The 56,306-nt window shown below is 64.1% G+C and carries 55 protein-coding genes (1 of these 55 running past the window's edge); 25 read left to right on the forward strand and 30 right to left on the reverse strand.

Annotated elements, in window-relative coordinates:
- The first annotated feature begins 193 nt into the window (after positions 1-193).
- The 9 genes from AC0L2D_RS12395 to AC0L2D_RS12435 all read left to right on the forward strand — a co-directional run bounded on the left by AC0L2D_RS12395 (position 194) and on the right by AC0L2D_RS12435 (position 9,188).
- A complete protein-coding gene (locus tag AC0L2D_RS12395; RefSeq protein ID WP_473541149.1) occupies positions 194-1,234 on the forward strand; it encodes an ABC transporter substrate-binding protein in 1,041 nt (346 codons plus the stop codon).
- A gap of 82 nt (positions 1,235-1,316) precedes the next feature.
- Complete coding sequence (locus AC0L2D_RS12400) at positions 1,317-2,399, forward strand: ABC transporter ATP-binding protein (RefSeq protein ID WP_063169709.1); 1,083 nt, start codon at positions 1,317-1,319, stop codon at positions 2,397-2,399.
- On the forward strand, positions 2,399-3,325 hold the full coding sequence (locus AC0L2D_RS12405) for an ABC transporter permease (protein ID WP_013528517.1): 927 nt from the start codon (positions 2,399-2,401) through the stop codon (positions 3,323-3,325). The genes AC0L2D_RS12400 and AC0L2D_RS12405 overlap by 1 nt, the downstream gene beginning before the upstream one ends.
- Complete coding sequence (locus tag AC0L2D_RS12410) at positions 3,322-4,122, forward strand: ABC transporter permease (RefSeq protein WP_473541150.1); 801 nt, start codon at positions 3,322-3,324, stop codon at positions 4,120-4,122. The genes AC0L2D_RS12405 and AC0L2D_RS12410 overlap by 4 nt, the downstream gene beginning before the upstream one ends.
- 64 nt (positions 4,123-4,186) lie before the next feature.
- Positions 4,187-5,773: a gamma-glutamyltransferase gene (gene ggt, locus AC0L2D_RS12415; RefSeq protein ID WP_473541151.1), complete on the forward strand. Its 1,587-nt coding sequence runs from the start codon at positions 4,187-4,189 to the stop codon at positions 5,771-5,773.
- An 88-nt stretch (positions 5,774-5,861) separates the two neighbouring features.
- Positions 5,862-7,388 carry an acyl--CoA ligase gene (locus AC0L2D_RS12420; protein WP_473541152.1) on the forward strand — a complete coding sequence of 509 codons (1,527 nt, stop codon included), beginning with the start codon at positions 5,862-5,864 and terminating at the stop codon, positions 7,386-7,388.
- A 2-nt stretch (positions 7,389-7,390) separates the two neighbouring features.
- Positions 7,391-8,371, forward strand: coding sequence for a 2-dehydropantoate 2-reductase (locus AC0L2D_RS12425; protein WP_013528521.1), 981 nt, complete (start codon positions 7,391-7,393; stop codon positions 8,369-8,371).
- Positions 8,372-8,466: 95 nt separating this feature from the next.
- Positions 8,467-8,850: an SMU1112c/YaeR family gloxylase I-like metalloprotein gene (gene gloA2, locus AC0L2D_RS12430; protein WP_027161129.1), complete on the forward strand. Its 384-nt coding sequence runs from the start codon at positions 8,467-8,469 to the stop codon at positions 8,848-8,850.
- Positions 8,851-8,954: 104 nt separating this feature from the next.
- Positions 8,955-9,188 (forward strand): hypothetical protein, encoded by a 234-nt coding sequence (locus AC0L2D_RS12435; protein WP_473541154.1) that lies wholly within the window; start codon positions 8,955-8,957, stop codon positions 9,186-9,188.
- Positions 9,189-9,270: 82 nt separating this feature from the next.
- On the opposite strand, the gene AC0L2D_RS12440 is transcribed toward AC0L2D_RS12435, so the two are convergent.
- From AC0L2D_RS12440 to AC0L2D_RS12515, 16 genes are all read right to left on the reverse strand, one after another.
- Positions 9,271-10,329, reverse strand: a complete 1,059-nt coding sequence (locus tag AC0L2D_RS12440) for an aminopeptidase (protein ID WP_473541156.1) — start codon at positions 10,327-10,329, stop codon at positions 9,271-9,273.
- Between the two features lie 91 nt (positions 10,330-10,420).
- Positions 10,421-11,068, reverse strand: a complete 648-nt coding sequence (locus tag AC0L2D_RS12445; protein ID WP_473541157.1) for a class I SAM-dependent methyltransferase — start codon at positions 11,066-11,068, stop codon at positions 10,421-10,423.
- A 27-nt stretch (positions 11,069-11,095) separates the two neighbouring features.
- Complete coding sequence (locus AC0L2D_RS12450) at positions 11,096-12,067, reverse strand: branched-chain amino acid ABC transporter permease (protein WP_024502115.1); 972 nt, start codon at positions 12,065-12,067, stop codon at positions 11,096-11,098.
- Positions 12,068-12,089: 22 nt separating this feature from the next.
- Positions 12,090-12,977: a branched-chain amino acid ABC transporter permease gene (locus tag AC0L2D_RS12455; protein WP_024502116.1), complete on the reverse strand. Its 888-nt coding sequence runs from the start codon at positions 12,975-12,977 to the stop codon at positions 12,090-12,092.
- Between the two features lie 7 nt (positions 12,978-12,984).
- On the reverse strand, positions 12,985-13,695 hold the full coding sequence (locus AC0L2D_RS12460) for an ABC transporter ATP-binding protein (protein ID WP_127369551.1): 711 nt from the start codon (positions 13,693-13,695) through the stop codon (positions 12,985-12,987).
- Positions 13,688-14,467: an ABC transporter ATP-binding protein gene (locus tag AC0L2D_RS12465; protein ID WP_473541159.1), complete on the reverse strand. Its 780-nt coding sequence runs from the start codon at positions 14,465-14,467 to the stop codon at positions 13,688-13,690. The genes AC0L2D_RS12460 and AC0L2D_RS12465 overlap by 8 nt, the downstream gene beginning before the upstream one ends.
- Before the next feature lie 12 nt (positions 14,468-14,479).
- Positions 14,480-15,688, reverse strand: a complete 1,209-nt coding sequence (locus tag AC0L2D_RS12470) for an ABC transporter substrate-binding protein (protein WP_013528530.1) — start codon at positions 15,686-15,688, stop codon at positions 14,480-14,482.
- A 206-nt stretch (positions 15,689-15,894) separates the two neighbouring features.
- Positions 15,895-17,658: an ABC transporter ATP-binding protein gene (locus tag AC0L2D_RS12475; protein WP_473541161.1), complete on the reverse strand. Its 1,764-nt coding sequence runs from the start codon at positions 17,656-17,658 to the stop codon at positions 15,895-15,897.
- A 46-nt stretch (positions 17,659-17,704) separates the two neighbouring features.
- Positions 17,705-18,649 carry an acetamidase/formamidase family protein gene (locus AC0L2D_RS12480; protein ID WP_024502120.1) on the reverse strand — a complete coding sequence of 315 codons (945 nt, stop codon included), beginning with the start codon at positions 18,647-18,649 and terminating at the stop codon, positions 17,705-17,707.
- Positions 18,639-20,282: an ABC transporter substrate-binding protein gene (locus tag AC0L2D_RS12485; RefSeq protein WP_224620787.1), complete on the reverse strand. Its 1,644-nt coding sequence runs from the start codon at positions 20,280-20,282 to the stop codon at positions 18,639-18,641. Before AC0L2D_RS12485 ends, AC0L2D_RS12480 begins: the two co-directional genes overlap by 11 nt.
- 33 nt (positions 20,283-20,315) lie before the next feature.
- A complete protein-coding gene (locus AC0L2D_RS12490) occupies positions 20,316-21,236 on the reverse strand; it encodes an ABC transporter permease (protein WP_063170923.1) in 921 nt (306 codons plus the stop codon).
- Positions 21,233-22,099 (reverse strand): ABC transporter permease, encoded by an 867-nt coding sequence (locus tag AC0L2D_RS12495; RefSeq protein ID WP_128278528.1) that lies wholly within the window; start codon positions 22,097-22,099, stop codon positions 21,233-21,235. Before AC0L2D_RS12495 ends, AC0L2D_RS12490 begins: the two co-directional genes overlap by 4 nt.
- A gap of 19 nt (positions 22,100-22,118) precedes the next feature.
- A complete protein-coding gene (locus tag AC0L2D_RS12500) occupies positions 22,119-22,736 on the reverse strand; it encodes an ANTAR domain-containing response regulator (RefSeq protein WP_013528536.1) in 618 nt (205 codons plus the stop codon).
- Positions 22,733-23,827: a transporter substrate-binding protein gene (locus tag AC0L2D_RS12505; RefSeq protein WP_473541163.1), complete on the reverse strand. Its 1,095-nt coding sequence runs from the start codon at positions 23,825-23,827 to the stop codon at positions 22,733-22,735. Before AC0L2D_RS12505 ends, AC0L2D_RS12500 begins: the two co-directional genes overlap by 4 nt.
- A 177-nt stretch (positions 23,828-24,004) precedes the next feature.
- Complete coding sequence (locus AC0L2D_RS12510) at positions 24,005-24,493, reverse strand: hypothetical protein (protein ID WP_024502125.1); 489 nt, start codon at positions 24,491-24,493, stop codon at positions 24,005-24,007.
- Positions 24,494-24,699: 206 nt separating this feature from the next.
- Positions 24,700-25,569 (reverse strand): helix-turn-helix domain-containing protein, encoded by an 870-nt coding sequence (locus tag AC0L2D_RS12515; protein WP_473541164.1) that lies wholly within the window; start codon positions 25,567-25,569, stop codon positions 24,700-24,702.
- A 92-nt stretch (positions 25,570-25,661) separates the two neighbouring features.
- Between AC0L2D_RS12515 and AC0L2D_RS12520 the strand changes: the two genes are divergently transcribed.
- Both AC0L2D_RS12520 and AC0L2D_RS12525 read left to right on the forward strand, forming a co-directional pair.
- Positions 25,662-27,206 carry a 4-hydroxyphenylacetate 3-hydroxylase N-terminal domain-containing protein gene (locus tag AC0L2D_RS12520; RefSeq protein ID WP_473541165.1) on the forward strand — a complete coding sequence of 515 codons (1,545 nt, stop codon included), beginning with the start codon at positions 25,662-25,664 and terminating at the stop codon, positions 27,204-27,206.
- A 6-nt stretch (positions 27,207-27,212) separates the two neighbouring features.
- Positions 27,213-27,722, forward strand: coding sequence for a flavin reductase (locus AC0L2D_RS12525; RefSeq protein WP_473541166.1), 510 nt, complete (start codon positions 27,213-27,215; stop codon positions 27,720-27,722).
- 29 nt (positions 27,723-27,751) lie between these two features.
- Here AC0L2D_RS12525 and hpaR read toward each other — a convergent pair whose 3' ends face one another.
- Positions 27,752-28,147 carry a homoprotocatechuate degradation operon regulator HpaR gene (gene hpaR / locus AC0L2D_RS12530; protein ID WP_224620863.1) on the reverse strand — a complete coding sequence of 132 codons (396 nt, stop codon included), beginning with the start codon at positions 28,145-28,147 and terminating at the stop codon, positions 27,752-27,754.
- Between the two features lie 215 nt (positions 28,148-28,362).
- Between hpaR and AC0L2D_RS12535 the strand changes: the two genes are divergently transcribed.
- The 5 genes from AC0L2D_RS12535 (at position 28,363) to hpaH (ending at position 33,184) form a co-directional block, all read left to right on the forward strand.
- Positions 28,363-28,749: a 5-carboxymethyl-2-hydroxymuconate Delta-isomerase gene (locus AC0L2D_RS12535; protein ID WP_013528543.1), complete on the forward strand. Its 387-nt coding sequence runs from the start codon at positions 28,363-28,365 to the stop codon at positions 28,747-28,749.
- A gap of 11 nt (positions 28,750-28,760) precedes the next feature.
- The gene (gene hpaE / locus AC0L2D_RS12540; RefSeq protein WP_473541167.1) at positions 28,761-30,278 is read left to right on the forward strand and encodes a 5-carboxymethyl-2-hydroxymuconate semialdehyde dehydrogenase; all 1,518 of its coding nucleotides are present in this window, start codon (positions 28,761-28,763) and stop codon (positions 30,276-30,278) included.
- A gap of 14 nt (positions 30,279-30,292) precedes the next feature.
- Positions 30,293-31,273, forward strand: a complete 981-nt coding sequence (gene hpaD, locus AC0L2D_RS12545) for a 3,4-dihydroxyphenylacetate 2,3-dioxygenase (RefSeq protein ID WP_473541168.1) — start codon at positions 30,293-30,295, stop codon at positions 31,271-31,273.
- A 235-nt stretch (positions 31,274-31,508) separates the two neighbouring features.
- The gene (locus AC0L2D_RS12550; RefSeq protein ID WP_473541170.1) at positions 31,509-32,381 is read left to right on the forward strand and encodes a fumarylacetoacetate hydrolase family protein; all 873 of its coding nucleotides are present in this window, start codon (positions 31,509-31,511) and stop codon (positions 32,379-32,381) included.
- Positions 32,378-33,184, forward strand: a complete 807-nt coding sequence (hpaH, locus tag AC0L2D_RS12555; RefSeq protein ID WP_224620780.1) for a 2-oxo-hept-4-ene-1,7-dioate hydratase — start codon at positions 32,378-32,380, stop codon at positions 33,182-33,184. The genes AC0L2D_RS12550 and hpaH overlap by 4 nt, the downstream gene beginning before the upstream one ends.
- 28 nt (positions 33,185-33,212) lie before the next feature.
- Here the strand turns inward: hpaH and AC0L2D_RS12560 are convergent, their stop codons facing one another.
- Genes AC0L2D_RS12560 through AC0L2D_RS12585 form a run of 6 tightly spaced genes read right to left on the reverse strand, consistent with a single transcriptional unit; the run spans position 33,213 to position 39,642 of the window.
- A complete protein-coding gene (locus AC0L2D_RS12560) occupies positions 33,213-34,235 on the reverse strand; it encodes a phosphotransferase enzyme family protein (RefSeq protein WP_473541171.1) in 1,023 nt (340 codons plus the stop codon).
- Positions 34,232-35,524 carry an aminotransferase class III-fold pyridoxal phosphate-dependent enzyme gene (locus AC0L2D_RS12565; protein WP_473541172.1) on the reverse strand — a complete coding sequence of 431 codons (1,293 nt, stop codon included), beginning with the start codon at positions 35,522-35,524 and terminating at the stop codon, positions 34,232-34,234. Before AC0L2D_RS12565 ends, AC0L2D_RS12560 begins: the two co-directional genes overlap by 4 nt.
- Before the next feature lie 34 nt (positions 35,525-35,558).
- Positions 35,559-36,908: an aminotransferase class III-fold pyridoxal phosphate-dependent enzyme gene (locus AC0L2D_RS12570; protein WP_473541174.1), complete on the reverse strand. Its 1,350-nt coding sequence runs from the start codon at positions 36,906-36,908 to the stop codon at positions 35,559-35,561.
- Between the two features lie 18 nt (positions 36,909-36,926).
- Positions 36,927-37,595 carry an HAD family hydrolase gene (locus AC0L2D_RS12575; RefSeq protein ID WP_337123198.1) on the reverse strand — a complete coding sequence of 223 codons (669 nt, stop codon included), beginning with the start codon at positions 37,593-37,595 and terminating at the stop codon, positions 36,927-36,929.
- The gene (locus AC0L2D_RS12580; RefSeq protein WP_473541175.1) at positions 37,592-38,872 is read right to left on the reverse strand and encodes a Tm-1-like ATP-binding domain-containing protein; all 1,281 of its coding nucleotides are present in this window, start codon (positions 38,870-38,872) and stop codon (positions 37,592-37,594) included. Before AC0L2D_RS12580 ends, AC0L2D_RS12575 begins: the two co-directional genes overlap by 4 nt.
- The gene (locus AC0L2D_RS12585; RefSeq protein ID WP_473541177.1) at positions 38,872-39,642 is read right to left on the reverse strand and encodes an IclR family transcriptional regulator; all 771 of its coding nucleotides are present in this window, start codon (positions 39,640-39,642) and stop codon (positions 38,872-38,874) included. The genes AC0L2D_RS12580 and AC0L2D_RS12585 overlap by 1 nt, the downstream gene beginning before the upstream one ends.
- A gap of 173 nt (positions 39,643-39,815) precedes the next feature.
- Here AC0L2D_RS12585 and AC0L2D_RS12590 point away from each other — a divergent pair, with 173 nt between their 5' ends.
- The 6 genes from AC0L2D_RS12590 to AC0L2D_RS12615 all read left to right on the forward strand — a co-directional run bounded on the left by AC0L2D_RS12590 (position 39,816) and on the right by AC0L2D_RS12615 (position 46,926).
- Positions 39,816-41,264, forward strand: a complete 1,449-nt coding sequence (locus AC0L2D_RS12590) for an APC family permease (protein WP_473541178.1) — start codon at positions 39,816-39,818, stop codon at positions 41,262-41,264.
- A gap of 49 nt (positions 41,265-41,313) precedes the next feature.
- Positions 41,314-42,516: a cytochrome P450 gene (locus AC0L2D_RS12595; protein WP_473541179.1), complete on the forward strand. Its 1,203-nt coding sequence runs from the start codon at positions 41,314-41,316 to the stop codon at positions 42,514-42,516.
- On the forward strand, positions 42,513-44,000 hold the full coding sequence (locus AC0L2D_RS12600) for an aldehyde dehydrogenase (RefSeq protein WP_473541180.1): 1,488 nt from the start codon (positions 42,513-42,515) through the stop codon (positions 43,998-44,000). The genes AC0L2D_RS12595 and AC0L2D_RS12600 overlap by 4 nt, the downstream gene beginning before the upstream one ends.
- A 245-nt stretch (positions 44,001-44,245) precedes the next feature.
- Positions 44,246-45,100: a MetQ/NlpA family lipoprotein gene (locus tag AC0L2D_RS12605; RefSeq protein ID WP_127369105.1), complete on the forward strand. Its 855-nt coding sequence runs from the start codon at positions 44,246-44,248 to the stop codon at positions 45,098-45,100.
- A 91-nt stretch (positions 45,101-45,191) separates the two neighbouring features.
- A complete protein-coding gene (locus tag AC0L2D_RS12610; protein ID WP_473541182.1) occupies positions 45,192-46,289 on the forward strand; it encodes a methionine ABC transporter ATP-binding protein in 1,098 nt (365 codons plus the stop codon).
- Positions 46,270-46,926 carry a methionine ABC transporter permease gene (locus AC0L2D_RS12615; RefSeq protein WP_027161152.1) on the forward strand — a complete coding sequence of 219 codons (657 nt, stop codon included), beginning with the start codon at positions 46,270-46,272 and terminating at the stop codon, positions 46,924-46,926. The genes AC0L2D_RS12610 and AC0L2D_RS12615 overlap by 20 nt, the downstream gene beginning before the upstream one ends.
- A gap of 16 nt (positions 46,927-46,942) precedes the next feature.
- Here AC0L2D_RS12615 and AC0L2D_RS12620 read toward each other — a convergent pair whose 3' ends face one another.
- The 7 genes from AC0L2D_RS12620 to AC0L2D_RS12650 form a co-directional block, all read right to left on the reverse strand.
- Positions 46,943-47,320, reverse strand: a complete 378-nt coding sequence (locus tag AC0L2D_RS12620; protein WP_473541184.1) for a Fic/DOC family protein — start codon at positions 47,318-47,320, stop codon at positions 46,943-46,945.
- Between the two features lie 68 nt (positions 47,321-47,388).
- Complete coding sequence (locus tag AC0L2D_RS12625) at positions 47,389-47,511, reverse strand: hypothetical protein (RefSeq protein WP_473541185.1); 123 nt, start codon at positions 47,509-47,511, stop codon at positions 47,389-47,391.
- A gap of 3 nt (positions 47,512-47,514) precedes the next feature.
- On the reverse strand, positions 47,515-47,721 hold the full coding sequence (locus AC0L2D_RS12630; protein WP_224674737.1) for a hypothetical protein: 207 nt from the start codon (positions 47,719-47,721) through the stop codon (positions 47,515-47,517).
- A gap of 59 nt (positions 47,722-47,780) precedes the next feature.
- Positions 47,781-48,911, reverse strand: a complete 1,131-nt coding sequence (locus tag AC0L2D_RS12635; protein WP_473541187.1) for an aminomethyl transferase family protein — start codon at positions 48,909-48,911, stop codon at positions 47,781-47,783.
- A 52-nt stretch (positions 48,912-48,963) separates the two neighbouring features.
- On the reverse strand, positions 48,964-49,740 hold the full coding sequence (locus AC0L2D_RS12640; RefSeq protein WP_473541189.1) for an ABC transporter substrate-binding protein: 777 nt from the start codon (positions 49,738-49,740) through the stop codon (positions 48,964-48,966).
- A gap of 123 nt (positions 49,741-49,863) precedes the next feature.
- Positions 49,864-51,606, reverse strand: coding sequence for a hydantoinase B/oxoprolinase family protein (locus AC0L2D_RS12645; protein WP_473541190.1), 1,743 nt, complete (start codon positions 51,604-51,606; stop codon positions 49,864-49,866).
- Position 51,607: 1 nt separating this feature from the next.
- Entirely contained in the window at positions 51,608-53,692 is a 2,085-nt protein-coding gene (locus AC0L2D_RS12650) for a hydantoinase/oxoprolinase family protein (protein WP_473541192.1), read from the reverse strand.
- 221 nt (positions 53,693-53,913) lie between these two features.
- Between AC0L2D_RS12650 and AC0L2D_RS12655 the strand changes: the two genes are divergently transcribed.
- The 3 genes from AC0L2D_RS12655 to AC0L2D_RS12665 form a co-directional block, all read left to right on the forward strand.
- Positions 53,914-54,741 (forward strand): ferredoxin--NADP reductase, encoded by an 828-nt coding sequence (locus AC0L2D_RS12655; protein ID WP_013528564.1) that lies wholly within the window; start codon positions 53,914-53,916, stop codon positions 54,739-54,741.
- A 152-nt stretch (positions 54,742-54,893) separates the two neighbouring features.
- Entirely contained in the window at positions 54,894-55,943 is a 1,050-nt protein-coding gene (deoC, locus tag AC0L2D_RS12660) for a deoxyribose-phosphate aldolase (protein ID WP_013528565.1), read from the forward strand.
- 70 nt (positions 55,944-56,013) lie between these two features.
- Positions 56,014-56,306, forward strand: partial view of an aldehyde dehydrogenase family protein gene (locus AC0L2D_RS12665; RefSeq protein ID WP_473541193.1) — the start only. It continues 2,080 nt past the right edge of the window; the window shows 293 of its 2,373 coding nt (coding positions 1-293); the start codon lies at positions 56,014-56,016; its stop codon lies off the right edge, out of view.

Genomic DNA, 56,306 nt, shown 5'->3' on the forward strand with positions numbered 1-56,306 from the left:
ATGTTCTCACGCATAGCTGTATTCAAAGTCGGCGCGGTTTGCCACGCCCCGGCGCCCCATCTCCCAGCCCGGGTCGACGACCCCAGGCACGCCGATCGGTGTTGACATCGCTGATCCCGAAGCTACACTCTAAATTGTATACAAAATAGCATGCGAAATCAAAAACAATGGGAACACCGGTGGAGAGCCGAAAATGAACAGGACCAGAAGCATCAGCGTTGTCGCGGTGGCCGCCCTCGTGGCAGCGGTCGCGGCCCCCGCCGTGGCGGGCGATACCATCACTGTCGCCTCGTGGGGCGGCACCTACCAGGAAGCGCAGACCAAGGCGTTCTTCAAGCCGACCGCCGACGCGCTCGGCATCACCATCAAGGAAGACACCACCAACGGGCTCGACGACGTGCGACTGCAGGTGACCGGCAATGCAGTGAAATGGGACATCACCGAACTTGGCGCCGACGAATGCGCGCGCGGTTCGAAGGAAGGGCTGTTCGAGAAGCTCGACTACGGCATTATCGACAAGAGCGGCATCAACCCCAAGCTCGTCCATGACGACTGGGTAGGCATATCCTACACCTCCGTCGTGCTGATCTATCGGACTGATGTGTTCGGCGACAAAGGCCCCAAGACCTGGGCCGACTTCTGGAACGTGGAAAAGTTTCCGGGACGGCGCGCGTTGAGCGGCAGCCAGGCGACCGAAACGCTGAGCGTCGCGGCTCTCGCCTCGGGCCTGCCGATCGACAAGGTCTATCCCGTGGATGTCGATGGCGCGCTGAAATCGGTCGACAAGATCCGTGGCCATGTAGACGCCTGGTGGACCTCCGGCGCTCAGGCCATGCAATTGGTCAAGGATGGCGAGGTCGACATGGCAAGCATCTGGAACGGCCGTGCCGGCACCTTGAAGAAGGAAGGCGCGCCGGTCAGCTTCTCCTTCGACCAGGGCGTGCTGACCGCCGACTGCATGGTCATCCCCAAGGGTGCCAAGAACAAGGAAGCCGCGATGAAGGCGCTTGCGATGTTCGTCAGCCCGCAGCTGCAGGCCAATCTGCCGCTCTACGTCGACAATGGCCCAGTAAACGAGAAGGCTTTCGAGACCGGCAAGATCCCGCAGGACAGGATCAAGGACATCAATTCGGCGCCCGAAAACGTCAAGAAACAGGTGCTGCAGGACGCCGAGTTCTGGCGCGACAATCTGGTCGAGGCGACGGAGAAGTTCAACAATCTGGTCCAGCAATAGGCCGCGGACACAAGCTTACGGCGGGCAGCGTAACCAGCCACTGCCTCGCCACCTGTTCTCTGCGGCTAAGGAGCGAAAAATCTTGTCCATTGCGCCATCCGCGTTGCCCATCGGCATGCGCGGGATCGAGAAACGATTTGGCAGCGTCCCGGTGCTGCGCGACCTTAACCTCGATGTCGAGGCCGGCGAATTCCTGACGCTGCTCGGCCCTTCCGGTTCCGGCAAGACGACGCTGCTGATGATCCTGGCCGGTTTCGTGCGGGCCAATGCCGGCTCGATCAAGGTCGGCGGCGACGAGATCATCACCACGCCGCCGCACAAGCGCAACATCGGCATGGTGTTCCAGAACTACGCGCTGTTTCCGCACATGAACGTCTTCCACAACATCGCCTTTCCGCTGAAGCAGCGCGGCGTCGCCGCCGCCGAGACGGCCGAACGTGTCGAGAAGGCGCTCGATCTGGTGAAATTGCAGGGCCTGGGCGAACGCCGGGTCGACCAGCTTTCCGGCGGCCAGCGACAGCGTGTGGCGCTGGCACGCGCCATCGTCTTCGAGCCGCGCATCGTGCTGATGGACGAACCCTTGTCGGCGCTCGACAAGGGCCTGCGCGAGCACATGCAGATCGAGCTGCGCGCCCTGCATCGCCGGCTCGGCATGACCACCGTCTATGTCACGCACGACCAGCGCGAAGCCATAACCATGTCCGACCGCATCGCGGTCATGAACGCCGGGCGCATCGAACAACTCGACAAGCCTGAAACCCTCTACGCCAGGCCGCAAACGCGATTTGTAGCCGGCTTCATCGGCGAATCGAATTTCATTCCGGTCGAGTGCCGCAACGGCTCCGTCTGGTATGAGGACCGGAGAATCCATACCGCGGCACCAGTGCCGGCAGCTGGCCAGCACCTGATGGTGGTGCGGCCGGAAAAGCTGCGGCTCCTGGCAGACGCCGAACCGACAAGCGGCGTCAACGTGCTCGAGGCGAAAGTCAGCGACATCATCTATCAGGGCGACAGCTTCGTCTGCTACGCGGCGTTGCGCGACGGCCGCCAGCTGACTTTGCGCGACTATTGCCGCAGCGATGTGCTGGCCAAAATGCCGGCGCCCGGCCAGCCAGTCTCATTCGGTCTCGATGCGCAGGACACGATCCTGGTGGCGGCAGACTGATGAGCGCGCAGCCCGCCCTCATGGAAGAGATCGGCAGCGCCGCAGGCCGGGAGCTCAACACGCAGGGACTTCACGCCGACGCCCGGCGTGAATCACTACGGCTGCTGGCGCTGTTGTCGCCAAGCCTGCTTCTGGTCTTCGCCATCATCATCGTGCCGATCGGCTGGCTGTTCTGGCTGTCGCTGTTCGACGAAGCGGGCGGCTTCAGCGCCGCCAATTATGCGCGATTCTTCGAGCAGGCCTCCTACATCAAGACCTTCATCACCACCTTCAAGGTCGCCTTCATCGTCACCGGCGCCTGCGTGCTGCTCGGCTATCCCTTGGCCTACATGCTGTCGCAACTGCCGCGGCGGGCGGCGTCGATCTGCCTGATCTTCGTCATCCTGCCGTTCTGGACATCGGTTCTGGTGCGCACCTATGCCTGGCTGGTGATCCTGCAGCGCAAGGGACTGATCAACAGCTGGCTGATCGATCTCGGAATCATCAGCCAGCCGCTATCGCTCGCCAACAATTTTTCCGGCGTCGTCATCGGCATGACGCACATCTTGCTGCCGTTCTTGGTGCTGCCGCTCTACGCTTCGATGAAGACCATCGACACCGACTGCCTGCGCGCCGGCATGAATCTCGGCGCCGGCCCGACTGCCACCTTCCGGCAGATCTTCTTTCCGCTGTCGCTGCCAGGCCTCGCCTCGGGCGTGGTCATCGTCTTCGTGCTCTGCCTGGGCTTCTTCGTCACGCCGGCTTTGATGGGCGGCGGCAAGGTGATCATGTGGGCGATGCGCATGGAACAGACCACCAGCCTCTATTCAAACTGGGGCGCGGGTGCAGCACTGGGCGTGGTGCTGCTGGTGGTGACGCTGGCGCTTCTCGGCCTGTTCCAGTGGCTGCTCGGCGCGCGTGCCACCGGCGTGTGGAGTTCGAGATGAGTAGGGATCTCGGCCTGCCCATCTCGCACCGGCAACGCCTATGGCTCTATTGCCTCGGCGGCCTCGTGCTGCTGTTCCTGATCGCACCGTCGATCATCATCGTCATCATGTCGTTTTCCGATTCGACGCTGCTGCAATTCCCGCCGCAGCAATGGTCGCTGCGCTGGTACCAGGCCTATTTCGGGTCGCTGGAGTGGCGCGATGCCACGATCGTCTCGGTCAAGGTGGCTGTCATGACCGTGCTGGTGGCGACACCGCTCGGCACCGCGGCCGCCTATGCCATCAACCGGGGCACGCTGCGCTTCAACGGCACCTTCAACGCGCTGCTGACGGCGTCGCTGATCGTCCCTGTGATCCTGATCGGCATCGGCACCTTCTTCCTCTATGCGCGCATCGGCCTCAACAACACGCTGACCGGCCTGGTCATCGCGCATACGGTGCAGGCGCTGCCGTTGGTGGTGCTGACCGTGCTGTCGGGATTGCGCTCCTACGACATGAACCAGGAGCGCGTGGCGCGCAGCCTTGGCGCCGGCCGCGTCGCCGCCTTCTGGCAGGTGACGATGCCGCAGATGCGCTTCTCGATTGTCTCGGGCGCGCTGTTTGCCTTCATTACGTCCTTCGATGAGGTGGTGGTTTCGCTGTTCATCTCGGGTGGCGAGACGACGACATTGACGCGCCGTATGTTCAATGCGCTGCGCGACCAGATCGACCCGACGATCGCCGCCATCTCGACCTGCCTGATCGTTCTGTCGGTCGTGCTGTTGTCGGTTGCGCAGATCTTCGGCCGGCGGCATTGATTTCACCAGATCAATTCGCAGAAGTGACCAATTTGCAGAAGTGACTAGGGGATATTCAGACAGAATGCGTGATTTCCAGTTTCCCGGCCGCTCGCCGGTTCGTGCCACCGAGGCGGTTGCCGCGACCTCGCATCCGCTTGCAACGCTTGCGGCCATCGACATGCTGCGCTCCGGCGGCAATGCCATGGACGCCGCGGTCTGCGCCGCCGCCGTGCAGGGTGTGGTCGAGCCGCAATCGACGGGCATCGGTGGCGACTGCTTCGTGCTTTATTCTCCCGGAGGACAAGGCAATGTGCTGGCCTTCAACGGCTCGGGGCGAGCGCCGGCCAGGGCGACGGTCGGCTGGTATCTCGAAAAAGGCTTCGACCGCATCCCGCTGCAGGGTCCGCATGCGGTCACCGTACCGGGCGCCGTCGACGCCTGGAGCCGCCTGCTCGAAGACCATGGCCGCAAGGGCCTTGCCGAGGCGCTGGCGCCGGCCATTCACTATGCCGAGAACGGCTATGTCGTGCACGACCGCGTCGCCTTCGACTGGGCCGAGCCGGAGACCGACCTGTCGGCCGACGAGCATGCCGCGCGCATCTTCCTGCCCGGCGGCAGGGCGCCGAGGGCGGGTGACGTCCATCGGCAGCCCGAACTGGCGGCGACCTTGCGCATCATCGCCAAACACGGCCGGTCCGGTTTCTACGAAGGCGCGGTCGCCGACGATATGGTGAGCCGGCTCAACGAATTGGGCGGACTTCATACGGCCGAGGATTTCGCCGCGACCAGAGGCGACTATGTGGCGCCGGTCAGCACCTCCTATGGCGGCCATGAGATCCACCAGATGCCGCCGAACAATCAGGGGCTGACGGCGCTTTTGATGCTGAACGTGCTGTCGGGCTTCAGGCTTGGCGACCTCGACCCCAATGGCGCCGAACGCCTGCATCTGGAGATCGAGGCCGGACGCCTGGCCTATCGCGACCGCGACCGCTATGTCGGCGACCAGGACCATGTCCCGGTGCCCCTGAAGCAGCTCCTGTCCGGCGCCTATGCCGACCGGCTACGCGCCGAGATCGACCGCGACCGCGCCATGACGCATCTGCCGCGCGTCGAGCTGCCCGGCAGCGACACGGTCTATATCTCCATCGTCGACCGCGACCGCAACGCGGTCTCCTTCATCAACTCGACCTATTATTCGTTCGGCAGTGGCGTCGTCGGCCCGAAGACCGGTATCGTGCTGCAGAACCGTGGTTCGAGCTTCCGCCTCGAGCCGGCGCATCCGAACGCGATCGCGCCGGGCAAGCGGCCGATGCACACGATCATGCCGGGCATGGCGACCAAGAACGGCCGCGTGGTGATGCCGTTCGGCGTCATGGGCGGCGGTTACCAGCCGTTTGGCCATGTCCACCTGCTCACCAACATGATCGATTTCGGCATGGACCCGCAGCAGGCACTGGATGCGCCGAGGGTGTTTTACAACGATGACACAGTGGAAGCCGAGCGTGGCGTTCCCACTGATGCAACCGAGGGCCTGCGCCGGCGCGGCCACCGCATCGCCGAACCGCATCATCCGCTTGGCGGCGGGCAAGTGGTGCTGATCGACTGGGAGAAGGGGACGCTGACCGGCGCTTCCGATCCGCGCAAGGATGGTTTGGCGCTTGGCTATTGAGGCGATCCGTTATCCAATGGCGCCCATATCGAGGCAAGCCCGTCAGAAGGGCTCTCGCCAGTAATCGTTCGAAATCCAGCCGGTGATCATGACCCAAACTGAAACCCACGCAGATCTCTCCCGCCGTCTCGCCGCCGGCGCCGACGACGCCCCCGCCATTCTGGCGCCCGACAGGGCAACGCTCAGCCATGGCGGATTGCGCAGCATGATCGCCGACACGGCAAAACAGCTGCATGCGCGCGGCATCGGCCGCGGCGACAGGGTGGCGATCGTGCTGCCGAACGGCCCCGAGATGGCCACCGCCTTCGTCGCCGTGGCGGCCGCCGCCTCGACGGCGCCGCTCAACCCCGCCTACCGGGCCGACGAGCTCGATTTCTACCTGACCGACATCGGCGCCAAGGCGATCCTCGTCGCGGAGGGTGAGACCGGCCCCGCGGTGACGGTGGCCGAACGCCTCGGCATCGGCGTGCTGCGGCTCGTCGTGCAGCCCGGCACACCGGCCGGCAGTTTTGCTATCGAGGGCGCGGCGATCGGACCGAAGGCCGCGCCCGACATGGCGCAAGACAGCGACATTGCGCTGCTGCTGCATACCTCCGGCACGACATCGCGTCCAAAACTGGTGCCGCTGAGCCATGCCAATATCGCGGCCTCGGCAGCTCATATCGGCGGCACCCTTGGCCTGACGGCCGATGACCGTTGCCTCAACATCATGCCGCTGTTCCACATTCACGGCCTGATCGCGGCCGTGCTGTCGTCGCTGGCTGCCGGCGGCAGCATCTACTGCACGCCGGGTTTCAACGCGCTGCGCTTCTTCCAGTGGCTGAGCGAGGCGCAGCCGAGCTGGTACACGGCGGTGCCGACCATGCATCAGGCGATCCTGGCCCGCGCGGCACGCAACACCGAGGCGCTGGCTGCGGCGCGCCTGCGCTTCATCCGCTCGTCCTCGGCGTCGCTGCCGGCGCAGGTCATGACTGAGCTGGAAGCGACCTTCGGCTGCCCGGTGATCGAATCCTACGGGATGACCGAGGCGGCTCACCAGATGGCCTCGAACCGGCTGCCGCCGGGCCAGCGCAAGCCCGGCAGCGTTGGTGCCTCCGCCGGGCCGGAGGTGGCTGTGATGGCGCCCGACGGGCGGCTGCTCGATGCAGGCGAGACCGGCGAGATCGTCATCCGCGGGCCCAATGTCACGACGGGCTACGAAAAGAACCCGGATGCCAACGCCACGGCTTTCGCGCATGGCTGGTTCCACACCGGCGACCAGGGCGTGCTGGACGGGGATGGCTATCTCAGGGTCACCGGTCGGCTCAAGGAGATCATCAATCGCGGCGGCGAAAAGATCTCGCCACTCGAGGTCGACGATGTGCTGATGGACCATCCGGCGGTGGCGCAGGTCGTCACCTTCGCCATGCCGCATGGCAAGCTTGGCGAGGAGGTGGCGGCGGCGGTTGTGCTGCGCGAAGGCATCAGCGCCACCGAGGGCGACATCCGCACCTTTGCCGCGACGCGGCTTGCCGACTTCAAGGTGCCGCGCAAGATCCTGATCCTGGACGAGATCCCCAAGGGCGCGACCGGCAAATTGCAGCGCATCGGCCTTGCCGCCAAACTCGGGCTTTGACGATGAAGATCACCATCTTCGGCGCCGGTGCGATCGGCGGCTATCTCGCTGCCAAGCTTGCCGCCGCCGGCCGCACCGATCTCTCGATCGTCGCGCGCGGCGCCCATCTGGAAGCGATCAAGGCAGATGGCCTGCGCCTGATCGAGGATGGCCAGGAGACGTCCGTCCCCGTCCGGGCCGCCGCCAAGGCCGAGGAACTTGGCGTGCAGGATTATGTCGTGCTGGCGCTGAAGGCCCATTCCCTCACCCCGGCGCTCGACCAGATCGCACCGCTGCTTGGGGACCACACATCAGTCGTCACCATGCAGAACGGCGTGCCGTGGTGGTATTTCCACGGCGTCGGCGGGCCGCTCGAAGGCACCAGGCTGAACGCGGTCGATCCCGGCGGCGCGATCTGGCAGCGGATTGGACCGGACCGCGTCATCGGCTCGGTCGTCTATCCCGCGGTCGAGGTCGATGCGCCGGGGCTCATCCGCCATGTCGAGGGCAAACGCTTCTCGCTCGGCGAACCCTCGGGCGAGCGCAGCGAACGGGTCACGCTTCTGGCCGAGGAGATGGTCAAGGGCGGCTTGCAGGCGCCGGTGCGCGAAGACATCCGCAGCGAGATCTGGGTAAAACTGTGGGGCAATCTCTCCTTCAACCCGATCTCGGCGCTGACCGGCAGCACGCTTGCCGCGATCGTCGCCGACGAGGGCACCCGCACGCTCGCCCGCACCATGATGCTGGAGGCGCAGGCGATCGGCGAAAGCCTCGGCGTGCGTTTTCCCATCGCGGTCGACCGGCGCATCAAGGGCGCCGGCGATGTCGGCGAGCACAAGACCTCGATGCTGCAGGACCTGGAGCGTGGCCGGCCGATGGAGATCGACGCGCTGGTGAGCGCGGTGCAGGAACTTGGCAGACTAACGGACAAGCCGACCCCGACCATCGATGCCGTGCTGGCGCTGGTGCGGCGGCTGGCGGTGGAACGCGGGTGTTATGGATAATGGGCTCGGGGTTGATCAGCACCGTGGCGAGGGCGCGACGATCCAGGCCTTGAAGCGCCTTGGCCTCATCTCCCAGCTTGACCAGGGTTAGCAGCATGCTGAACGCCATTCACCACGTCGCGCTCATCTGCACCGACTACGACCGGTCGCGACGGTTCTACGTCGAACTCCTCGGCCTCGATCTGATCCGGGAGGTTTATCGGGAGGAGCGGCAGTCATGGAAGGCGGATCTGCGGATCGGGTCGGCCCAACTGGAATTGTTCTCCTTCCCTGCACCGGCGATGCGGCCGTCCCACCCAGAGGCTACAGGCCTGAGACATCTGGCATTCGCGGTGGCTAATCTTGATCCCGTGATTATCCGCCTGGAAGCCGCAGGCGTTGCCGTCGAGCCAATCCGGATCGATCCATACACAGACCAACGGTTTACCTTTTTCAGGGACCCGGATGGATTGCCGCTGGAACTGTACGAAGCCCCATAAGGAACGGTTCGATTTCACGATGGGCGCTTTGTACTGGCGGTCTCGGTATCGGCGGACCGCGAATCTGTGCTAAGCGCCGCCCAACCAACCAAAGGACGACACCAATGAGCGAACTGACCGTGGCCGAGGCGACCGAGAGCATCTATGCCTCGCTCCGGGCGGACAATGCCGACATCGACACACATATCGCGGCGCTTAAGGCGGCGCTGACGCGAGAGGGGATCAAACAGGCGGTGTTCGATCCGACCAAGCTGGCGCAGAACAACCGCTCGGGCCGCAAGTTGGTGCAGGCTTATTTTCGGCAACGCGGCGTGAGCGTGAAGTTTTCGGACCAGTAGAACCGCGCGCGATCTCAACCGTGTGATTGGTTGGTTTCGGACGCATGTTCTCCGACGCTCCGAGCCCTCCCATTTGGCCGGCTCAATAACAGCTATCCGCCGCCGCAAGGGCTTCGGCACGGTGAGCTTGGTCCAGTGCGCCAATCCGTCGGACCGACGCATAGAACCTGACATAGTCGCCCGAGCACAGATCGAACAGGCGGAGAAACGCGGTCACCCGATCGCTATAGACGGAAGTCGCGGCGAGCTTTGCATTGTTGATCGGGGAAGCGAACCAGGCATCGTATCCCCGGTATCGGCCCCAGCGCCTGTCGCGCATGTGTCGGTAGCGCATCCGCAGCCGTTCGATCGCCGCCGTCTTTGCGGCCAGTTTTTGCTCCGAGGTTCCGGCGTTGGAATAGACTTTCGCCAACTCGTCCCGTGTTTGCGACACCAGCGCAAGAAATTCAGCTTTGCGCCTCCGGGCGGCTTCGTAACGGCGCAATGCTGCGGTATCGCCAGCCGCGCGCAGCCATTTTTTCACGCCGGTCGTTTCGACGGCGACAGCGAACGACTCGTTGAATGCGGAATCGTCGTGCACGTAGACGCGCTGGTGGGCCAGTTCATGGAACACCAGCCCTGCAAGATAGGTTTTATCCTCGCTGAACATCGTGCTCAGCAGCGGGTCACTCGACCAGCCAAGCGTGGAATATGCGGTGATGCCCGTCACATAGACATCCATGCCCTGTCCTTGAAGTTCGGCAGCGGTTTCAATTGCGGACTTCCTGGAGAAATATCCCCGGTAGGGCACGCAGCCGAAAACTGGAAAACACCATGTTCGCGGCGTCAGCGAGAATGCCGGCGCGGCGAAGACGGCCCATGTCACCGAGTCCCGACCGATATCGACGTAGCTGCGGTAGCTGTTGTTGTCGGGCAGCGCCAGTTCATCCGTTGCGAACTGTCGTATGGCGCTCGCCGATGCCATTCGAGCGCGCAATGCCTTCGGCGTCGAAGGGTCCTCGATCAGTTTTCCGACATCCTGGCGCGCCGTCATGATCCGCAGATGACCCTGCACGGATTGCGCATAATAAGAAACACTGGTGCAGCCGGTCACGCCGGACACCACGATCATAACGGCAACCAATCGAAAGAATGCGCGCATCACGATTTGCCCACAGCAGTGCTCCCGTACCGATCGGGCGATTGTCGCGATTGCCCCAGGTCCCAAGCAGCCGCATCGATTTGATCGAGGTCTATAGCTTTCTAAAGAATCCGGACAGAATATTCGGACCCACTTCGCCAGGGCGCAGTCTGATCCCGTCCTCGAAGCAGTTCAGCGTCATGCATTCGAAGCCGCTGTGTGCGAGGAGTGCCACCAGCGAGTCACGATCGAAGTGGTGGAGGTGCTCGTCGGGAAGACGCATACGCCACGTCCGGAACCAGGCGTCGCCGTCGGCGCCGAGCTCGCGCCAGCGGCAATAAGGGACGGCGACGGCCAGGTAGCGGGCCTTAAGCCGGGCGAGGAAACCCAGATTCGGGATATGCTCAAGCACATCGAACATGGCGACGAGATCCCACGAACTGGAGAGCGCCTCATCCCAATCGACGAAGCGGACGCCCTTGGGCAGCGGAAACCTGGTTATGTCGCAGCCGGCGCAGTCGGCGACCCCGGTTATTTTCGCGGCTTCGATGAATGTGCCGGTGCCATATCCAATCTCCAGCACGGACCGGGGGATCTCGCCAGTGATCCCCAGCACCCAGCCGAGTCGCTGATATCCGAGCTTGATGGTCCGGTCACTCAGGTCCTCGTAATAGGAAATGTACTGCTTGTCATACCTGATCGGTTTGGAGTCGACCTGGTGGATCACGCCAAACCCGTCCACCGCGTAGTTGTCCAACATTGGCGTGCGGCCCCCAGGTTCCGGTGCTCAGTCCTTGCCCGCCCGCTTGAAAATCCGCGCATAAAATTCCCCGACGATGCCGCGCCGGAAGATCAGCACGCACACCATGAAGATGAGGCCGGTGGCGATGGTCACCGGAAAGCCGGAAGTGGCAAGCGTGTTTTCCAGGCCAATGACAAGGCTGGCGCCGATGATCGGCCCGACCATGGTGCCGATGCCGCCGAGAAGCGTCATCAAGATCACCTCGCCCGACATCTGCCAGGTGACGTCGGTGAGCGTGGCGAACTGGAAAACGATCGCCTTGAGCGAGCCGGCCAGCCCGGCCAGGGCCGCCGACATGACGAAGGCGCCCAGCTTGTAGTTGGCGACGGAATAGCCCAGCGAAATGGCGCGGTTCTCGTTCTCGCGGATCGAGCGCAGGATCATGCCGAACGGCGAGTTGACGATGCGCCAGATGGCGAAGACGCCGATCAGGAACACCGCCAGCACGAAGTAATACATGTTCAGCGAGACGTTCAGGTCGAGGACGCCAAGCAGCATGCCGCGCGGCACGCCCTGAATGCCGTCCTCGCCTTGCGTGAAGGGCGACTGCACGCAGAAGAAGAAGAACATCTGCGACAGCGCCAGCGTGATCATGGCGAAATAGATGCCTTGCCGGCGAATGGCGAAAAAGCCCATGACAAGGCCGAGCAAGGCCGCACCCGCCATGCCGAGCAGAATGCCGGCTTCCGGCGGCCAGCCCCAGACCTTGACGGCATGCGCGGTGAAGTAGGCGGCGCCGCCGAAGAAGGTGGCGTGGCCGAACGATAAGAGCCCGGTATAGCCGAGCAGAAGATTGAACGCGCAGGCAAACAGCGCGAAACACAGCATCTTCATCAGGAAGATCGGATAGATCAGGAAAGGCGCTACCAGCAGCGCCAGGATGCCGAGCCCGACCAGCATCCATTCCAGCCGTGCCGAGGTTTTGGCCGATGCCTCGCGAAGCGTCAGTTCGGTCATGTCAGATGTCCCTTCCGACATGTCAAGCGTCCCTTCCGAACAGGCCAGCCGGCCGGACCAGAAGCACGATGGCCATGATGACGAAGACCACGAGATTGGAGGCCTCGGGGTAGAAGACCTTGGTCAGGCCCTCGGCGAGGCCAAGCATGTAGCCGGTGACGATCGCACCGAGGATCGATCCCATGCCGCCGACCACCACCACCGCGAAGACGACGATGATGAGGTCCGATCCCATAAGCGGGCTCACCTGATAGATCGGTGCTGCTAGAATGCCGGCAAGCCCGGCCAGCGCGGAGCCAAGGCCGTAGGTGAGGGTCAGCAGCAACGGCACGTTGACGCCGAAAGCCTGGACGAGACGGGGATTCTCGGTTGCCGCGCGCAGATAGGATCCAAGCCTGGTCTTCTCGATCAGCGCCCAGGTGCCGAAGCAGACGATCAGCGAGGCGACCACGACCCAGCCGCGATAGTTGGGCAGGAACATGAAGCCGAGATTGGTGCCGCCGGCAAGCAGCGGCGGCACGGCGTAAGGGTTTCCCGAGACGCCGTAATAATAGCGGAAGATGCCTTCGAGCACGAGCGCGAGGCCGAAGGTGAAGAGCAGCCCGTAGAGCGGATCGAGATCGTACAGCCTCGACAGCGCCAGGCGCTCGACCACGACGCCGAAGACGCCAACGATCAGCGGCACAAGGATCAAAGCGGGCCAATAGCCGATGCCGAGATGGGTGAGAAGCAGGTAGCCGACGAAGGCGCCGAACATATACTGGGCGCCATGGGCGAAATTGATGACGCGCAGCAAGCCGAATATGACGGCCAGGCCCAGGCTCAGCATGGCGTAGAACGAGCCGTTGATCAGGCCGACCAGCAACTGGCCGAGGAAGGCCTGAACCGGGATTCCGAAGATCATCGTCATGGCGCCATCATACACCCAGGACTTCGTGGAGCTGCGCCATGCGGTCCGGCAGTTCGCCGACCGGAAACCCCGCCACCACCTTGCCGTGCTCCATCAGGTAGAAACGGTCGGCGACGCGACTGGCGAAGCGGAAGTTCTGCTCGACCAGCAGGATCGTCATGCCGCGCTTTTTCAACGTCGCCAGCAACGCGCCGATGCGCTGCACGATGACGGGAGCGAGCCCCTCCGTCGGTTCGTCGAGAAGCAGCATCTTCACGCCGGTTCGCAGCATGCGCGCGATCGCCAGCATCTGCTGTTCGCCGCCCGACAGCCTGGTGCCGGGACTGTTGCGCCGCTCCTTCAGATTGGGGAACAGATCGAATATCTCCTCGACGCTCATGCCGCCCTGCGCGACGACCGGCGGCAGAATCAGATTCTCGTCCACGGTCAGCGTTGCGAAGATGCCGCGCTCCTCCGGCACGAAGCCGATGCCTTGATGGGCGGTGCGGTGCAGCGGCAGCCGCATCAGGTCCTTGCCGTCGAAGGCGATCCGGCCGGTCCGCTTGCGGATCAACCCCATGATGGCGCGCAGCGTCGTCGTCTTGCCGACGCCATTGCGGCCGAGCAGCGTGACCGTCTCGCCGGCAAACACTTCCAGATCGACACCGTGCAGCGCATGGCCCTCGCCATACCAGGCGTTGAGGCCGGTGACGGCAAGCAGAGGTGCGGCACTAGTCATCGGCGGTGCCCATATAGGCGATCTTGACGCGCTCGTCGCGGCTAACGGTGGCGTAGTCGCCAGCGGCCAGCACCTCGCCGCGCTGCATGACCGTTATCCAGTCGCAAAGGTCGGCCACCACGGTCAGATTGTGCTCGACCATCAGCACGGCGCGATCCCTGGCAACCGAACGGATGAGGCTGGAAACCGTGGCCACGTCCTCATGCCCCATGCCGGCCATCGGCTCGTCCAGCAGCAGCACTTTCGGATCGAGCGCGAGCGTCGTGGCGATCTCCAGCACGCGTTTCCTGCCATAGGAAAGATCGCTGGCGAGCCTGTTCCTGGCGTCGTCGAGACCAACCGAGCGCAGCAATTCCTCGGCGCGCGGGGTCAGCCGGTCGAGCGCCGCGAGCGAGCGCCAGAATTGAACGGCAAGACCACCCGGCCGCTGCAGCGCGACGCGGACATTGTCGAGCACGCTGAGGTGCGGAAAAATCGCCGATATCTGGAACGAGCGCACCAGCCCCATCCGCGCAACCCTGGCCGGCGAGGTGCGGGTGATGTCGTGGCCAAGCAGCTCGATCCTGCCGCTGGTCGGCGCCAGGAACTTGGTGAGCAGGTTGAAGACGGTCGTCTTGCCGGCGCCGTTGGGTCCGATCAGGGCATGGATGTTGCCATGGCGGACATCGATATCGACGTTTTTGACGGCGATGAAGCCGGCAAAGTCGCGTCGCAACCCGCGGGCGGAAAGCACAACCCGCGGCTCGTTCGCGTCCAGGTCAGTCGGCGCCATCGGCCGCGCCGATCACTGGCCGGCCGTCGGACAGCCGCTTTCCTTCTCGCTGAGGAAGGCCTCGTTGCCTGGAATGGTGGCGAGATATTTGTAGTAGTCCCAATCCTTGGTGCTCTCGGCTGGCGACTTGACCTGGTAGAGGTACATGTCGTGGACCATGTTGCCGTCCGCCTGCACCTTGCCGTTGGTTATCACCGCGTCGTCCACAGGCATCGAATGCAGCTGCTTGGCGACGGCTTCGGTCTCGTCCGTGCCGGCCTTGTCGATCGCCTTCAAATACTGTGTCACCGCCGAATAGGTCGCGGCCTGGATCATGTTCGGCATGCGGTTGGTGCGCTTGAAGAAGCGCTGCCCGAATTCGCGGCTCTTGTCGTCGCGATCCCAGTAATAGCCTTCGGTCAGCACGACGCCCTGCGCCGCTTGAAGGCCAAGCCCATGCACCTCGGCCAGCGTGAACAGGAGTGCGGCAAGACGCTGACCGCCCTGCACGATGCCGAATTCGGCCGCCTGCTTGATGGAGTTGGAGGTATCGAGGCCGGCATTGGCCAGGCCGATGACCTTGGCGCCCGACGATTGCGCCTGCAGCAGGAAGGACGAATAATCGGTCGATCCCAGGGGATAACGCACCTCGCCCAGCACCTTGCCGCCATGGCTTTCGACGAACTTGGTGGTCTGATCCTTCAGCGAATAGCCGAATGCATAGTCGACGGTGACGAAGAACCAGCTGTCGCCGCCCTGCTGCACGAGAGAGCCGCCGGTACCCACCGCCTGCGAGTGAGTGTCATAGGCCCAGTGGAAGCCGTAGGGCGAGCACTGTTTGCCGGTCAGCTCCGTGGTCGCCGCGCCGGTGACGATGTCGATCTTCTTCTTTTCCTTGGAAATCCCCTGGACGGCGAGCGCTACCGAAGAGGTCGTCAGTTCCATGATGGCATCGACTTGCTCGGTGTCGTACCACTGCCGGGCGATGTTGGAGGCGATATCCGGCTTGTTCTGGTGGTCGGCGCTGATGATTTCTATCGGCGCTCCCTGCACCTTGCCGCCGAAATCTTCAACGGCCATCTTGGCCGCCTCGACCGACCACTTGCCGCCGAAGTCGGCGTAGACGCCCGACTGGTCGTTGAGGATGCCGATCTTGACCTTGCCGTCGGAAATTTCGGCGGCCGAAGCGGGGATCGCGGATGCGGCGAGAAGTGCCGCGGAAACGAAAAGGCTTACCTTCATGGTTGACTTCCTCCCATAGCGATAAATCCGACCGACCCTCCTACGATCGATCATCGCAATGGTATTGAACATGAGGAAGATAGGGACAGAGGGCAAGAGGCCGTTAGGGATTTAGTGTTCGAAGCGATACGGTTTGGCGGCGGAACGCGAGCCTTGGGCGAGAGATAGAGACACAAACATGTGAACCGCCCGGCGGCAGTGCCGGCTCAGTCCTCGGCGGCGACGAGATGGCCGTTGCCGACATCCCTCAGCGCCAGTTTCAGCGGCGCCTCGCCGATCCTGCGGGTGGCGCTCGGGATTTCCTGGTCGAGGCGCGCGAAGCGGCTTCTGCGCTGCGCGGGATCGGGCACGGGCACGGCTTCGATCAGGCGCCTGGTGTAGGGATGGCGCGGGTTGGAAAAGACCTGGTCGCGGGTGCCCATCTCGACGATCTGGCCGAGATACATGACGGCGACGCGGTCGGAGATGTTCTCGACCACCGCCATGTCATGCGAGATGAAGAGATAGGCGACGCCGAATTCGCGCTGCAATTCCTTCAACAGATCGAGCACGCGCGCCTGCACCGAGACGTCGAGCGCCGAGACGCTTTCGTCGGCGATGATCAGCTTCGGCCGCAGTGCAAGCGCGCGGGCAATGCAGACGCGCTGGCGCTGGCCGCCGGAGAATTCATGCGGATAGAGTTCCATCTGGTCAGCCGACAGGCCGACGCGCTCGAACAGTGCGGCGACACGCTGGCTGCGCTCTTCCTTCGAGGCGATGCCGTGGATCAGCAGCGGCTCGGCGACGAGGTCGCCGACACGCATGCGTGGGTCCAACGAGGCATAGGGGTCCTGGAAAATCATCTGCACGTCGCGGCGCACCGCCTTGCGCTCGTCGCGGCCGAGGCCGGACAGATTGCGGCCGCCAATGGCGATGTCGCCGCTGTAGGGCACCAGTCCGGCCAGCGCCTTGGCGGTGGTCGACTTGCCACAACCGGATTCGCCGACCAGCGCCAGCGTCTCGTTGGGCGCGATCGAGAAGCTGACGCCTTCGACGGCGTGGACGCGACGAGTGACCCGGCCGAAGAAGCCGCCATGCAGGTCGAAACGGACATGCAGGTCCTTGACGTCAGCGACATTGGCCGGCGTTGCCGTCTCGGCACTCCTGGATTCCTGGCGACCGATACCGCTGCCGATGCGCGGCACGGCGGCCAGCAGCTCGCGCGTGTAGCCGGCTTGCGGCCTGGCGAAAATGTCAGCGGTTTTTCCCTCTTCGACCATGCGGCCATGCCGCATGATGATGACGCGGTCGGCCATTTCGGCGACGACGCCCATGTCATGAGTGATGAGGATGACGCTGGTGCCATGCTGGCGCTGCAGATCGCGCAAAAGTTCCAGCACCTCGCCTTGCACGGTGACGTCGAGCGCCGTCGTCGGCTCGTCGGCGATCAGCACGTCCGGCTCGAGCGCCAGCGCCATGGCGATCATCACCCGCTGGCGCATGCCGCCGGACAGTTCGTGCGGAAACTGCTTTAGCCGGCTTTCGGCTTCCGAAATGCGCACCGCCTTCAGCGCCTCGATGGCACGCTGGCGAGCCTCGCTCTGCGACAGGGAGGTATGCGCCTCGATGGATTCGGTGAGCTGCCGGCCGATCGACAGCACCGGGTTGAGTGAGGTCATCGGCTCCTGGAAGATCATGGCGATGCGTTTGCCGCGAATGCGCCGCATCCGGCGCTCGTCCAGAATCGTCAGATCTGTATCGCCGAGATGGACCTTGCCGGATGAAATCCTGGCGGCAGGCTGCGGCAGAAGCTGCATGATGGCCAGAGCGGTCATCGATTTGCCGGAGCCGGATTCACCGGCAATGCACAGCGTCTCGCCACGAGACAACGTCAGCGACAGGTCGGAGACGACCTCGCGCTCGCCCTCCTCGCCGCGCACGCTGACGGAGAGGTTGGCGATGTCGAGTATGGGTTCGCTGGCGGCGATCATTGCGCGCGTGACCCGGAGAGGGATTTACTCCGGCACACCCCCCTCCTCATTCAAACACGCAGCGCGGAAAGTAGAACGACACCACCCAGTTCGGCATGTCGACGATCTCGCTGATGCGGAGATCGCCGCAGACCGAGGCCAGCATATAGGCCTCGACTGGGTCGATGTGATAACGACCGGCGAGCAGGTCGACCATCTGCGCAACCGCTTCCCTGGCGCCGGTCATCAGGTCCGGACCGATGCCGGTCGTCACCTCATAGCCCTTGGCGTCGAGATGGCGCGTCACCGGGCCTGGCGTGGTGAAGCGCGGCGTCTTCAGCCTGGCATCCTTGACCAGGTCGAGCTTGAGCACGACGTCCATCGGACTTTCGATCGCCGTGCCGCAGACCTCGCCGTCACCTTGCGCGGCATGGGTGTCGCCAACCGAAAACAGCGCGCCCGCCACTTCCACCGGCAGATAGAGCGTGGTGCCGGCGGCGAGATCGCGGATGTCGAGATTGCCGCCGACGCGCCTTGGCGGCACCACCGAGTGGTGGCCCTTTTCCGCCAGCGCGTTGCCTATGGTGCCGGCGAAGGGTTTCAACGGCACACGCGCATTCTTGCCGAACAGCGCCGGCTCGAGCGAGGCAGCGTCGTATTTCCAGATGTTCAGCGCCGGCTCCTTGAAGTCGTCGGCGAGCAGCCCAAAGCCCGGAATGTTGGCCGTCCAGCCGAAGCCGGACGGCTTGAACATCTCGATCGTCACCTTCAGCGCGTCACCCGGCTCGGCGCCCTCGACGAAGATCGGCCCGGTCACCGGATTGACGGTGGCGAAGTCGAGCTTGGCGACGTCGGCGACCGTGCTGCCGGCCTGCAACTGGCCGCCGGAGGAATCGAGGCACTGGAACTCGATCGTCGAGCCGGGCGCCACCCGCTCGGCCGGGGCAAACGAATTGTCCCAGCCGAAATGATGTTGGCGCCCATGGATGGTGTAGTCGCAGTTATTGCACATCTTTTACGTACACATTGTCGTAGTTGATCGGGATATGAACCGGGTCGACATAGAGGTTGTCGGCGCCGCCCATGCGCGCCGATTTCATGGTGAAGCGCTGCTCGTTGAAGACCGGCGCCCAGGGCGCGTCTTCCATCACCTTGTCGTAGATGGCGCTCCACATCTTGTCGCGTTCGCCTGATTTAGCCGGGTCGACCACCGAGTCGGCCTCGGCCGCCTTGGCGTCGAGATCCTTGTTGCAATACCACGACCAGTTCCAGCCGCCCGGCACCGCACCGGCGCAGCCGAGGATCGGGCCGTAGAAGTTCGACGGATCCGGGAAGTCGGCGATCCAGGCCATGCCGCCGGACCAGATCATCGGTGCGCCGGCCTTGTCGCCGCCGGCGGCAATCACGTTTGCCTGCGCCAGCGACTGGATGCTGGCCTTGATGCCGATCGCCGCCAGATCCTGCTGGATCGCCTGGGCGATGCGCGGGTTGGGATCGGTGTTCATGGCAAACAGCTGTGTCTCGAAGCCGTCGGGGTGGCCAGCCTCTGCGAGCAGCGCCTTGGCCTTGGCGACGTCATAGGGATAGCCCTTGTATTCCTTGTCGTAGCCCGGCATCGACGGCGGCAGCGGCTGGTTGGCCGGCACGGCGCGGCCGTTGATGATCTGGATGACGCGCGCCTTGTTGATCGCCATGTTGACTGCCTGGCGCACCTTAACATTGTCGAACGGCGCCATGGTGGTGTTCATGGTGACATAGCCGGTGTGCAGCTGGCCGCCTTCGACGACGCGTGCCTTCTGCTCGGGATCGGCCATCACCTCCTGGAATTTTGCTGGCGGAATGCCGTCGCCGGGGACGTCGATCTCGCCCTTCTGCAGGCGCAGCAGCGCCACGATCGGCTCCTGGCCGATCTCGAAGGTGATCTTGTCCAGATGCGGCAGGCCCTTGTGCCAGTAGTCCGCATTGCGCTCGAAGACGATGCGCTGGCCGAGCGTCCACTCGGCGAGCTTGAAGGCGCCGGTGCCGACCGGATGCTTGCCGAAATCGGCGCCGTATTTCTCGACCTCTTCCTTCGGCACGACATGGGCGAAGTTGATGGCCATCACATGCAGGAAGGTGGCGTCGGGGCGGGTCAGTTCGAACTTGACCGTGTAAGGGTCGACGACGGTGACGCCGGAGAGGCTCTCGGCCTTGCCGGCGGCGACATCGTCATAGCCCTTGATCGAGCCGAAGAAGCCGGCGCCGGGGCTCTGCGTCTTCGGATTGGTGACGCGGTCGAGCGAATATTTCACGTCGTCGGCCGTCATCTCGCGGCCATTGTGGAATTTCACGCCATGGCGCAGCTTGAAGGTGAAGGTCTTGCCGTCGGGCGAAATCTCGTAGCTTTCGGCGAGGTCGGGTTTCAGATTGGTGGTGCCCGGCTCGTAGTCCATCAACCCGTCGAACAGGCTCTTGATCATCGACCAGTTCTGCCAGTCATAGCCGATCGCCGGATCGAGCGTGGCGACGTCGTCCTTGTAGGTGATGGTGATGGCGCCGCCCTGCTTGGCGTTCGGATCGACGGCGTCCTCGGCGCGAACGCTCGTCATGCCGAGCATCAGCGCCAGCGCCGATGCCGCTACCGTGGATGCGAGAAACCTTTTCATTTTTATGTTCCCTTTCTCTGTCTGGTTTTCATTTCATCTGAGCTTGATGCGGGGGTCGATGAAGGGCGCGATGATGTCGGCCAGCAGATTGCCCAGCACGATGGCGAAGGCCGACACCAGCGTCACACCCATGATGATCGGGATGTCGACGCGCTGGATGGCCTGCCAGGCGAGCTGGCCGATGCCGGGCCAGCCGAATACGCTTTCGACGACGACGATGCCGCCCATGAAGATGCCTATGTCGATGCCGATCATGGCGATCACCGGCAGGATGGCGTTGGGCAGCGCATGGCGGAACAGGATAGCTCGCCGCGCCAGGCCTTTGGCGCGGGCGGTGCGCACGTAATCCTGGCGCAGCACGTCGATCATCGACGAGCGCATCATGCGCGCGTACCAGCCGGCGCCGAGGATTCCCATGGTCAGTGACGGCAGCACCAGATGACGCCAGGTGCCGTAGCCGCCGATCGGGAACCAGCTGAGCCGCACGGCAAAGACGTAGAGCAGCAGCAGACCGACGACGAATTGCGGTGCCGAGACGCCGACGAAGGAGGCGACCATCAGCGTCTGGTCAGTGGCGGTGCCGCGCTTGACGGCGGCGATCAGGCCCATGCTCAGGCCGAGCAACAGCTCGCACAGGATGGCGCCGACCATCAGCAACAGGCTGGCCGGCAGCCGCGAGACGATCAGCTCGGTGACTTCGGAGCGCTGGATGTAGGAGCGGCCTAAATCGCCGCTGACGAGCTTCGTGAGATAGCGCCAGTACTGGACGATGAAGGGCTGGTCGAGGCCGAGCTGCTGGCGGATGTTCTCGACCGTCTGCGGCGTGGCGCTGCGGCCGGCGATCTGGCGCACCGGATCGGCCGGCAGGAGATAGAGCAGCGCGAAGGTGATCAGCGAGACGCCGAGCAGGATCAGCAGCGACTGGATGAGGCGGCGGCCGAGATAGGCGATCATGCCCGGCCCCTCTGCGTCGGATCGAGAATGTCGCGCAGCGCATCGCCGATCAGGTTGAAAGCCAGCGCCAGCGCCAGGATCGCGGCACCGGGGAAGAACACCAGCCAGGGTGCGGCCTGGAAATAGGTCTGGTTCTCGAAGATGATGTTGCCCCAGGACGCCGTGGGCGGCTGGACGCCGATGCCGAGGAAAGAGAGCGTCGCCTCGAGCAGCACGGTGGTCGAGATGCCGAGCGTGCCCCAGACGATGATGGTCGGTAAGAGATGCGGCAGGATGTGGCGAAACAGGATGCGCGGCGCGCTCGCGCCGATGGTGCGTTCGGCATCGATGAACTCACGCTCCGCCAGCGATGAGGTCTCGGTGTAGATGACGCGGGCGGTCTGCACCCAGTTGACCAAAGCGATGACCATGGCGACGATCCACAGGCTGGGCTCGAACACCGCGGCCAGGCAAATGGCGAGCAGCAGTGCCGGAAACGCCATCATCAAATCGGTGAAACGCATCAGCGCGCTGCCGATCCAGCCACGGAAATAGCCGGCGACAACACCGACCAGCGTGCCAATGAACAGCGCCACGCCATTGGCGACGATGCCGATGATCAGCGAGGTGCGGGCGCCGTAGAGGATGCGGGTCAGGAGGTCGCGGCCGAGCAAGTCGGTGCCCAGCCAGAATTTTGCATCCGGCGGCAAGGGCGAGCCCTCGATGGTCAGGCCGTCGAACATCTGCTCGTTGGGATCATAGCCAGTCAGCCATGGCGCCAGCACGGCGCCGGCAACGACGATGGCGACGATGACCAGCCCGAGCAGAGCCAGACGGCGCCTGACCAGCCGGCGCCAGACGCCGGCGCGCGGCTTGACCGGCATGCGCCCTGGCGCGGTGAGATCAGGCACGATGGGACTGGTCATCGCCGCCTTCTTCCCCTGTTGCTTCTTCACTTGTCATGGCCACGATCCGCCGCGCGGCATCCTCGACGCTGATCTGCCAGCTCATCGCCAGCGAGCGCAGCTGCGCATAGGCGCGGCCGTCATCGGCGCCTTTCGCCAGTGCCGTCACCGCGCGAACGATGGTTTGGCGTTCGGCAACGCGCTGGCGAAGCGAGGCGATCTCGCTGGCCAGGTGTTTTCGCGCCTCGAAACTCTGGCGCGCGATCAGCAGCGCGCTGTAGACGCCGGCATTGCCGACCGGCTTCAGCAGCTGCGCATCGGCCTTATGCGACAGCGCCCATTCGATGCGGCCCGGCGCCTCGGAACCGATCAGCGCCACCAGCGGCATCGGCGCTTCACCCGGCTTCCAGGGGAATTGCTCGTCAAAGCCGAGATCGGCGTCGAAGAAGACGAAATCGGCGGCCAGCGCCTCGGGCGGCAGTTCCGGCCAGCAATCCAGCGTGATCAGCCCGATGGCCGACAATTGCCTGGTGATCGCCTGCACCGTCGGATGTGGGCGATGCAGGATAAACGCCCTGGCGCCGCCGAGATTGGGGATGCGTGGGGCTCTGGTCACGACACCACCCTCAGGCGCGGGCGGCCGAATGTTTTTGCCGGGTCGTAGCGCGACAGATACGGATCCGGCGCGACTTCGTCTTCGCGGCTGACGACCTCGAAGAAGCCGTCCGCGATGCGCCCGATGATCACCGGCAGTGTCGCGTGCTGCGAGTGGGCGTCGATGGCGATCGGACCGAGCCGGGTGGAGAAGCGGCGTTCGGCGAAGGCTTTGGAGAATTCCGCCGGACCGGCGTCGGGATTGCTGGAGAGCACGTCGGCCATCACCTGCACCGAGACATAGGCGGAGGCCTCGAAGGATGAGGCAAAGGCAGCCGGGCGCGGCGCGAAATACGGCCCGACCGACAGATGTCCCTTGCCGGATTCACCGATCGCCGGCAGCTCACCTTCGGTCAGGTTGCAGGAGATGACGGGGCAAGTCCCGGGACTGAAGGCGGCATCCTCGTGACCCAGGTCGCGATAGGCCGCGAGGAAGGCGTAGGACGAGGTGCCGATCAAATTGTTGAGGATGAAGTTCGGCCGCGTGGCGCGGATCTCCGCGATCAGCCGCGACACGTCGGTCTCGCCGATGCGCAGGTAGCGTTCGCCCAGCACCTTGCCGCCGGCATCCGCGATCAGGTCGCGCGCGACGCGATTCATCTCCCAGCCCCAGATGTAGTTCGAGCCCAGCAGGAAGCCGTTGGCGCCGAAACGCGGCACGACATGGGCCATCAGCGGCACCAGATGCTGGTTGGGGCAGGCGTGCATGTAGACGACATGCTCATTGGCTTCGAAGCCCTCATAGGGGCAGGCGTACCAGAGCATGCCGCCGGCTTTCTCCAAGACCGGAATGGTTTCCTTGCGGCTCCAGGAGGTGACGCAGCCGATGACATGGCGTGCGCTGCTGGTCTTGAAGATATCTTCGCAAAGCGTTGCGTAGCGGTCCGCATTGCTTTGAGGATCGCGCTCCACCGGCACCAGTTCGATGCCTGAGCTGCGATCGGCTTTGATGTCGGCTATGGCACGCATGGCACCGATGCGGCACGCATCGGAGACGAGCTGATAGCTCCCCGAGCGGGAATACAGGATGCCGATCTCGATGCGCCGTTTCAAACAGGACCCCAGAAATGACAATGCCTCGCAGCCTGCGCCGGAGGGCGAGGCATACGAGGCATTTTTGCCGCCCGGCGATCAGAGCCGGTATTTTGCACTAGCGTATTCGGTCCGGCGGGTCAGTCAAGCCCTCAATGACATTTGCATGACCTGCCATCGCCGTTTCGCTGCCGCCGGCTATTTGGCCGCCGGCCTCTGGCCGTGTTGGCGAGCATAGGTCACACAAGCGTCCACCGTGCTGACACAAAGCGCGTCGCGCCTGTTCGGCAAATTGTTGTCGCCGGCATAGGCAACTTCGGCGACACGGCCATCGACCATGCGAATTTGCGTATCGCAATAGCCGCCGGGAGCGACATTGACGGAGCCGCCGACCGCCGGGATCGCGCCGACCGCCAACGTCGGAACCACAATGCTGAGATTGCCGCGCTGGACGATGCGCTTGTAGGTCCAGATCTGGCCCGATTGGCCGGCGTCGGCGGTGGCGGTCGGAAACCCGGCGCACATTCGAACATCGGCTTCGCTGAGGCCGACCATCTCCTTGCGGGCAGCCGCCGCCGTTGGATCAATCTTGGCGATACGCGACGTATCGTCGGGAACGACGCAGGAAGACTGGATGCCGACACAGAGAGCAGCGAGGCCAAGCTTTCGAATGCAGGAAAATATCATGCCGACTGTCAGATTTGCCCGATTGTCAGATTTTGCGTGGCGCCCGCCGCTCCTTTCTACCTAGGCAGACAGGCGAGCGGATCAACCCGTTCAGCTTCACGAAAAAGTGGCTGTGGCTGCATCATGGCCGGTCGGGAAGCCAACGCCTTGGCGGAAGCGGACTCGCGCCGGAACGGTGCGCCAAGGTCCGCATCCATGGTCACCCATCAATGACCCTGCAACTGTTTCCGCCGCCAGGACGCGGGCGCTTCGCCGACCCGCGCGCGAAAGAATCGTGAAAAATACGCCGGGTCGTCGAAGCCGATCTCGTAGGCGATGTCCTCGACCGTGCGTACGGTGAACAACAGCAGCCGCTTGGCCTCCAGCAGCCGTCGCTCACTGACGACGCGTTTGACGCCGCTGCCCAGCACCGCGCGGCTGGCCTTGTCGAGAAGATGCGACGTCGTGGCCAGCGCCTCGACGTAGCGATCAACAGGCCAGTTGTCGCGGAAATGCGCATCGGCGAGCCGGCGCAGCCCCAACGCCAGTGAGGCATCAGAAGACGCCGTGGCATCCTTTGTCTCGGGACTGAGGCGCGCGATGTGGGAGAGCGCGACGGCGATCAGCGCCTGCAGGACCCTGTCATTGCCGGCTTGCGCCTCGGCGTATTCGGCGGCGATCATCTCCAGCACCGCCGCCAATCTGGCCCACGCTGCGTGCTGCGGCATGCCGTCGGCAAAGACCGGCCGGTCCAGCGGCAGCAGGCTGTGAGCCGCGATGGCCGCAAGCGCGCCGTCGCCGACCGAGACGACGATGGCGTCGGTGCCGGGGCCGATCGAGAAGCCGTGCACGATAGTGCTCGGCACGAAACTCACGGCAGGCGCCGAAAAGTCCCAGGATCGGTCTTCGATGCGGTAGGTACCGGAGCCGCTGGTCCAGAAGGTGATCTGACCCATCTGCGGGTGCTTGTGCGCGGCGACCTCACCAAGATGGATATTGCCGCGCGCAAGCACCGTCTCGACATGCAGAAAACCGACATCGAGCGGCCGCACCGGCTCGCCATAGACGAAGAAGTCGGGGATGGATCTCTGGCTCATGACGCCGGAAAAAGTCCAATCGGTTTTGCCGTTCCGTCCATAACCGATCGATGCCCAGGGCGCTAGGGTTACGGCTTAAGAGGAGGACCATCATGCGATCAGAAGACTTCCGCACTGATAAGGCACGCCCGTTCACCGGGGCCGAGTATCTGGAGAGCCTGCGCGATGGCCGCGAGGTCTATATCAACGGCGAACGCATTGCCGACGTCACCACGCATCCGGCGATGCGCAATTCGGCGCGGTCGCTGGCGCGCCTCTACGACGCCCTGCATGATCCAAGGCGGCGGGACGCGCTGACGTCACCAACCGACACCGGCTCGGGCGGCTACACCCACAAATATTTCCGCGTTGCCAAGTCTTCCGCCGAGCTTGTTGCCCAGCAGGCGGCGATCGCGAAGTGGTCGCGCATGTCCTATGGCTGGATGGGCCGCACGCCCGACTACAAGGCGGCGCTGATGAACACGCTCGGCGCCAATGCCGACTGGTACGGGCCGTTCAAGGACAATGCCCTGTCCTGGCACAAACGCGCGCAGGAAGCCGCGTTGTTCATGAACCACGCCATCGTCAACCCGCCGATCGACCGCCACAAGCCGGCCGAACAAGTGAAGGACGTCTTCGTCCACATCACCAGGGAGACGGACGCCGGCATCTACGTGTCCGGCGCCAAGGTGGTGGCGACGTCCTCGGCGCTGACGCACTACAATTTCCTGGCGCAAGGGTCGGCGACGGTGACCGAGGATCCGTCGCTGTCGGTGATGTTCATCGTGCCGATGAATGCGCCGGGGATAAAGATGTTCTGCCGCGTCTCCTACGAGCAGACGGCCAACACGGTGGCGGCACCCTTCGACTATCCGCTGTCGTCGCGCTTTGACGAGAACGACGCGATCCTGGTGCTCGACAATGTCTTCATCCCCTGGGAGGACGTGCTGGTGCTGCGCGATGCGCAAAAAATCCTGTCCTTCCATCCGGCCTCCGGCTTCATGCATGGCTACTGCTTCCAGGGCTGCACGCGTTTCGCCGTCAAGCTCGACTTTCTCGCCGGCCTGCTGGCCAAGGCGCTGCGCGCCACGGGCGGCGATGCTTTCCGCGGCAACCAGGCGGCACTGGGCGAGGTCATTGCGCTCAGGCACATGTTCTGGAGCTTTTCCAACGCCATGGCCTACAACCCGATCCCATGGGCGAATGGCGCCGTCCTGCCCAACCTCGAAGCCGCCCTTGCCTACCGCACCTTCATGTCGGAAGCCTATCCGCGCGTCATCGACACCGTGCGCCGGGTGATCGCGTCCGGGCTGATCTACCTGCCGTCGTCGGTGCGCGACTTCAACAACCCCGAGATCGACAAGTATCTGGCGCAATATGTGCGCGGCTCCAATGATATGGGCCACATCGAGCGCATCAAGATCATGAAGCTGTTGTGGGACGCGACCGGCACCGAGTTCGGCGGCCGTCACGCGCTCTATGAGCTCAACTATGCCGGTGCGCCGGAAGAGGTACGGCTGCAGGTGCTGAAAGGCGCCGAGCGCGGCGGGCGGCTGAAGGCGATGGAAGAGCTGGTCGACACCTGCATGGCCGATTATGACGAGAATGGCTGGACCGGCGATACCTGGTTCAATCCGCTTGTCTCAACGGCCGAGTGAAATTACATGGCCACGCAGATTTCGAAAGCCGATTTCCGCGACGCCATGGCGAGGGTCTGCGCGCCGGTCAACATCGTCACCACAGACGGGCCGGCAGGACGCGGCGGCTTCACCGCCACCGCCATGTGCAGCGTCTCGGACGAGCCGCCGACGCTGCTCGTGTGCATGAACGGGCGCTCGACCCAGGCCGCCATGTTCCTGTCCAACCGGCGCTTCTGCGTCAACGTGCTGACGCATGACCACATGCATCTGGCGGGAAAGTTCGCCGGCGCGACCAGGGACATGGAGGCGCGCTACGCCTCGGCGCGCTGGCAGACGCTGACCTCCGGCACGCCGGCGCTGTCGGATGCGATCGTCAACTTCGATTGCGAGATCGAGACCGTGCATGTCGTCGGCACGCACAATGTCATGATCGGCCGCGCCATCGATGTCCGGCACGGCAGCGGCGGCTCGGCCCTGCTCTATGTCGACCGGAATTATACGCAGCCGACACGGTTGGGCAGCTTTGGCGGGTGAGCCTGGGCGAAACGGCCAGGACCGACCGCTCAGCTCTCGCCGTCGATCAAGCTCTCCAAGAGGTCGAGAAGCTGCTCCAGCTTCTCATGCCCAAAACGCTGTTCGATGTCGTCATAGATGACGCGACGCTCGGGCGACAGGGCGTCGATCAGGGCGGAGCCGGCAGGCGCAATGGTCAGCACGACGCGGCGGCCGTCGCCTTCGGCCTTGTTGCGGGTGATGAATTTGCGTCCCTCGAGCGCCTTGATGATGCGCGTCAGGCTGGGCGGCAAAACCGAGGCGCGATCGGCAAGTTCCGTCGCCTCGACCGGGCCGGCTTCGCTGAGCACACGCAGCACGCGCCATTGCTGTTCGGTCACGTCATGCGCCGCAAGCATCGGCCGAAACCGCGCCATCACCGCTTCGCGGGCATGAAGCAGCGCCATCGGCAGGGAACGACGGGTGTTTTCAGGCAGCAAAAAAGAGCCTCCCACGCTTGCGATCGAAACAGGCCTTCCCTCGGTCGAATCCGCCTGCCGGGGCCCGTTCCTGCCATCCCGTATCGTTGCGCCAAGGCCGATGCAAGACTTGACTTCGCGGATGCCGCATGTAATTAACGCGTTAACTACAACAAAGCAATAACCCAGGGAAACGAAGCGCCGTGCCTCACTTCTCCATCGAGTATTCGGCCAATCTCGATGCCAAGGTCGATATGGACGAATTGTGCGCGCTGGTGTTGCGCACAGTGCTGGACACCGGGCTGTTCGAGACCGGCGCCGTGCGGGTGCGGGCCTTTCGCGCCGAGGCCTACGCGATGGCCGACAGCCTGCCGGAAAACGCTTTTCTCGACATGTCGTTTCGCATCGGCACCGGCCGCAGCCCGGACGAGAAGAAGCGGACCGGCGAGGCCGTCTTCGCGGCGGTGAGCGAATACCTTGCCACCCTGTTCGAGACCCCGCATTTCGCCCTGTCGCTCGAAATCCGGGAAATCGACCCGGTGCTCAGCTGGAAGAAAAACGCAATCCACCCGCGGCTGCGCGGCAAGTGACGGAACCCGACATGTCCGACCTGCAAGGCAATCTGAAAAAGTCCGAGGCCTATCTGGCCCGCTTCAAGCGCGATGGCGTTTTGAACCAGATCGGCGGCGAGGCGGTGCCGGCCCTCGATGGCGCGACGTTCGAAACGCTGTCGCCGGTCGACCTCAAGCCGCTGGCAAGCGTCGCGCGCGGCGGCGCCGCCGACATCGACCGCGCCGCCAAGGCGGCGAAGGCGGCGTTCCCAGCCTGGGCGGCCATGCCTGGCGAGGCACGCAAGAAGCTGCTGCACAAAATCGCCGACGCAATCGAAGCGCGCGCCGAGGAGATCGCTTTTGTCGAATGCATGGATACCGGCCAGGCGCTGAAGTTCATGGCCAAGGCAGCGCTGCGCGGTGCCGAGAATTTCCGTTTCTTCGCCGACCGCGCGCCCGAAGCGCGCGACGGCGAGACACTGCGTACGACAGGCCAGGTCAATATGACGACGCGGGTGCCGATCGGCCCGGTCGGCATCATCACGCCGTGGAACACACCGTTCATGCTGTCGACGTGGAAGATTGCGCCAGCGCTGGCGGCCGGCTGCACCGTGGTTCATAAGCCGGCTGAATTCTCGCCGCTGACCGCCCGCCTGCTGGTCGAGATCGCCGAGGAGGCCGGCCTGCCGAAAGGCGTATGGAACCTGGTCAACGGCCTTGGTGAAGACGCCGGCAAGGCGCTGACCGAGCATCCCGACATCAAGGCGATCGGTTTTGTCGGCGAAAGCCGCACCGGTTCGATGATCATGAAGCAAGGCGCCGGCACGCTGAAGCGCGTGCATTTCGAGCTTGGCGGCAAGAACCCGGTGATCGTCTTTGCCGACGCCGATCTCGAGCGCGCCGCCGACGCCGCCGTGTTCATGATCTATTCGCTGAATGGCGAGCGCTGCACCTCGTCGTCGCGGCTTCTGGTCGAAGCCTCGATCTATGGAAGCTTCACCGCCAAAGTCGCGGAGAGGGCGAAGCGCATCGTCGTCGGCCACCCGCTCGATCCGAAAACGGTGGTCGGGCCGCTGATTCATCCGGTGCATGAAAAGAAGGTGCTGTCCTATATCGACATCGGCAGGTCGGAGGGGGCGACGCTGGCCGTCGGCGGCGGCAAGGTCGAAGGGCCGGGAGGCGGCTGTTATGTCGGCCCGACCCTGTTCACCAACGTGACCAACGGCATGCGCATCGCGCAGGAGGAGATTTTCGGGCCGGTGCTGAGCGCCATTGCGTTCAACGACGAGGCGGAAGCGCTGGCGCTGGCCAACGACACGCAATACGGCCTGACCGGCTATCTCTGGACCTCTGACGTGACCCGCGCCTTCCGTTTCACCGATGCGCTGGAGGCCGGCATGATCTGGGTTAACTCCGAGAACGTGCGGCATTTGCCGACCCCCTTCGGCGGCGTCAAGAATTCCGGCATCGGCCGCGACGGCGGCGACCATTCCTTCGACTTCTACATGGAGACGAAGAACGTCGCCTTCGCGACGACGGCGCACGCGATCCAGAAACTCGGCGGCTGACCGGAGGAAATCGGATGCCCTTGCCCAAACCCAATCTCTACCCCGCCTTCAACATCGTGCGCCTCAGCCATGTCGAGTTGGCTGTCACCGACCTCGCCAAATCCCGCGCCTTCTATGTCGACACGCTCGGCCTGCAGGTTACCGACGAGACATCGGACACCATTTATCTCAGGGCGCTGGAGGAGCGCGGGCACCATTGCATCGTGCTGAAGAAGGCGGCCGCAGCCGAGGCGCGCGATCTCGGCTTCAAGGTCTTTTCGGACGAGGACCTCGACAAGGCCGAGTATTTCTTCAAGGGCAAGGGCCTGCCGGTGGAATGGGTCGAGCGGCCCTACCAGTCGCGCACTTTTCGGACGCGCGACCCGCACGGGATTCCGCTGGAGTTCTATGCCCAGATGGAAAGGCTGCCGCCCATCCATCAGAAATATGCGCTCTACAAGGGCGTCAAGCCGCTGCGCATCGACCACTTCAACTGCTTCTCGCCCAATGTCGACGAGTCCGTCGCCTTCTACAACGAGCTCGGTTTTCGCGTCACCGAATACACCGAGGATGCCGCAACCGGAAGACTGTGGGCGGCATGGACGCACCGCAAGGGCGGCGTCCACGACATCGCCTTCACCAACGGCATCGGGCCGCGCCTGCACCACGTCGCCTTCTGGGTGCCGACGCCGCTCAACATCATCGACCTGCTCGATCTGATGGCAACCACCGGCTATTTGCCGAACATCGAACGCGGCCCTGGCCGGCACGGCATCTCCAACGCCTTCTTCCTCTATGTCCGTGATCCGGACAACCACCGTATCGAGATCTACTGTTCGGACTACCAGACGGTCGATCCGGACCTGGAGCCGATCAAATGGGACCTCAAGGACCCGCAGCGCCAGACGCTGTGGGGCGCGCCAGCGCCGAAAAGCTGGTTCGAGGAGGGCAGTGCGTTTGCCGGGGCGGAGGCGCGCCAGCCGGATTTGGCGGCTTCGCCGATTATTGCGCCGTGAGTGGGATTTTGTAGATGTCAGCGTTCCGTGGCGCGCCCCTCTGTCCTGCCGGACATCTCCCCCTCAAGGGGGGAGATTGGCTAGGCCCATGGTCAGCGCCTCTCTTGCAGCGTTGGAAATTGGCGAAGGCAGAGATGACATCCGATCTCCCCCCTTGTGGGGGAGATGTCCGGCAGGACAGAGGGGGGCGCCGTAGAGCTCCAACCTCGCCCACCACCATCGCCGGAGCCGCAGCATGAACCACGCACGGCTCGCCACCTTCACCGTCGGCGGCAAGGCGCGCTATGGCGCGGTCACCAGCAAGGGTGTCGTCGACCTGTCGGCGCGCCACGGCCAGTGGCCGACACTGCGCGAAGTGATCGAGGCCGGGGCCTTGCGGCGGCTGGCGGAAGAGGCGGAGGCCTTCCCGACCGATTTCCCGCTCGACGCCATCGCCTATGAAATCCCGATCCCGTCGCCGGAAAAGATCATCTGCGTCGGCGTCAACTATCCGGACCGCAACGAGGAGTACAAGGACGGCCAGGCAGCACCCTCGAATCCGTCGCTGTTCGTCCGTTTTCCCCGCTCCTTCGTCGGCCATGGCGCGCCGCTGGTGCGGCCGCCGGAATCCCCGCAGCTCGACTATGAGGGCGAAATCGTCATCGTCATCGGTAAGGCGGGACGGCGCATTGCCGAGGCCAACGCGCTCAGCCATATTGCGGCACTGTCGCTGTGCAATGAAGGTACCATCCGCGATTGGGTGCGGCATGCCAAGTTCAACGTCACGCAAGGCAAGAATTTCGACCGCAGCGGTTCAATCGGCCCATGGCTGGTGCCGTTCACCCACGAGGCGCAGATCGCCGACATCGCGCTGACCGCCCGCGTCAATGGCGAAATCCGCCAGCAGGACCGCACCAGCCGGATGATCTTCTCGTTTCGCAAGATTATCGCCTATGTCTCGACCTTCACCACGCTGGTGCCGGGCGACATCATCGTCACCGGCACGCCGACGGGCGCCGGCGCCCGCTTCGTGCCGCCGATCTGGCTGAAGCCGGACGATGTGATCGAGGTGGAGGCCGATGGCATTGGCATGCTTCAAAACGGCGTCGTCGACGAGGAAGCAGCATGACCCCGGAGCAAGTGGAAGACGCCGCGGCACGGCTGTTCGAGGCCGAGCGTTCACGCCGCCAGATCCGGCTGCTCAGCCTCGATTTTCCCGAGGCGACGATGGAGGATGCCTATCGCGTGCAGGCAGCGCTGGTGACGCGCAAGATCGATGCCGGGCTGAAGCCGAAGGGCTGGAAGATCGGCCTCACCTCCAAGGCGATGCAATATGCGCTCGCCATCGACACGCCGGATTCGGGCGTGCTGTTCGACGACATGTTCTTCAATGACGGCGCGTCGGTTCCGGCCGGCCGCTTTATCCAGCCCCGCGTCGAGGCCGAGATCGCCTTCGTCATGAAGGCGCCGCTGAAAGGCCCCGGCGTGACGATCTTCGACGTGTTCAACGCCACCGACTACATCACGCCGGCGCTCGAAATCCTCGATACGCGCATCGAGCGCGTCAATGCGGAGACGAAGAAGGCGCGTACCTTCTTCGACACCATTTCAGACAATGCCGCCAATGCCGGCATCGTCATCGGCGGCCGGCCGCAGCGGCCTGATGAAGCCGACATGCGCTGGATCGGCGCCATCGTCTCGCGCAATGCCGAGGTCGAGGAGACCGGGCTTGGCGCCGGCGTGCTCAACCATCCGGCGATGGGCATTGCCTGGCTGGCCGACAGGCTCGCCCGCTACGGCATGTCGATCGCTGCCGGCGAGGTCGTTCTCTCCGGGTCGTTCGTGCGTCCGGTCGAGGCGCGACCCGGCGACACGATCGTCGCCGATTTCGGCAGTTCGGGCACGGTCAGCATCCATTTCGCGAAGGGCTGACGGTTCCGCCAGTTCTTATCAATCGGCCTTATTCGCCATGCAGATAGGCAATCACCACATCGGCTGCGATGGCCGACATGCGCAAGCCGACCTCCCTGGTGATGTCGCCTTCGACGCGGCTCTGCACCCAGCCGAGGAAGGCGAAGGCCCGCAAGGCAGAAAACAGCGGCAGCGCGGCGATGTCGCGCGCCGTCAGTTCGCGCTCCTGCCGATAGCCCTTGAGCAAAGCGGCCTCGATCAGCGGATAGATCGCCTCATCGCGGTTCTGGTAAAGCGCGACGGCAAGGTCGTACATGTGCCAGCCATGGCCGCAATCGTCGAAGTCGATGATGCGGATCGCACCATCATGGAGGAGCACATTCTCGCGCACCAGGTCGGCGTGGATGATGCCGAAATTGCGGGCACTGCGTTCATACCTCAATAGCGCGCGCACGGCCTTTTCGCGCGCCCGCAAAACCAGTTCGCGGCGAGGACCGTCGAGGAAGGGCGAGGTCTCGAAACGCCCCCAATTCGGGTTCGCGCCGAAGAAGCCGTCGAAATCCCAGGCATGGCGGGCAAAGCCGGACGGAGGCGTCCAGGCTGCTGTGACATTGTGCATGTGGGCGATGGTTCGCCCGATCTCGGTAAAGATCTGTCTTGCCTGCTCGGGCGTAAAATCCAGCGGCACGCCTCGCGCGCCGACGGCGCGGCCTTCCAGCCAGCTCAGGCAATCGACTTGCCGGGGTTGCATTGAGGCATTCGCGCTGACAAGCACGAACAGATCGCCAGCCGGCGTGGCGACCGCAGATGGCGTGGCGATGCCGGCCGATTGCAGAAAACCCATCCATTGCAGTTCCGAGCGCAGGGCGGCGTCCGTGTGATAGCCAAGCCGGTGAATGCGCATGGCGGCCGGCTGGCCATCGGGCAGACGGATCCGGAAGACCGCGTTCTCGCGGAATTTCAGCAGCTCCGGCTCACCCTCATCAATGCCCCAATGGGCGAGCGCGCGCCTGGCCAGCGCCGTGACATCGGCTGCCGTCTCGGGTTCGGATTGCGCGGAGACTGCGCTCACGCCTTCACTCCGCCGACTTCGCCAAGCACTTCGTCGAGGACGCCGATCAGGAAGTCGGCATTGTCGCGGGAGAACGGCATTGGCGGGCGGATCTTCAACACATTGCCGTGGATGCCGGTCTTGCCCATCAGCACGCCGCGCTGGCGCATCCGGTTGGCGACCTGCTCGGCAATGTCGGGCGCCGGTTCGCGCGTCTTGCGGTCGTGAACCAGTTCGGCGCCGAAGAACAGGCCAGCGCCCCTGACCTCGCCGATACATTCATGGCGATCGGCGAGCGGGCGCAGCAGGTTGAGTGCATAGGCGCCGACGTCACGCGCGTTGGCAACGAGATCTTCCTGCTCGATGACGTCGAGAACGGCATTGGCCACCCCGCAGGAAACCGGATTGCCGCCGAAGGTGTTGAAATAACGGAAGGCGTTGCGGAAGGTCGCCAATATCTCCCTTGATGTGACCACGGCGGCGATTGGATGGCCGTTGCCCATCGGCTTGCCCATGGTGACGATGTCGGGAACGAAGCCGGCGCGCTGGTGGCCCCAGAAATGACTGCCGGTGCGGCCGAAACCAGGCTGCACCTCGTCGGCGATGACCAGTCCGCCGGCGTCACGCACCGCGCGCATCGCGTCGTCGAAAAAGCCGGATGGGAGCGTCGGAAAGCCTTCATTGGCGAGCAGCGGACAAAGGATGATGCCGGACAGGCCGATACCGTCCTTTGCCAGCGCGGCGATGGCTTCGCGCACCGCGTCGCCAAAGGCTTTGCCGTTGGCCATCGCATCCGGATGGCGATAGCTGTCAGGCGCCGGCACCAGCCTAACATTGCGGGCGCGGCCACCGACCGGCGGCATGCGGGTGCTGAGCTGCGAAACCGCCGTGGTGTTGCCATGGTAGGTGGCGTCGGTGGCGATGATGCCCATGCGGCCGGTGGCGGCCTGCGCCATGCGCAGCGCGATGTCGTTGGCCTCACTGCCGGTGCAGGTCAGGATAGCGGTCGACAGGCTGGCATCGAAGGTCGCGGTCAGCCGCTCGACATAGTCGAGGATGGCGGTGTGCAGATAGCGCGTGTGGGTGTTGAGCAGGCTTGCCTGCCGGCACAGGGCCTCGACCACATAGGGGTGGCAGTGGCCGACATGGGCGACATTGTTGTACGCGTCGAGATATTTGCGGCCGTCGGCATCGTAGAGCCAGACGCCTTCGCCGCGCACCAGGTGCACGGGCTCGTCATAGAACAATTGCGATTTCGCACCGAGCAGGCGCGAGCGCCGGCTAACCAGCGCTTCTTGCGGTTGAGTCATTGCGTCTCGAAACTCCGTTCTCTCCAATAAACCGTCAGACCTTCGACAGGCCTGCATCCAATGCTTCGCCGATCCTCGCGACATCCGCGGCGCTGACGATAAGCGGCGGCGACAGGATGATGGCGTTACCGGAGACGCGCAGCATGACGCCGGCCTCGTAGGCCGCCTCCGAAACCAATGCCATGGTCTTCTTGTCGGCGGGCTTTTTCGTCGCGCGGTCCGAGACCAGCTCCAGCGCCGCCATCAGGCCCTTGTACCGGACATCGCCGACGATCGCATGCTTCGCCTTCAGCCCCTCCAGCACGGCTGCGAGTTCGACACCACGCGCGGCCGCGTTCTCGTTCAGGCGCAGCCGTTTGGTCTCGGCAAGCGCCGCCAGACCCGCGGCACAGCCGACAGGATGGCCGGAATAGGTATAGCCATGGCCGATGGCGCCGAAGCTGGTCTTGTCGGCCTCGAAGACATCGGCGACCTTGGCGCCGATCAAAGTGGCGCCGAGCGGGAAATAACCCGAAGTGATCGCCTTGGCGATGGTCATGAAATCGGGCTTCACGCCGGACAGCCGCGAGCCCGACCAGGCGCCGGTGCGGCCGAAGCCGGTGACAACTTCATCGGCGATCAAAAGGATCTCGTGGCGGTCGCAGATCTCGCGCACCAGCGGCATGAAGCTCTCATGCGGAACGATGACGCCGCCGGCGCCGAGAACCGGCTCCATGATGAAAGCGGCGATGGTATCGCCGCCCTGGAAGGCGATTTCGTCCTCCAGCGCCCTGGCGCAGAGTTTTGCCAGCCGCACTGGGTCGGTCTCGTCGAACGGATTGCGGAAGGTCCAGGGCGCAGGAATGTGGAAGACGCCCGGCAGCAGCGGCTCGTAGTTGCGGCGGAAATTGGCGTTGCCGTTGACCGACGCGCCACCGAAATGCGTGCCGTGGTAGCCTTTCTTCAGCGCCAGGAACTTGGTCCGGTCGGCCTGGCCGCGGATCTTCCAGTACTGCCGCGCCAGCCGAAGTGCCGTTTCGACCGAATCCGAGCCGCCCGAAGTGAAAAACGTCCGCACCATGCCTTCTGGCTCGAACCATTCGCAGAGTTCGTAGGCGAGCTCGATCGACGGGCCGGTCGAGGTGCCGCGAAAGCCGGAATAATAGGGCAGCGCGCCAAGCTGGTCGGCGATCGCTTTCTTGATCGGGTCGCAGCTGTAGCCGAGATTGACGTTCCACAGGCCGCCGACGGCGTCGAGCACGGTGTTGCCGGCGATGTCGGTGACCATCACACCCTCGCCTTTCATGATCACCTTTGGCGGGTTTGCCCGCATCTCGGCCGGATGCGCCATCGGATGCCAGATCGGCTTGGCGTTGGTTTCGGTGAGAAAATTGATGTCGCGCATAATGGACTCCGCAAAATCTCAGGCAACTGGGACGAGGTCGAAATGGCCGAGGGCCTCGGCATAGGAATGAGCCGGGCGAGCGACGTCGAAATGCACCGTGCGCATGCCGGCAGCACAGCCGCCATCGACATTGCGCCGCTGGTCGTCGACGAAGACGCAAGCGCCGGCCGGCAGGCCAAGCGCCTCGGTGACGAAGGCATAGGCGCGCGGATCGGGCTTGAGGATGCCGGTGTAAGTGGCGTCGATGATAACATCGAAGAGGCCGAGCAACGGCAGCCGCTGGCGGAAGTCGGCGCCGTAGAACAGGTCGAGTTCATTGGACAGGATGGCCAGTCGAAAACCGGCGGCATGTACCGTGCGAATGGTGCTGTCAGCCTCCGGCCGCACCACCTTTTCCGGCTCGGCCCCTCGCGCGCGCCGGACGAAGGTCTCCATCGCCTGCCAGTCCTCGCCCACCAGACGGCCGACCTCGCTTGTGCGTGTGCGCCAATAGTCACGCTCGCTGATCTCGTCGGCCTGCATGGCGCGCCACAGCGGATCGCTGCCCGGATCGAACGGCCCGCGCCATTGCAGCGTCCCCGGCGCGAGGCCGAGCGCCTGTTCGGTCAAGGCGTGGGTCTCGAACAGCGTGCGGGTGACGACGCCGCCGAAATCGAGGACAAGCGCCTGGGCGGGAACAGCACTCACGCCGCCACTCCCTCGGCCGGCTTGCCGCGCGGGACGATGCCTTCCTCGACCCAGCGGTCGAAGATCTCGAGCGCCTTGCCGACGAAGTCGTCGCTGTTGATGTGAGCGTCGATCTCGTGGAACTCGACGCCGGCGGGAATGACCTTGCGAATTTCGTCAGTGAAGGCGGCCAGGGCTTCCGGCTCATAGAGCGGCTCGCCCTCCACGTCCCATTCCTGGATGCCCTGGGACGGCAGGATGAAGGCGGAGCGGCCTCTGGCGGCACCGAGCTTGGCGGCGATGGTCCTGGCGACCTGGCGGCGATCGTCGGCATCGACGGTGATCGAAGCGATCAGCCTGTTATGGGCGTGAAACGGCCGCTTCGAGAATTTAGCCGGCAAATCCTGCCAGGTCGGCAGGTCGACCATGTCGACCGCGCCGGGTGCTGCGATCTGCGGAATGCCGCGGGCACCGGCATTCTCCAGCCGGTCGGCGCCGGAACTGACGACTGAGCCCGCGAGATGGTTGGTGATCTCCTGCAGGCTGAAGTCGAACACCGCGCAAAAATGGTCCTGACCGGCAATCGATTCGAAGGCACGGCCGCCCATTCCGGTGGTGTGGAAGACGGCAACGTCATAGCCGCGCTGTTCCAGCGCCGGCTTCAGCGTCTTCATGTAGCGCAGGCAGCTGCTGCCGAGCGAGGTCATGCCGATGGTCGGCCCGATTGCCGGAGCCGACATGCGAGTCTCCAGCACGATCCTGGCCGCGCCGACGACCGCACCACAGGCCTGTGACAGGACCAGCCTGCAGATCGAGTTGAGGCCGTACAGCCCGCCCGCCCAGAGGATCATCATCAGGTCGGGCGCGACGCGCTCGGGTGGGATGAGGTGCGAATAGGCGATGGTCGAGACGACGAATTTCGGCACGCCGAGCGGCAGGCAAAGCGCCACGTCGAGCGCCAGATCGGTTCCCATCGAACCGCCGATGGCGATGAAGGCGTCGATCTCGCCGTTTTGATGGAGCTTGCGCACCAGTTGCACGGCGCCGCCGGCCATCAGCGTCATGGCGGTGTTCTCGTCACCACTCGAAACGATCTCGGCGACCGTCACATCCACCGCCCGCGCCACGGCGTGCTTATCGTGGTCCGGGCTGTAGGGCGGGTCGCCCAGCACGCTGACATCCATCATCACGGCGCTGCCGCCCGACTGCTCGATGCACTGTTTCATGAACAACAGCTCTTCGGCCTTTGTGTCGCCCGTGCCGATGACCAGGATGCGGGGTGCTGTCTCCGAGGGCATCAGGCCTGCCTCCTCAGGGTTTGCAGGTTTTCACCGTTGAGGCGCATGGAAATCTCCCGTGCCGCCGCCCTCACGGCAAGTCCCCGCTCCGTGATCGCGGCCGCCGTCGTTCTGGCCTTTGGCGCCGCCACCGCGATGGTGCCGAGCGCAAAGCCATCCGCCCCGCGGATTGCCGCCGCGACGCTGATCACACCTTCCTCATAGCCCTGGTCGCAGATCGAATAGCCGCGCTCGCGCGCCTCGCCCATGGATCTTAAGATGGCGGCCGGCTCGATCAGCGTATGGGCCGTGAAGGCATCGAGCGAACCCGTCAGGCACGCCTTGACGGCCTCGTCGCGGGCGAAGGCCAGATAGGCGATGCCCGACGCGGTCGAATGCAAAGGCAGCAACTGACCGATGTCGATGTTGACCCGGTTTGCCCATGCTGGATGCTCGACGTGGACTGTGACCAGCCTGTCGACGCCGAATTCCGACAAATGCACGGTCTCGGCCGTCGATGCGGCCAGGTCCCGCACCAGCGGAACGGCCGTCTGCAGGAAGGGAAAGCGCGCCTCGCGGATGCGCGCCAGCCGCGACAGGCCGGCGCCGAGGCGATAGTGCCGCGTACCCGCATCCTGCTCGACGAAACCACGGCCGGCCAGCGCTACCAGCAGCCGCCTTGTCGTCGCCTTGTCGAAGCCCGAGCGGCGCGCCAGATCGGACAGGCCGAGCTCGGGCTCGTCGACGTTGAACAGCTCCAGAAGCGAGATCGCTTTTCCGACCGTACTCAAATTTGCCTCCCGGTTCGGGACAATCATTTAACGTGTGAATTAACTTGACAGGCATCAGCATTGTTTGCAAGTCTATATTCAAAATGACGGTTCAAATAATGAACCAACCACCAGAGTGCATGGGACAGGCCATTCGGCCGGCGAACTCAAGGGTTTGCAAACAGGAGGGATCAATGACAGCAGTCTCGGAACAGGCGCCGGCCAACAGGCTGCGCAAGAACAGTCTTGGCGTCGGCGCCATCACCTTCATGGTGATTTCTGCGGCCGCCCCACTCACGGCAGTCGCCGGCGGCACGCCGCTTGGCATGCTGATGGGCAATGGCGCCGGCTTTGCCGGCACCTATCTCATCGTGACCGTGCTGCTGCTTTTGTTCGCGGTCGGCTATGTCGCCATGTCACGCCATGTCGGCAATGCCGGCGCCTTCTATGCCTATGCCGCACGCGGCCTCGGCAGCATGGCCGGCGGCGCCACGGCGCTGATCGCCATCCTGTCCTACAACGCCATGCAGATCGGCGTCATGGGCCTGCTGGGCGCCGCAACCGCCGGCCTGTTCGCCGGCTGGGGCATCAACCTGCCCTGGTGGGTGTGGAGCTTCATCGCCATCGCGCTGGTCGCCGTGCTCGGCTATCGGCAGGTCGACCTCTCCGCCAAGATCCTGACGGTGCTGGTGCTGTGCGAATATCTTGTGGTGCTGATCCTCGATATCGCCATCCTCAAGACCGGCGGCGATAGCGGCCTGTCGGCGGCGCCATTCAGCTGGAGCCAGATCGTCAGCGGCTCGCCGGCCATCGCCATCCTGTTCTGCTTCGCCGCCTTCATCGGTTTCGAGGCGACGACGATCTATGCCGAGGAAGCCCGCGACCCAAAGGTCACCATTCCGCGCGCCACCTATTTCTCGGTCGTGCTGATCGGCGTCTTCTACATGCTCACGGCATGGCTGATGGCGGTCGGCGCCGGTGTCGACAAATTGCTGCCGACGCTGCAGGGATTGCAGGATCCGACGACCTTCCTGTTCGGCCTGTCCGACCGCTACGCCGGCACGATGCTTTCGCAGGCGATGAGCATCCTGTTCGTGTCGAGCCTGTTTGCCGGCGTGCTGGCGTTCCACAATGCGGTTGCGCGCTACATCTACGTCTCGGGCCGCGAGAAGCTGTTGCCGCAGACGATTGGCGTGACGCATCCGGTGCACCAGAGCCCACATGTCGCTTCCGTCATCCAGAGCGTGCTCGCCGCGGTCGTTGTCGGCCTGTTCGCCGTGCTCGGCCTCGATCCGGTGCTGGCGCTGTTTTCGTGGCTGACCAATGTCGCGACGCTCGGTGTCATCGTGATGATGGCGGTGGCATCGCTTGCCGTGGTGATGTTCTTCCGCGCCAACCCGGCGGCCCACGAGAATGCGCTGAAGACCACCATCCTGCCCGGGCTGACCTTCATCGCCTTCGTCATCATCATCTATTTGATCGTCATCAATTTCGGCAGCCTGTCGGGAGCCGGCGGTTTCCTTGGCGTGTTCCTGCCGGGGCTGGTGCTGATCGCCGCGATAATCGGCCTGCTGCTGGCCAGCGCCCTGAAGAGCCGCGATCCGGTCGCGTTCAAAAACCTCGGCCAGCCGCTGAAAGATTGAGAAAAGCAAAGGGGCGGCATGCCACGCCGCCCCTTACACCACAAGGGGAGTGGCGGATTTGAGCTTTGCCGAAAATATCACCGTCGAGGCATTGGAAGCCGATCCCTACCCGATCTATGCAGAGCTCAGGCGCAGTGCGCCGGTCGCTTTCGTGCCGGCGGTCAATCTTTGGTTCGTCACCCGCTGGAAGGATGTCGAGAGCGTCGCCAAGTCGCCCGAGATCTTCTCCGCCGTCGTCGGCTCGTCACCAGTTGAGCGTTCCTTCGGCAAGCCGACCATCCTGACCACCGATGGCGAGACGCACAAGCAACTGCGCCAAGGCGTCGACCCGAAATACCGGCCGCGCACCGTCGCCGCCTATGCCGGCGACCTCGTGCGGTCGATCGCCGAGCCCTATTTCGACCGGATCGCCAACCAGGGCTCCGCCGAGCTGATGGCCGATTATTTCGAACCGGTGTCGACGCTCAGCCTGGCGCGCTCGCTCGGCCTTGCCGACATCGACATGCCGACGCTGCGCCGCTGGTTCTACGGCCTTGCCCAGGGCGCCGTCAATTTCGAGAACGATCCGAAACGGCAGGAGATCGCCGACGCAATCAGTGCCGAGGTCGGCGACGCCATCCTGCCGACGCTGGAAAGACTTGCGCGCCAGCCAGATGACTCGGCGCTGTCGCATATGCTGCATGACGGCATGCCGGAGGGCACGACGCGGCCGATCGACTTTCTGATGCCGAGCATCAAGGTCATCCTGCTTGGCGGCATGCAGGAGCCCGGACATGGCGCCGGCTCGATCCTCGCCGGCCTGCTGGCTCATCCCGAGCAATTGCGGCAGGTGCTCGCCGATCCCGAGACTTTCGTGCCGAAGGCGGTCAACGAGGGCCTGCGCTGGGTGGCGCCGATCGGCACGCAGACGCGGCAGACGACGCGGGCAGTCGAGCTTGGCGGCGTGACGATCCCGGCCGGCGCTGCCGTCGCCGCTCTCGTCTCTTCGGCAAGCCGCGACGAGAGTCGCTTTGCCGATCCCGACCGCTTCGATATCAACCGCAACGAAGGCAACCATGCCGCCTTCGGCTTCGGCCATCATTTCTGTTCGGGCCGGTTCTTCGCACGCGAGCAGATGTGCCTTGCGGTGAGGCTGTTGCTCCAACGCTTCCCCGATCTCAGCCTTGTGCCGGGCAGGGAACCGGTGTTTCGCGGCTGGGAATTCCGCGCGCCAACCACATTGCATGTTTCCCTTGGAGTCCGTCACCAATGATCAGTCAGAATGCCATCGAAACGCTGCGCAAGACGGAGATCGGCGCGCAGGGCCTGTTCATCGATGGCGTGCAGGTCGAGGCAACAGGCGGCGCAAGCCTGCCGGTGACGTCGCCGATCGACGGCCGACCTTTCGCCAGCATCGCCGACGGCAACGCCGCCGATATCGACCGCGCCGTGAAGTCGGCGCGCAAGGCGTTCGAGAAGGGCTCGTGGTCGCGCGCCGCACCCGCCTTTCGCAAGAAGGTGCTGACGAAATTCGCCGAGCTGGTCGAGAAACACGCCGATGAGCTCGCCGTGCTCGGTGTGCGCGACAACGGCACCGAGATCGGCATGGCCTACAAGGTAGAACCGCTGTCGGCGGCAGGCACCATCCGCTACTATGCCGAGGCCATCGACAAGGTCTATGGCGAGATAGCACCGACGGCCGAGAATGTGCTCGGACTGATCCACAAGGAGCCGCTCGGTGTCGTCGGCGTCATCGTGCCGTGGAATTTCCCGCTGATGATCGGTGCCTGGAAGATCGCGCCTGCACTTGCCGCCGGCAATTGCGTGGTGGTCAAGCCGCCTGAGATCGCCTCGCTGACGCTGCTGCGGCTGGCCGAACTGGCAAGCGAGGCCGGCTTGCCCGCCGGTGTGCTCAATGTAGTCACCGGGCGTGGCGCGGTCACCGGCGAGGCGCTCGGCCTGCATATGGATGTCGACGCCATCGCCTTCACCGGTTCCGGCCCGGTCGGCAGGCGGCTGCTCGAATATTCCGCTCGCTCCAATCTGAAGCGCGTCTTCCTCGAACTCGGCGGCAAGTCGCCGAACATCGTCTTTGCCGATGCCCCCGACCTGAAACAGGCGGCGGTCGTCTCGGCCAATGGCATCTTCCGCAATTCCGGCCAGGTCTGCGTCGCCGGCTCGCGGCTTCTCGTCCAGTCAGCGGTCTACGACCGCTTCATGGACGAACTGCTCTCGGCAACCATGCGGCTCAAAGTCGGCGATCCGCTTGATCTCACCAGCGATGTCGGCGCGGTATCGAGCGCCGAACAGCTGGACAAGAACCTCGGTTTCGTCGCCAGGGCCACGGAAGAAGGTGCCCGTCTCGTCACCGGCGGCCAGCGGATGCTGACCGAGACCGGTGGCAGCTACATGGCGCCAACGATCTTCGAGAATGTCATGCAGGACATGCAGTTGGCGCGCGAGGAGGTGTTCGGGCCGGTGCTCGGCGTCATGCGCTTCGAGACCGAGGAGGAGGCGGTTCGGCTTGCCAATTCGACCGTCTACGGGCTTGCCTCCGCGGTGTGGACCGCCAATCTCTCCACCGCGCATCGCATGGTGCGCGCCATCAATGCCGGCGTCGTCCACGTCAACACCTATGGCGGCGCCGACATCACCGTGCCGCTCGGCGGCGTCAAGCAGTCCGGCTTCGGCCGCGACAAGTCGCTGCACGCGCTGGAGAAATATTTGGAACTGAAGACGGCCTGGATCGCGCTTTGACGGCACGCTGAGCTCTCTGAGAATCTGACGACCTCCAGACGCGCGCAAGATCGCGCCGCGATCCGCTGCGGCCGGTCAAGCAGCGGCTTTTGCTCACGCTCTTGAAAATTTTGAGAGAATATTCCCGGCTTTGGCGAGAATGGCGAAACGCGTTCTTTGATAAACTTGATAGAATTTCTGAGGATGCGACCAAGGGCTAGGCAATCCGCCTCGCTGCCATGACTTCACAACCGCAGAGATCAATCATGACTGACTTCAAGAACACTTTGCCATCTTCCCCCGGGTCAACCGTCAACCGGCGCAGTGGCCTTGCTCTGCTGTTCGCCTCGGTCGTCGCGATCGGCAGCCTGATTGCACCGCATGCGTCGTTTGCCGAGGACAAGAAGGCGATCAAGGTCGGCATCATCAGCGGCGAGGACGAGGACGTCTGGCGCGTCGTCGTCGCGCAAGCCGCCGAAAAGGGCCTTGCCATCGAGACGGTGGTATTCAACGACTACACCCAGCCCAACGAAGCGCTGGAGCGCGGCGAGATCGACGCCAACGCCTTCCAGCACCAGCCCTATCTCGACAACCAGATCAAGACTCAAGGCTACCACATCGTCCGTGTCGGCTATACCGGCGTCTGGCCGATCGGCCTCTACTCTAAGAAATACACGAAGGTTGCCGACCTGCCCGAGGGCGCGGTCATCGGCGTGCCCAACGACCCATCCAACGAAGGCCGGGCGCTGCGCGTGCTGCAGAACGAGGGCGTGATCAAGCTCAGGGATGGCACCGGCATTCTGGCCACCACCGCCGACATCGCCGAGAACGCGAAGAAGGTGGTGATCAAGGAACTTGACGCCGGTATCGTCGGCCGCTCGGTCGAGGATCTCGATGCGGCCGTAGTCAACACCGACTGGGCGCTGAAAAGCGGCCTGTCGCCGGAAAACCGCATCGCGCAGGAGCCTATCGCCGACAATCCCTACCGCAACTTCATCGCGGTGAAGACCGGTAACGAGAACGAGGCCTGGGTGAAGACGCTGGTGGCTTCCTATCAGAACGAGGCGGTGAAGGCCGAGTTCGACAAGGTCTACAAGGGCACCGGCCTCAGCGCCTATTGATCCGGTCCTCGGCCGGAAGCCCGGTTCGAGAGCAACAGCGGTCCGCGCTCAGGCGCGGGCCGCGATTGCGTTTTCGGGAACAGGAATATTCATGAACCAGCATATCACGGCATCCGGGAAGACCGCCGATCCGACCCAGACCCGGCCCGACGCATCTCAGGATGTCGTGCGCCTTGTCGACCTGAAGCGCCATTTCGGTGTGACGGCGGCGCTCGACGGCATTTCGCTGACCGTGCGCAAGGGCGAGATCCTCGGTATCATCGGCCGCAGCGGCGCCGGCAAATCGACGCTGATCCGCTGCCTGAACGGGCTGGAACGGCCTGACTCCGGCGAGGTGTTCATCGAGGGCCGCGAGATCAGCCGGCTCGGCGAGCGCGACCTGCAGCCGCTGCGGCGGCGCATCGGCATGATCTTCCAGCATTTCAACCTGCTGTCGGCCAAGACCGTCGAGGACAATGTGGCGCTGCCGCTGAAGATCGAGGGCCGGCCGAAAGCCGAGAGGCTGAAGCGCGCCGCCGAACTGCTCGATCTTGTCGGCCTGTCGCAGAAAGCCAAGGCCTATCCGGCGTCGCTGTCGGGCGGCCAGAAGCAACGGGTCGGCATCGCCAGGGCGCTTGCCGCGCGCCCGGCGCTGCTCCTGTCGGACGAAGCCACCTCGGCGCTCGATCCGGAGACGACGCGCTCCATCCTCGCACTGCTCAAGGACATCAACCGCCAGCTTGGCCTGACCATCCTTTTGATCACCCATGAGATGGAGGTGATCCGTTCCATCGCCGACCGCGTGGCGGTGATCGACGCCGGACGCATCGTCGAGCAAGGGCCGGTCTGGTCGGTGTTTGCCGACCCACAATCAGACATCACCAAAAGCCTGCTCGGCGCCATCCGGCCGCAGCTGCCAGCCGAACTGGCGGCCCGGCTGCTGCCGGCGGCCGGCGCGGAGACGATCCTGCGCGTGGATGTGGCCGGCGAAGCGGCAAGCAGGCCATTGCTGTCCGACCTTGCCACGGCTGTTCCAGGCGCCTTCCGCCTCGTCCATGGCGGCATCGACCATATCCAGCAGCAGCCGGTCGGCACGCTGTTCCTTTCGGTTCCCGGCAGCGATGCAAATCATCTTGCTGACATCATCACATTCCTGAAGGCCCGCCAGGCGCGGGTGGAGGTCCTTGGCCATGTCGCCAATCCTGTTTGAACTTCTGCTGCGTTCGATCTGGGAGACGGTGCTGATGACGGCCGCCTCCGGCCTCATCTCGCTGGTCTTCGGCCTGCCGCTCGGCCTGGCGCTGATTGCTACCGAACGCGGCGGCATTGCCGAAAGCCTTTGGGTGAACCGGGCGCTCGGCGCCATCATCAACGGCTTCCGCTCGGTGCCCTTCATCATCCTTCTGGTGGCGCTGATCCCGGTGACGCGGCTGATCGTCGGCACCTCGATCGGCACATGGGCAGCCATCGTGCCGCTGTCGATCGCCGCCACGCCCTACTATGCGCGCATCGCCGAAGTGTCGCTGCGCGAAGTCGATCGCGGGCTGATCGAGGCGGCGCGCGCCATGGGCGGCAACCGCTGGACGATCATCCGCGAGGTGCTGGTGCCAGAAGCCCTGCCCGGCATCGTCGCCGGCTTCACGGTGACGCTGGTGACGCTGATCGGTGCGTCAGCCATGGCCGGCGCGATCGGCGCCGGCGGCCTCGGCGACCTCGCCATCCGCTACGGCTACCAGCGTTTTGAGACGTCGGTGATGATCGCAGTGGTCATCGTGCTGATCATCCTGGTCTGCGGCATCCAATGGGTGGGGGATCGGTTGGTGGCGAGGCTGGATAGACGGGGGTGATTGTTAGGCCGACGAACTAGGCGATGATATCTTCTATCAGTGCTTGCAATGACGCTTCTGAACCGCTGAAACTGTCGATCATGGCTTGAATGACGCGATCCCCTTCAAGGATGTCGGCATTGAATGTCAGGCCCGCGTGCTCGGCGAGCATCGCAAGGAAGGTGAGCTGGGTTCGGCCGTTGCCTTCGCGAAACGGATGCACGGCGTTGATCTCCGCGACGATGTGCGCCAGATGCTTCGCAAAGCTGGTGCCGTCGAGATGAGCTAAGCGGTCGGGATTGCCGAGTTCGCGAAAGACCCGCGCCATCTCGGTGGCGATGTGTTCGGGATAGCAGAACCAATTGCCGGCCTTGCCGATGCGGATGGTGCGCGGCTGACCGGCCCAGCCACACATCCTGGAACAGGTGCCGGTGCAGGCCGAGATAGTGACGGTAGTCGAGTTCGCCTGCCGGCAATGGCTCGTCAGCGCGGGAACAGCGCGAGCTCGACTTCATCAAGCTCAGCCTGGTCGCGGATGTCCAACAGGTTAATGAGCACCGTCGTGCCGGGGTAGCACAGCGGATCGAACTCAGCGGCGTAGACCAACGTCTATTTCTTCTTGCGGATTTCTTCCTTGATGAGCGAACGCCGCTCATCACCGGACAGTCCGTGTCGTACGCCTTGGGCGAGTAATTTCGCCATGCGAGGCGATAACGTCATGCCTTCCACGGCGCTGATTTTCTCGCCGCGCTCGCTGGTCAGTACGAACTGGCCGGTCTTGGCTGAACGGCTGGCTCTTGAGCTAGGAGACTTCATTTCGAGACAATATCATAACCATTGAGGAGAGACCAAAATGATTTCCAGGGTAAGCCCAGTTAGCCGCGCAACCTCCCCCCCTCGGGATCGAAGAACGGTATCGGCGCCACGACCGCCCGGCTCGGCCTGCCATCGATGTCTATGCTGAGTTCGGTGCCAATCGCGGTGAAAGGCAGCCGCAGGTGCGCCGTGGCCAGCACCTTGCCCAGGGAATAGCCGTGATCGCTGTAGGTGACGATGCCGGCGTCCTCGCCATCGGCCAGGACCCTGGCATCGGTGGCGGCCGGCGTGTCGCCGTCGAGGATCAGGCCGACCCATTGCTCGTCGAGGCCCTTGTCGCGGACCTTGAGCAAAGCTTGCCGGCCGACGAAATCGCCCTTGTCGAACTTGATCCAGCGGTCGAGGCCGACATGGAACGGGGTGCGGCTCTCATCCATGTCGATGCCGTGTGCCGGATAGGCTTTTTCCAACCCGAGCGTGAACATTGCCAGCACGCCATAGGGTTTCAGGCCAAAGTCCCGGCCGGTCCGCATCAGCGCGTCCCAGACTGAAGCGGCCTCGTCGGCCGGCACGAACAGCTCGAAGCCGAGCTCGCCGGTGACCCCGGTGCGCGAGATCAGCACCCGCGTGCCGTTGATGTGGCCTGACGTGAACGACCAGCGTTTCAGCCCGTCCAGATCGGCATCCGAGATCATCGCCTTCAACAGTTCGCGCGAGCGCGGACCCTGGATGGTCGGGAAGGCGATGGCTGCGGTTATGTCGGTGACATAGGCTTTGCGACTCTGCGCGTGATGCAACAGCCAGGGCAGCATCTTCAGGCGGTTGACCGAGCCGGTTACCAGCATGAAGTGCTCCGGACCCAACCGAAACACGGTGAGGTCGTCCATGATGCCGCCATCCTCGCGGCAGACGGTGGAATAGCGGACCTGGCCCGGTTTCATGGCCGCGGCATCATTGACGATGACGTGGTTGACCAGCGCCTCGGCGTCCGGCCCCTTGATGTCCATCTTGCCCATGGTGCTGAGATCCTGCACGCCGACATTTTTGCGGGTGTTCAGATGCTCGTCGGCAATGCCGGAATAGGTTTTAGCGGAGATGAAATCGCCCCCGACACGACCCATGGTCGCGCCCAGCCCGACGATGCTGCTGTAGAAAGGGGAACGCCGCTCAGCCAAGGAAGTCTCCATCATTCAAGAAAAACGGCAGCGCCAGCCGGCGCTGCCGGAAGGCATGTTGTCGTTCTCAGCTGCCGTAGACGTCGAAGGAGAAGTACTTGTCGTTGATTTCCTTGTACTTGCCATTGGCGCGCAGCGCGTCGATGGCCGCATTGAGCTTGTCGGCCAGTTCCTTATTGCCCTTTTGCAGCGCGATGCCGACTCCGGGGCCGTGAATGGCCGGATCGGCGGTCAGCGTGCCGAGCAGCTTGCAGCAGGCGCCGTCTGGCTTCTTCAACCACTCGGTCAGGATGATCGACCCGTCCATCATCGCGTCGAGGCGGCCATTGGCCATGTCGGTGCGGGCATCGTCGCCCGTCGGATAGGCCTTGACCGTCGAGCCTGCATATTTCTGGTCGGCGAATTTCTGGTGGATGGTCGCGGTCTGCACGCCGAGCGCCTTGCCTTTCAGGTCTTCAGGCGAAGTGCCTGCAATGGTCGAATCCTTCGGCACGGCGATGGCCGGCGGCGTCTGGTAGTATTTGTGGGTGAACTCGACCTTCTCGGCCCGTTCGGGCGTGATGGTGATGTTGATGATGGCGTCGAACTTGCCGGCCTGCAGCGCCGGTATGGAACCATCGAAATCCTGCACGCTGAATTCGCACTCAGCCTTCATCTCATCGCACAGCGCCTTCCCCAGCTCGATGTCGAAGCCGCCCAGCGTGCCGTCGGCGCTGGCGTAGTTGAAGGGCGGATAAGCGCCTTCGGTGCCGATCCTGAGTTTTTTGTCCTGGGCGGAGGCGGCACCCGTGGGAAGGGTGAGGGCGACGGAAGCGGCAAGCACGAAACGACCGAAAAGACGCATGTTCGAGATCCCCGTTGAAAGCGGGAAGTCTACGGTCTTCCAGGCGCGCGGCGGAGACGGAAACGACATGCGCTGCGGCGATCGCGGCGCGGCGAGCAGACCAGGCGAGCGATCGGTGATGTGTTAGCCGACGCGCTGCTTGTCGGTGGCCGTCCGGTCGATGGCCAACTCCCCGGCCGAGAGGACAACGCCAAACTTCTCGGTGGCTTCCTCTGATGTGTAGTACCCCAGCGCCACGTCGCGCAGCACAAGATCGGCATCGCGCTGCAGCGGATCGCCGTAGCCGCCGCCGCCCGGCGTGCCGACGCGCACACGGTCGCCGGCCTTGAGCGCAATGTCCTGTTCCTTGGACAAATGCGGCGGCACGTGTTCCTCGCCGTTGCGGAAGACGGTCACCGTGTTGACGGCGCCGTCCTTGCCGCCAAGCGCGCCCTGCGGGCCGAACCGGCCATGGTCCATGACGAAGGAAGCGCGGGCGTCGCCGCGCAGGATTTCCACCTCATAGGCGAGGCCGAAACCGCCGCGATGCTTGCCGGCGCCGCCGGAGCCTTCACGCAAGGCGTAGTGGCGGTAGAGCACCGGGAATGCCTGTTCCATGATCTCGACCGGCGGCGACTTGGAGATGCCGATGGTCGAGCAGCCATTGGTCAGGCCGTCATGGCCTGAATTGCCGCCATAACCGCCGCCGGAGATCTGGTACATGACGTAGTCGCGGCCGCGTGCCGGGTCGTTGCCGCCGAGTGCGAAATTGCCGCTGGAACCGGCGGGTGCGGCGGTCACCTTGTCCGGCAGCGCCTGCACCATCGCCGCGAACACCGCCTCGGCGATGCGCTGCGACACCTCGGCGGCGCAGCCCGAGACGGGCCGCGGATATTTGGCGTCGAGGAACGTGCCTTCCGGCCGCTTGACGATCAGGGGTTCAAACGCGCCGGCGCTGATCGGCACATCCGGGAAAATGTGGCGCATGGCGAGATAGACCGAGGATAGGGTCGTCGCCAGCACGCTGTTCATCGGCCCGGCGCAGGGCTTTGACGAGCCGGTGAAATCGAAGGTCAGCGTGTCGCCCTGTTTTTCGACGCCGAGCGCGATGATCAGCGGCTCGTTGACCACCCCATCGGAATCGACAAAGGCCTTCGAATGGTAGGTGCCGTCGGGAATGGCTGAGATGTTGGCGCGCATCTGTTCGGCGGCACGGCGGCGCAGTTCGGCGATCGCCGCGACAACAGTTTCGTCACCGTAACGATCCAGGATTCGATTCAGCCGATCCTGGCCGATCAGCAGTGCGGCGGCCTGGGCCCTGATATCGCCGATGCGCTGGTCGGCGACGCGGATGTTGGAGCAGATGATGGCGTAGATTTCCGGGTCGAGCACGCCCTTCTTGAACAGTTTTACGGGCGGCAGTCGCAGGCCTTCCTGCTCCACGGCAGTCGCCGAGGCTGAAAATCCGCCCGGCACCGAGCCGCCAATGTCGGGCCAGTGGCCGGTGTTGGATAGCCAGCAGAAAATCTTGCCGTCCCGGTAGACCGGCATGGCGAAGCGCACATCCATCAGATGGGTGCCGCCGAGATAGGGGTCGTTGACGACGTAGATGTCGCCTGGTTCCGGCGGCAGGCAACGGCCGTCGGCGATCATCTCGATCACCGTCCTGGTCGAATACTGCATGACACCGACGAACACCGGCAGGCCCTGGCTGCCTTGCGCGATCAGCGAACCGTCGACAGCCGAATAGATGCCGTCGGAACGGTCATTGGCCTCGGCGATGACCGGCGAGAAAGCGGCGCGAGAGAACGTAAGGTCCATCTCGTCGCAGACCTGCTGCAGGGCCGCCTGGAGGACCGAAAGGGTGATGGCGTCGAGCTTTGCCATATCAGGCCTCGCCAATGTCGATGATGATGTTGCCGTCAGCGTCGCTGCGTGCGCGGTCGCCGGGTTCGAGCACGGTGGTGGCGTCCATCTGTTCGAGGATCGCCGGGCCTTCGATGATAGCATCGAGCGGCAGCTTTTCGCGCGCATATACGGGCGTGTCGTGCCAACGGCCGGCATACCAGACCGGCCGGATTTCGCGCCGCGCCTCGTCGAGCGTTGCTGCGCGCCCCGCCGGATCGATCAGGCGCGACAGATCGATCGCCAGACGCACGCCGGTGACCGATGTATTGAGATTGACGAGATTGGCTCGGATTTCCGGCAGCTCGACCTTGAAGCGGGCGAAATAGGCCTTTTCGAAAAGCTGCTGCAGCGTTGCCCGCGTCACCGAGGAAGACGGCAGCGCCACGTTGATGATGTGGGTCTGGCCGACGAACTGCATGTCGGCGGAGTGGGTGACGCGGATCGTCTCCGGCTTTACCGCTTCCTTGCCGATCAGCTCCTCACCTTCGTTTCGGTGCCGTTCCAATACCGCATGAAGTCGCGTTTCGTCGAGTACCGACACCGGCTGGTTGATGGTGTTGACGAAGTCGTGGCGCAGGTCGGCAACGACGCAGCCGAGCGCGTTGGTGATGCCTGGACGCGCGGGCACCAGCACCTTGGGCAGGCCGAGTTCGCGCGCCAGGGCAGTCGCATGCAGCGGCCCGGCGCCGCCGAAGGCGAACAGCGCGAAATCGCGGGGGTCATGACCGCGTGACACCGACACCATGCGGATGGCGCCGGCCATCTTCATGTTGCCGAGCCGCAGCACCGCGCCCGCCGCCTCGACGCCGGACAGGCCGGTCGGCTTGCCGATTTTCTCCTCGAAGATGCCGGTGACGCGCTCTGATGTGACCGGGTTTTCGACTGCCAGCAGCTTCTTCGGCGCCAGCCGGCCGAGCACCAGATTGGCGTCGGTGATGGTCGGCTCGAGGCCGCCGCGCCCGTAGCAGATCGGGCCGGGATTGGCGCCCGCACTTTCCGGGCCGATCTGGATCAGGCCGGCCGCGTCGACGCGGGCGATCGAGCCGCCGCCGGCGCCGACCGTGTGCACCGCCACCATCGGCACATGGATCGGCATGGCATATTCGATCTCGATCTCGTTCGAGACGGCCGGCTCGGCATTGCGGATCAGCGCCACGTCGGTCGAAGTGCCGCCCATGTCGTAGGTGACGAGGTTTTCGAAGCCGGCACGTTTTCCGGTGTAGGCGGCGGCGATGACGCCCGAGGCCGGACCGGACATGACAGTCTTGGCCGATTCACGTGTGACGAAGCGAGCAGAGATCATGCCGCCATTGCCGTTCATGATCAGGAAGTCGCGGGCATAGCCTTTTGCAGCCAGTTCCTTGCGCAGCCGCTCGACATAGCGCTCGAGGATCGGCTGCACCGAGGCGTTGACCGAAGCGGTGACGCCGCGCTCGAACTCGCGCGCCTCCGACAGCAGCGCATGGCCTGCCGTGATGTAGCCGTTCGGCCAGAGCTCGCCGGCAATTTCGGTGGCGCGCCGCTCGTGCGCCGGATTGGCGTAGGAATGCAGGAAATGGATGACGAGGGATTCGCAACCGGCCGCGATCAGCGTCTGCACCGCCTCGCGCATTTCGGCCTCGTCGAGCGGTGTGCGTATCGCACCCGACGCCTCGACGCGCTCCGACACTTCGAGCCTGAGATTGCGCGGGATGATCGGCACGAAGCTGCCGGTCATGCCATAGGCCTGCGGCCGCGTGCGCCGGCCAAGCTCGATCACGTCGCGAAAACCGCGCGTGGTGATCATGCCGGTTTTCGCCAGCCGGCGTTCGAGCACCGCATTGGTGGTGGTGGTCGTGCCATGCACGATGAGGTCGATGCCGTCGATCGGAAATCCGGTGGCGCCGAGTGCCGAAACGACACCGAAGGCCTGGTTGTCGACCGTGGTCGGCGTCTTGGCCAGATACACCCTGCCGCCATCGCTTCCGTCGATCAGGAGCAGGTCGGTGAAGGTGCCGCCGACATCGATACCGGCAACGACATTTCCCCGGGACTCGCGCGCTTGCGCCGAAATATTCTCTTCCATCGTCGAAACCCGAAATGCGCGGACTACGGATATGCGTCAGTTTGGAAAGCTGTTTTAAGGGAGCATCTTGACGCAAATATCGTTTGTATACTAATAAATTCCGGACACAAGAGCTTGCCGCTTTGGAGTGTGCGAACAGCACGCCGGGACCTGAATGGTCCGGGCGCGCAGGTGAAGGTTTGGCGCCCGCGTCCGTGAGCTGGGCCAGAAGGTTGGATTTGATGAACACCACATCCGCTCTCAACACCGTCGGCGCCCGACCGCTGCAGTTCCCGATTCCGGCCAATGTCTATGCCGAAACCGTGGTCTCGGTGAAGCACTACACCGACCGGCTGTTCTCGTTCCGCATCACCCGTCCGCAGTCGCTGCGCTTCCGCTCCGGCGAGTTCGTCATGATCGGCCTGCCCAATGCAGAGAAGCCGGTGTACCGCGCCTATTCGGTGGCGAGCCCGGCTTGGGACGAAGAGCTGGAATTCTTCTCGATCAAGGTGCCGGACGGCCCGCTGACTTCGGAGCTGCAGAAGATCCAGGTCGGCGACACCGTCATCATGCGCCAGAAGTCGACCGGCACGCTGGTGGTCGACGCGCTGACGCCGGCCAAGCGGCTGTTCATGATCTCGACCGGCACCGGCATCGCGCCCTTCGCCAGCCTGCTGCGCGACCCCGACACCTACGAAAAATTCGATCAACTGATCCTGACCCATACCTGCCGCGACAATGCCGAGCTGACCTATGGCCAGGAGCTGGTCGCAGCACTTGAAAGCGACCCGCTGATCGGTGAACTGACCACTGGGCGCGTCACGCTCTACAATTCGACGACCCGCGAGGAATCGGCACGCATGGGCCGCATCACCGCGCTGATCGGCTCCGGCAAGTTCTACAGCGATCTCGGCATCGACAAGCTCAACCCGGCAACCGATCGGATCATGATCTGCGGCTCGATGCATATGCTGAAGGACGTCAAGGAACTGGCCGAAAGCCTCGGCTTCGAGGAAGGCTCGCTGAGCCATCCGGCGACTTTTGTCGTCGAGCGCGCCTTCGTCGGCTGAGCCGCACCAACATCTCGAAGTCTACGTTTTTGACCGCACGGTCAAAAATTGCTGCTTTCGCCGCCTTTTTCGGTTATGACCGCCCGCAGGACTCGTGAAGTACGGCTTCACGGGCTATCTTCGGCACACGTCGCTGAATGAAAGGGCAGGAGATGAGCAGCACAATCCGCGAAGCCGATGTCGGCCCGTCCAAGGTGACGCCGCTGCCGGCGCGTGCCGCCGCCAATACAGCCGTTCCACCGGACCATCGCATTGCGCGCAACCCCGGCATGAAGCTCGACCTTGGCTTCATGGAATCGGTGCGCAGCGTCAATCGCTCGGCGCTGGAACGGCGCGTCGCCAGCCTGACCAAGCGGCGCTCGATCAAGGCCGACAACCAGGCCGCCTGGCTGCTGCGCGCCGTCGCCTGCATGGATTTGACGACGCTGAATTCCAACGACACCGAGGAGCGCGTGCGCCGGCTCTGCGCCAAGGCGATCAACCCGTTCCGCCGCGACATTGTCGAGGGCCTCGGCATATCAGGTGAAACCATCCGCCCGGCCGCCGTCTGCGTCTACCACCCCTTCGTTGCCACCGCCGTCGATGCGGTGCGCGGCACTGGCATCCATGTCGCCGCCGTCTCCACCGCCTTTCCGCATGGCCTGGCGCCGCTGTCGACCCGTTTGCAGGAGATCGAGGCCTCGGTCCGTGACGGCGCCGACGAGATCGACGTCGTCATCCCGCGCGGCCTGGTGTTCGGCGCCAAGTGGCGGGAGCTTTACAATGAGATCGTCTCGATGCGCGCCGCCTGCGGTGATGCGCATCTGAAGGTCATCCTCGGCACCGGCGACCTCGCCACGCTGCGCAATGTCATGCTGGCCTCGATGGTGGCGATGATGGCGGGCGCCGATTTCATCAAGACCTCGACCGGCAAGGAAAGCGTCAACGCGACGCTGCCCGTCGGCCTCGCCATGGTGCGTGCCATCAGGGCCTATTTCGAGGAAACCGGCTATCTCATCGGCTTCAAGCCGGCCGGCGGCATTTCCACGGCCAAGGCCTCGCTCGACTGGCTGGTGCTGATGAAGGAAGAGCTCGGCCGGCCATGGCTGGAGCCGGACCTGTTCCGCTTCGGCGCGTCGAGCCTCTTGACCGACATCGAGCGCCAGCTCGAGCACCATCTGACCGGACATTATTCGGCCAATCATCGCCACGCGATGGCGTAAGCCTTTACCCCCACCCCGATCGGCTTTTGCCGATCGACCCTCCCAGGCGGGAGGGTGAAGGAGGCACCTGATGAACATTCTCGATCGCTATCACGCCATGGAATACGGCCCGGCACCGGAGGCCCGCAACGAGGCCGACGCCTGGCTTGCCGCGCGCGATTTCGGCAAGGCGCTGTTCATCGGCGGCGACTGGAAAGCCGCTGCCGGCGGCAAGACCTTCGAGACCAGCGAGCCGTCTTCCGGCAAGCTGCTGGCCGAGGTCTCGGACGCCAATGCCGCCGATATCGACGCGGCGGTTGCGGCCGCCGCCAAGGCGCTGCCGAAGTGGTCGGCAGCCTCAGGCTATCAGCGTGCCAAGGTGCT

It is taken from the genome of Mesorhizobium sp. WSM4833 (assembly GCF_055811095.1).

What these genes read in the sequence shown, in the direction of transcription:
- AC0L2D_RS12435 (WP_473541154.1), top strand. Translation starts at nt 8,955, where the DNA reads ATGAGCGAACTGACCGTGGCCGAGGCGACCGAGAGCATCTATGCCTCG.
- AC0L2D_RS12480 (WP_024502120.1), bottom strand. Translation starts at nt 18,649, where the DNA reads ATGTGCAATAACTGCGACTACACCATCCATGGGCGCCAACATCATTTC.
- AC0L2D_RS12550 (WP_473541170.1), top strand. Translation starts at nt 31,509, where the DNA reads ATGAACCACGCACGGCTCGCCACCTTCACCGTCGGCGGCAAGGCGCGC.
- AC0L2D_RS12590 (WP_473541178.1), top strand. Translation starts at nt 39,816, where the DNA reads ATGACAGCAGTCTCGGAACAGGCGCCGGCCAACAGGCTGCGCAAGAAC.
- AC0L2D_RS12600 (WP_473541180.1), top strand. Translation starts at nt 42,513, where the DNA reads ATGATCAGTCAGAATGCCATCGAAACGCTGCGCAAGACGGAGATCGGC.
- AC0L2D_RS12570 (WP_473541174.1), bottom strand. Translation starts at nt 36,908, where the DNA reads ATGCGCGACATCAATTTTCTCACCGAAACCAACGCCAAGCCGATCTGG.
- AC0L2D_RS12405 (WP_013528517.1), top strand. Translation starts at nt 2,399, where the DNA reads ATGAGCGCGCAGCCCGCCCTCATGGAAGAGATCGGCAGCGCCGCAGGC.
- AC0L2D_RS12475 (WP_473541161.1), bottom strand. Translation starts at nt 17,658, where the DNA reads ATGATCGCCGCCAGCGAACCCATACTCGACATCGCCAACCTCTCCGTC.
- deoC (WP_013528565.1), top strand. Translation starts at nt 54,894, where the DNA reads ATGAGCAGCACAATCCGCGAAGCCGATGTCGGCCCGTCCAAGGTGACG.
- AC0L2D_RS12425 (WP_013528521.1), top strand. Translation starts at nt 7,391, where the DNA reads ATGAAGATCACCATCTTCGGCGCCGGTGCGATCGGCGGCTATCTCGCT.
- AC0L2D_RS12420 (WP_473541152.1), top strand. Translation starts at nt 5,862, where the DNA reads ATGACCCAAACTGAAACCCACGCAGATCTCTCCCGCCGTCTCGCCGCC.
- AC0L2D_RS12515 (WP_473541164.1), bottom strand. Translation starts at nt 25,569, where the DNA reads ATGAGCCAGAGATCCATCCCCGACTTCTTCGTCTATGGCGAGCCGGTG.
- AC0L2D_RS12470 (WP_013528530.1), bottom strand. Translation starts at nt 15,688, where the DNA reads ATGAAGGTAAGCCTTTTCGTTTCCGCGGCACTTCTCGCCGCATCCGCG.
- AC0L2D_RS12490 (WP_063170923.1), bottom strand. Translation starts at nt 21,236, where the DNA reads ATGATCGCCTATCTCGGCCGCCGCCTCATCCAGTCGCTGCTGATCCTG.
- AC0L2D_RS12465 (WP_473541159.1), bottom strand. Translation starts at nt 14,467, where the DNA reads ATGGCGCCGACTGACCTGGACGCGAACGAGCCGCGGGTTGTGCTTTCC.
- AC0L2D_RS12445 (WP_473541157.1), bottom strand. Translation starts at nt 11,068, where the DNA reads ATGTTGGACAACTACGCGGTGGACGGGTTTGGCGTGATCCACCAGGTC.
- AC0L2D_RS12615 (WP_027161152.1), top strand. Translation starts at nt 46,270, where the DNA reads ATGTCGCCAATCCTGTTTGAACTTCTGCTGCGTTCGATCTGGGAGACG.
- AC0L2D_RS12630 (WP_224674737.1), bottom strand. Translation starts at nt 47,721, where the DNA reads ATGAAGTCTCCTAGCTCAAGAGCCAGCCGTTCAGCCAAGACCGGCCAG.
- AC0L2D_RS12410 (WP_473541150.1), top strand. Translation starts at nt 3,322, where the DNA reads ATGAGTAGGGATCTCGGCCTGCCCATCTCGCACCGGCAACGCCTATGG.
- AC0L2D_RS12580 (WP_473541175.1), bottom strand. Translation starts at nt 38,872, where the DNA reads ATGCCCTCGGAGACAGCACCCCGCATCCTGGTCATCGGCACGGGCGAC.
- AC0L2D_RS12395 (WP_473541149.1), top strand. Translation starts at nt 194, where the DNA reads ATGAACAGGACCAGAAGCATCAGCGTTGTCGCGGTGGCCGCCCTCGTG.
- AC0L2D_RS12645 (WP_473541190.1), bottom strand. Translation starts at nt 51,606, where the DNA reads ATGGCAAAGCTCGACGCCATCACCCTTTCGGTCCTCCAGGCGGCCCTG.
- ggt (WP_473541151.1), top strand. Translation starts at nt 4,187, where the DNA reads ATGCGTGATTTCCAGTTTCCCGGCCGCTCGCCGGTTCGTGCCACCGAG.
- AC0L2D_RS12620 (WP_473541184.1), bottom strand. Translation starts at nt 47,320, where the DNA reads ATGTGTGGCTGGGCCGGTCAGCCGCGCACCATCCGCATCGGCAAGGCC.
- AC0L2D_RS12455 (WP_024502116.1), bottom strand. Translation starts at nt 12,977, where the DNA reads ATGACGATGATCTTCGGAATCCCGGTTCAGGCCTTCCTCGGCCAGTTG.
- AC0L2D_RS12520 (WP_473541165.1), top strand. Translation starts at nt 25,662, where the DNA reads ATGCGATCAGAAGACTTCCGCACTGATAAGGCACGCCCGTTCACCGGG.
- hpaE (WP_473541167.1), top strand. Translation starts at nt 28,761, where the DNA reads ATGTCCGACCTGCAAGGCAATCTGAAAAAGTCCGAGGCCTATCTGGCC.
- AC0L2D_RS12635 (WP_473541187.1), bottom strand. Translation starts at nt 48,911, where the DNA reads ATGATGGAGACTTCCTTGGCTGAGCGGCGTTCCCCTTTCTACAGCAGC.
- AC0L2D_RS12640 (WP_473541189.1), bottom strand. Translation starts at nt 49,740, where the DNA reads ATGCGTCTTTTCGGTCGTTTCGTGCTTGCCGCTTCCGTCGCCCTCACC.
- hpaD (WP_473541168.1), top strand. Translation starts at nt 30,293, where the DNA reads ATGCCCTTGCCCAAACCCAATCTCTACCCCGCCTTCAACATCGTGCGC.
- AC0L2D_RS12650 (WP_473541192.1), bottom strand. Translation starts at nt 53,692, where the DNA reads ATGGAAGAGAATATTTCGGCGCAAGCGCGCGAGTCCCGGGGAAATGTC.
- AC0L2D_RS12510 (WP_024502125.1), bottom strand. Translation starts at nt 24,493, where the DNA reads ATGATATTTTCCTGCATTCGAAAGCTTGGCCTCGCTGCTCTCTGTGTC.
- AC0L2D_RS12495 (WP_128278528.1), bottom strand. Translation starts at nt 22,099, where the DNA reads ATGCCGGTCAAGCCGCGCGCCGGCGTCTGGCGCCGGCTGGTCAGGCGC.
- AC0L2D_RS12485 (WP_224620787.1), bottom strand. Translation starts at nt 20,282, where the DNA reads ATGAAAAGGTTTCTCGCATCCACGGTAGCGGCATCGGCGCTGGCGCTG.
- AC0L2D_RS12655 (WP_013528564.1), top strand. Translation starts at nt 53,914, where the DNA reads ATGAACACCACATCCGCTCTCAACACCGTCGGCGCCCGACCGCTGCAG.
- AC0L2D_RS12460 (WP_127369551.1), bottom strand. Translation starts at nt 13,695, where the DNA reads ATGACTAGTGCCGCACCTCTGCTTGCCGTCACCGGCCTCAACGCCTGG.
- AC0L2D_RS12610 (WP_473541182.1), top strand. Translation starts at nt 45,192, where the DNA reads ATGAACCAGCATATCACGGCATCCGGGAAGACCGCCGATCCGACCCAG.
- AC0L2D_RS12605 (WP_127369105.1), top strand. Translation starts at nt 44,246, where the DNA reads ATGACTGACTTCAAGAACACTTTGCCATCTTCCCCCGGGTCAACCGTC.
- AC0L2D_RS12450 (WP_024502115.1), bottom strand. Translation starts at nt 12,067, where the DNA reads ATGACCGAACTGACGCTTCGCGAGGCATCGGCCAAAACCTCGGCACGG.
- AC0L2D_RS12525 (WP_473541166.1), top strand. Translation starts at nt 27,213, where the DNA reads ATGGCCACGCAGATTTCGAAAGCCGATTTCCGCGACGCCATGGCGAGG.
- hpaH (WP_224620780.1), top strand. Translation starts at nt 32,378, where the DNA reads ATGACCCCGGAGCAAGTGGAAGACGCCGCGGCACGGCTGTTCGAGGCC.
- gloA2 (WP_027161129.1), top strand. Translation starts at nt 8,467, where the DNA reads ATGCTGAACGCCATTCACCACGTCGCGCTCATCTGCACCGACTACGAC.
- hpaR (WP_224620863.1), bottom strand. Translation starts at nt 28,147, where the DNA reads ATGGCGCTGCTTCATGCCCGCGAAGCGGTGATGGCGCGGTTTCGGCCG.
- AC0L2D_RS12440 (WP_473541156.1), bottom strand. Translation starts at nt 10,329, where the DNA reads ATGCGCGCATTCTTTCGATTGGTTGCCGTTATGATCGTGGTGTCCGGC.
- AC0L2D_RS12565 (WP_473541172.1), bottom strand. Translation starts at nt 35,524, where the DNA reads ATGACTCAACCGCAAGAAGCGCTGGTTAGCCGGCGCTCGCGCCTGCTC.